At 72.0% G+C, this 55941-nt stretch carries 52 protein-coding genes and 3 pseudogenes (1 of these 55 only partly in view); 34 read left to right on the plus strand and 21 right to left on the minus strand.

What is annotated here, in order from left to right; all coding sequences use genetic code 11:
* The first annotated feature begins 215 nt into the window (after positions 1–215).
* Both ACGF8A_RS30730 and ACGF8A_RS30735 read left to right on the plus strand, forming a co-directional pair.
* Positions 216–350, plus strand: a complete 135-nt coding sequence (locus ACGF8A_RS30730; protein WP_393113514.1) for an SPW_0924 family protein — start codon at positions 216–218, stop codon at positions 348–350.
* A 21-nt stretch (positions 351–371) separates the two neighbouring features.
* Positions 372–1364 (plus strand): annotated as a pseudogene (locus ACGF8A_RS30735) (DUF3068 domain-containing protein).
* Here the strand turns inward: ACGF8A_RS30735 and hrpB are convergent.
* Both hrpB and ACGF8A_RS30745 read right to left on the minus strand, forming a co-directional pair.
* Positions 1354–3918: an ATP-dependent helicase HrpB gene (gene hrpB / locus ACGF8A_RS30740; RefSeq protein WP_393113515.1), complete on the minus strand. Its 2565-nt coding sequence runs from the start codon at positions 3916–3918 to the stop codon at positions 1354–1356. The pseudogene ACGF8A_RS30735 and the gene hrpB overlap by 11 nt on opposite strands.
* 91 nt (positions 3919–4009) lie before the next feature.
* Positions 4010–4819, minus strand: a complete 810-nt coding sequence (locus ACGF8A_RS30745) for a class I SAM-dependent methyltransferase (RefSeq protein ID WP_393113589.1) — start codon at positions 4817–4819, stop codon at positions 4010–4012.
* A 370-nt stretch (positions 4820–5189) separates the two neighbouring features.
* On the opposite strand from ACGF8A_RS30745, the gene rpsA reads away from it, so the two are divergent.
* The 4 genes from rpsA to ACGF8A_RS30765 all read left to right on the plus strand — a co-directional run bounded on the left by rpsA (position 5190) and on the right by ACGF8A_RS30765 (position 9162).
* Positions 5190–6686, plus strand: coding sequence for a 30S ribosomal protein S1 (rpsA, locus tag ACGF8A_RS30750; RefSeq protein WP_015661187.1), 1497 nt, complete (start codon positions 5190–5192; stop codon positions 6684–6686).
* A gap of 204 nt (positions 6687–6890) precedes the next feature.
* Complete coding sequence (locus ACGF8A_RS30755; RefSeq protein ID WP_393113516.1) at positions 6891–7829, plus strand: PAC2 family protein; 939 nt, start codon at positions 6891–6893, stop codon at positions 7827–7829.
* Between the two features lie 120 nt (positions 7830–7949).
* Positions 7950–8582 (plus strand): dephospho-CoA kinase, encoded by a 633-nt coding sequence (gene coaE, locus ACGF8A_RS30760; RefSeq protein WP_393113517.1) that lies wholly within the window; start codon positions 7950–7952, stop codon positions 8580–8582.
* A gap of 199 nt (positions 8583–8781) precedes the next feature.
* A complete protein-coding gene (locus tag ACGF8A_RS30765) occupies positions 8782–9162 on the plus strand; it encodes a tetratricopeptide repeat protein (protein ID WP_393113518.1) in 381 nt (126 codons plus the stop codon).
* Between the two features lie 105 nt (positions 9163–9267).
* Here ACGF8A_RS30765 and ACGF8A_RS30770 read toward each other — a convergent pair whose 3' ends face one another.
* Positions 9268–9570, minus strand: coding sequence for a DUF6343 family protein (locus ACGF8A_RS30770; protein ID WP_393113519.1), 303 nt, complete (start codon positions 9568–9570; stop codon positions 9268–9270).
* A 167-nt stretch (positions 9571–9737) separates the two neighbouring features.
* Here ACGF8A_RS30770 and ACGF8A_RS30775 point away from each other — a divergent pair, with 167 nt between their 5' ends.
* Together ACGF8A_RS30775 and ACGF8A_RS30780 are read left to right on the plus strand one after the other, a co-directional pair.
* Positions 9738–10424 carry a class I SAM-dependent methyltransferase gene (locus tag ACGF8A_RS30775; protein ID WP_393113520.1) on the plus strand — a complete coding sequence of 229 codons (687 nt, stop codon included), beginning with the start codon at positions 9738–9740 and terminating at the stop codon, positions 10422–10424.
* Positions 10425–10696: 272 nt separating this feature from the next.
* On the plus strand, positions 10697–11188 hold the full coding sequence (locus ACGF8A_RS30780; protein WP_393113522.1) for a DoxX family protein: 492 nt from the start codon (positions 10697–10699) through the stop codon (positions 11186–11188).
* A 266-nt stretch (positions 11189–11454) separates the two neighbouring features.
* On the opposite strand, the gene ACGF8A_RS30785 is transcribed toward ACGF8A_RS30780, so the two are convergent.
* Positions 11455–12060, minus strand: coding sequence for an RNA-binding S4 domain-containing protein (locus tag ACGF8A_RS30785; protein WP_393113590.1), 606 nt, complete (start codon positions 12058–12060; stop codon positions 11455–11457).
* Between the two features lie 651 nt (positions 12061–12711).
* Here ACGF8A_RS30785 and ACGF8A_RS30790 point away from each other — a divergent pair.
* A complete protein-coding gene (locus ACGF8A_RS30790) occupies positions 12712–13506 on the plus strand; it encodes a uracil-DNA glycosylase (protein ID WP_393113523.1) in 795 nt (264 codons plus the stop codon).
* Between the two features lie 36 nt (positions 13507–13542).
* Positions 13543–14616, plus strand: a complete 1074-nt coding sequence (pip, locus tag ACGF8A_RS30795) for a prolyl aminopeptidase (RefSeq protein ID WP_393113524.1) — start codon at positions 13543–13545, stop codon at positions 14614–14616.
* Here the strand turns inward: pip and ACGF8A_RS30800 are convergent.
* Both ACGF8A_RS30800 and ACGF8A_RS30805 read right to left on the minus strand, forming a co-directional pair.
* Positions 14523–14945 (minus strand): GNAT family N-acetyltransferase, encoded by a 423-nt coding sequence (locus ACGF8A_RS30800; protein ID WP_393113525.1) that lies wholly within the window; start codon positions 14943–14945, stop codon positions 14523–14525. The genes pip and ACGF8A_RS30800 overlap by 94 nt on opposite strands.
* Before the next feature lie 23 nt (positions 14946–14968).
* Positions 14969–15382 carry a RidA family protein gene (locus ACGF8A_RS30805; protein WP_393113527.1) on the minus strand — a complete coding sequence of 138 codons (414 nt, stop codon included), beginning with the start codon at positions 15380–15382 and terminating at the stop codon, positions 14969–14971.
* Between the two features lie 279 nt (positions 15383–15661).
* Between ACGF8A_RS30805 and ACGF8A_RS30810 the strand changes: the two genes are divergently transcribed.
* From ACGF8A_RS30810 to ACGF8A_RS30835, 6 genes are all read left to right on the plus strand, one after another.
* On the plus strand, positions 15662–16456 hold the full coding sequence (locus tag ACGF8A_RS30810; protein WP_393113529.1) for a nucleotidyltransferase domain-containing protein: 795 nt from the start codon (positions 15662–15664) through the stop codon (positions 16454–16456).
* A 553-nt stretch (positions 16457–17009) separates the two neighbouring features.
* Positions 17010–17276, plus strand: a complete 267-nt coding sequence (locus tag ACGF8A_RS30815; protein WP_393113530.1) for a hypothetical protein — start codon at positions 17010–17012, stop codon at positions 17274–17276.
* Positions 17277–17288: 12 nt separating this feature from the next.
* Positions 17289–18920, plus strand: a complete 1632-nt coding sequence (locus tag ACGF8A_RS30820) for a hypothetical protein (RefSeq protein ID WP_393113531.1) — start codon at positions 17289–17291, stop codon at positions 18918–18920.
* A gap of 57 nt (positions 18921–18977) precedes the next feature.
* A complete protein-coding gene (locus tag ACGF8A_RS30825; protein WP_393113532.1) occupies positions 18978–19739 on the plus strand; it encodes an ATP-binding cassette domain-containing protein in 762 nt (253 codons plus the stop codon).
* Positions 19736–20932 (plus strand): ABC transporter permease, encoded by a 1197-nt coding sequence (locus ACGF8A_RS30830; RefSeq protein ID WP_393113533.1) that lies wholly within the window; start codon positions 19736–19738, stop codon positions 20930–20932. The genes ACGF8A_RS30825 and ACGF8A_RS30830 overlap by 4 nt, the downstream gene beginning before the upstream one ends.
* A gap of 155 nt (positions 20933–21087) precedes the next feature.
* Positions 21088–22944: an FUSC family protein gene (locus ACGF8A_RS30835; protein ID WP_393113534.1), complete on the plus strand. Its 1857-nt coding sequence runs from the start codon at positions 21088–21090 to the stop codon at positions 22942–22944.
* Positions 22945–22971: 27 nt separating this feature from the next.
* Here the strand turns inward: ACGF8A_RS30835 and ACGF8A_RS30840 are convergent, their stop codons facing one another.
* Entirely contained in the window at positions 22972–23913 is a 942-nt protein-coding gene (locus tag ACGF8A_RS30840) for an endonuclease/exonuclease/phosphatase family protein (RefSeq protein WP_393113535.1), read from the minus strand.
* Between the two features lie 175 nt (positions 23914–24088).
* On the opposite strand from ACGF8A_RS30840, the pseudogene ACGF8A_RS30845 reads away from it, so the two are divergent.
* The 3 genes and pseudogenes from ACGF8A_RS30845 to ACGF8A_RS30855 all read left to right on the plus strand — a co-directional run bounded on the left by ACGF8A_RS30845 (position 24089) and on the right by ACGF8A_RS30855 (position 26596).
* A pseudogene (locus ACGF8A_RS30845) lies at positions 24089–25453 on the plus strand (amidohydrolase).
* Positions 25454–25574: 121 nt separating this feature from the next.
* The gene (locus tag ACGF8A_RS30850; protein ID WP_393113536.1) at positions 25575–26264 is read left to right on the plus strand and encodes a DUF899 domain-containing protein; all 690 of its coding nucleotides are present in this window, start codon (positions 25575–25577) and stop codon (positions 26262–26264) included.
* 155 nt (positions 26265–26419) lie between these two features.
* The gene (locus ACGF8A_RS30855) at positions 26420–26596 is read left to right on the plus strand and encodes a hypothetical protein (RefSeq protein ID WP_393113537.1); all 177 of its coding nucleotides are present in this window, start codon (positions 26420–26422) and stop codon (positions 26594–26596) included.
* Positions 26597–26603: 7 nt separating this feature from the next.
* Here ACGF8A_RS30855 and ACGF8A_RS30860 read toward each other — a convergent pair whose 3' ends face one another.
* From ACGF8A_RS30860 to ACGF8A_RS30870, 3 genes are all read right to left on the minus strand, one after another.
* The gene (locus ACGF8A_RS30860) at positions 26604–28466 is read right to left on the minus strand and encodes an ABC transporter ATP-binding protein (RefSeq protein WP_393113591.1); all 1863 of its coding nucleotides are present in this window, start codon (positions 28464–28466) and stop codon (positions 26604–26606) included.
* Between the two features lie 504 nt (positions 28467–28970).
* Positions 28971–29408 (minus strand): hypothetical protein, encoded by a 438-nt coding sequence (locus ACGF8A_RS30865; RefSeq protein WP_393113538.1) that lies wholly within the window; start codon positions 29406–29408, stop codon positions 28971–28973.
* Positions 29399–30055, minus strand: a complete 657-nt coding sequence (locus tag ACGF8A_RS30870; RefSeq protein ID WP_393113539.1) for an ATP-binding protein — start codon at positions 30053–30055, stop codon at positions 29399–29401. The genes ACGF8A_RS30865 and ACGF8A_RS30870 overlap by 10 nt, the downstream gene beginning before the upstream one ends.
* Positions 30056–30329: 274 nt before the next feature.
* On the opposite strand from ACGF8A_RS30870, the gene ACGF8A_RS30875 reads away from it, so the two are divergent.
* From ACGF8A_RS30875 to ACGF8A_RS30885, 3 genes are all read left to right on the plus strand, one after another.
* On the plus strand, positions 30330–31190 hold the full coding sequence (locus tag ACGF8A_RS30875; RefSeq protein WP_393113540.1) for a helix-turn-helix domain-containing protein: 861 nt from the start codon (positions 30330–30332) through the stop codon (positions 31188–31190).
* On the plus strand, positions 31191–31466 hold the full coding sequence (locus ACGF8A_RS30880; protein WP_393113541.1) for a DUF397 domain-containing protein: 276 nt from the start codon (positions 31191–31193) through the stop codon (positions 31464–31466). It begins immediately after the preceding gene.
* Between the two features lie 342 nt (positions 31467–31808).
* A complete protein-coding gene (locus tag ACGF8A_RS30885; RefSeq protein WP_393113542.1) occupies positions 31809–32090 on the plus strand; it encodes an SAM-dependent methyltransferase in 282 nt (93 codons plus the stop codon).
* Positions 32091–32127: 37 nt separating this feature from the next.
* Here the strand turns inward: ACGF8A_RS30885 and ACGF8A_RS30890 are convergent, their stop codons facing one another.
* Positions 32128–33543: a PLP-dependent aminotransferase family protein gene (locus tag ACGF8A_RS30890; protein WP_393113543.1), complete on the minus strand. Its 1416-nt coding sequence runs from the start codon at positions 33541–33543 to the stop codon at positions 32128–32130.
* A gap of 47 nt (positions 33544–33590) precedes the next feature.
* On the opposite strand from ACGF8A_RS30890, the gene ACGF8A_RS30895 reads away from it, so the two are divergent.
* Positions 33591–34106 carry a carboxymuconolactone decarboxylase family protein gene (locus tag ACGF8A_RS30895; protein WP_393113544.1) on the plus strand — a complete coding sequence of 172 codons (516 nt, stop codon included), beginning with the start codon at positions 33591–33593 and terminating at the stop codon, positions 34104–34106.
* A gap of 48 nt (positions 34107–34154) precedes the next feature.
* Here the strand turns inward: ACGF8A_RS30895 and ACGF8A_RS30900 are convergent, their stop codons facing one another.
* The 3 genes from ACGF8A_RS30900 to ACGF8A_RS30910 form a co-directional block, all read right to left on the minus strand.
* Positions 34155–35642, minus strand: a complete 1488-nt coding sequence (locus ACGF8A_RS30900) for a glutamate synthase subunit beta (protein ID WP_393113545.1) — start codon at positions 35640–35642, stop codon at positions 34155–34157.
* 107 nt (positions 35643–35749) lie between these two features.
* The gene (locus ACGF8A_RS30905) at positions 35750–36229 is read right to left on the minus strand and encodes a DUF1772 domain-containing protein (protein WP_393113546.1); all 480 of its coding nucleotides are present in this window, start codon (positions 36227–36229) and stop codon (positions 35750–35752) included.
* 263 nt (positions 36230–36492) lie between these two features.
* A complete protein-coding gene (locus ACGF8A_RS30910) occupies positions 36493–37227 on the minus strand; it encodes a DUF2293 domain-containing protein (protein WP_393113547.1) in 735 nt (244 codons plus the stop codon).
* A 101-nt stretch (positions 37228–37328) separates the two neighbouring features.
* On the opposite strand from ACGF8A_RS30910, the gene ACGF8A_RS30915 reads away from it, so the two are divergent.
* Together ACGF8A_RS30915 and ACGF8A_RS30920 are read left to right on the plus strand one after the other, a co-directional pair.
* A complete protein-coding gene (locus tag ACGF8A_RS30915) occupies positions 37329–37961 on the plus strand; it encodes a uridine kinase (RefSeq protein WP_393113548.1) in 633 nt (210 codons plus the stop codon).
* A 161-nt stretch (positions 37962–38122) separates the two neighbouring features.
* Positions 38123–38551: a CBS domain-containing protein gene (locus tag ACGF8A_RS30920; protein WP_393113550.1), complete on the plus strand. Its 429-nt coding sequence runs from the start codon at positions 38123–38125 to the stop codon at positions 38549–38551.
* 30 nt (positions 38552–38581) lie between these two features.
* Here the strand turns inward: ACGF8A_RS30920 and ACGF8A_RS30925 are convergent, their stop codons facing one another.
* Positions 38582–39709 (minus strand): magnesium and cobalt transport protein CorA, encoded by a 1128-nt coding sequence (locus tag ACGF8A_RS30925; RefSeq protein WP_393113551.1) that lies wholly within the window; start codon positions 39707–39709, stop codon positions 38582–38584.
* Between the two features lie 421 nt (positions 39710–40130).
* Between ACGF8A_RS30925 and ACGF8A_RS30930 the strand changes: the two genes are divergently transcribed.
* Positions 40131–40925, plus strand: a complete 795-nt coding sequence (locus tag ACGF8A_RS30930; RefSeq protein ID WP_393113552.1) for a methyltransferase domain-containing protein — start codon at positions 40131–40133, stop codon at positions 40923–40925.
* A 101-nt stretch (positions 40926–41026) separates the two neighbouring features.
* Here ACGF8A_RS30930 and ACGF8A_RS30935 read toward each other — a convergent pair whose 3' ends face one another.
* Entirely contained in the window at positions 41027–41962 is a 936-nt protein-coding gene (locus tag ACGF8A_RS30935) for a carbohydrate kinase family protein (RefSeq protein ID WP_393113553.1), read from the minus strand.
* The gene (locus tag ACGF8A_RS30940; protein ID WP_393113555.1) at positions 41959–42867 is read right to left on the minus strand and encodes a pseudouridine-5'-phosphate glycosidase; all 909 of its coding nucleotides are present in this window, start codon (positions 42865–42867) and stop codon (positions 41959–41961) included. The genes ACGF8A_RS30935 and ACGF8A_RS30940 overlap by 4 nt, the downstream gene beginning before the upstream one ends.
* A gap of 99 nt (positions 42868–42966) precedes the next feature.
* On the opposite strand from ACGF8A_RS30940, the gene ACGF8A_RS30945 reads away from it, so the two are divergent.
* Positions 42967–43395 carry a VOC family protein gene (locus tag ACGF8A_RS30945; RefSeq protein ID WP_393113556.1) on the plus strand — a complete coding sequence of 143 codons (429 nt, stop codon included), beginning with the start codon at positions 42967–42969 and terminating at the stop codon, positions 43393–43395.
* A gap of 143 nt (positions 43396–43538) precedes the next feature.
* On the opposite strand, the gene ACGF8A_RS30950 is transcribed toward ACGF8A_RS30945, so the two are convergent.
* Positions 43539–44093, minus strand: coding sequence for a methylated-DNA--[protein]-cysteine S-methyltransferase (locus ACGF8A_RS30950; protein WP_393113558.1), 555 nt, complete (start codon positions 44091–44093; stop codon positions 43539–43541).
* A gap of 55 nt (positions 44094–44148) precedes the next feature.
* The gene (locus ACGF8A_RS30955) at positions 44149–45027 is read right to left on the minus strand and encodes a glycerophosphodiester phosphodiesterase (protein WP_393113560.1); all 879 of its coding nucleotides are present in this window, start codon (positions 45025–45027) and stop codon (positions 44149–44151) included.
* Positions 45028–45308: 281 nt separating this feature from the next.
* Between ACGF8A_RS30955 and ACGF8A_RS30960 the strand changes: the two genes are divergently transcribed.
* The 6 genes from ACGF8A_RS30960 (at position 45309) to ACGF8A_RS30985 (ending at position 53686) form a co-directional block, all read left to right on the plus strand.
* Complete coding sequence (locus tag ACGF8A_RS30960) at positions 45309–46169, plus strand: MHYT domain-containing protein (RefSeq protein ID WP_393113561.1); 861 nt, start codon at positions 45309–45311, stop codon at positions 46167–46169.
* A gap of 40 nt (positions 46170–46209) precedes the next feature.
* Positions 46210–48360, plus strand: a complete 2151-nt coding sequence (gene uvrB, locus ACGF8A_RS30965; protein WP_393113562.1) for an excinuclease ABC subunit UvrB — start codon at positions 46210–46212, stop codon at positions 48358–48360.
* Between the two features lie 160 nt (positions 48361–48520).
* Positions 48521–49099 (plus strand): TerD family protein, encoded by a 579-nt coding sequence (locus ACGF8A_RS30970; RefSeq protein WP_393113563.1) that lies wholly within the window; start codon positions 48521–48523, stop codon positions 49097–49099.
* Between the two features lie 60 nt (positions 49100–49159).
* Entirely contained in the window at positions 49160–51172 is a 2013-nt protein-coding gene (locus ACGF8A_RS30975) for a TerD family protein (protein WP_393113564.1), read from the plus strand.
* Positions 51173–51404: 232 nt separating this feature from the next.
* Entirely contained in the window at positions 51405–52403 is a 999-nt protein-coding gene (locus tag ACGF8A_RS30980; RefSeq protein ID WP_393113566.1) for a TerC/Alx family metal homeostasis membrane protein, read from the plus strand.
* A gap of 182 nt (positions 52404–52585) precedes the next feature.
* Positions 52586–53686, plus strand: coding sequence for a calcium:proton antiporter (locus tag ACGF8A_RS30985; RefSeq protein WP_393113568.1), 1101 nt, complete (start codon positions 52586–52588; stop codon positions 53684–53686).
* Between the two features lie 30 nt (positions 53687–53716).
* Here the strand turns inward: ACGF8A_RS30985 and ACGF8A_RS30990 are convergent, their stop codons facing one another.
* The gene (locus ACGF8A_RS30990; protein ID WP_393113569.1) at positions 53717–54994 is read right to left on the minus strand and encodes an MFS transporter; all 1278 of its coding nucleotides are present in this window, start codon (positions 54992–54994) and stop codon (positions 53717–53719) included.
* A gap of 95 nt (positions 54995–55089) precedes the next feature.
* Positions 55090–55329: pseudogene (locus ACGF8A_RS30995) on the minus strand (LD-carboxypeptidase); the annotation flags it as partial.
* Between the two features lie 193 nt (positions 55330–55522).
* Here ACGF8A_RS30995 and aroQ point away from each other — a divergent pair.
* Positions 55523–55941, plus strand: partial view of a type II 3-dehydroquinate dehydratase gene (gene aroQ / locus ACGF8A_RS31000; RefSeq protein ID WP_393113570.1) — the 5' portion only. It continues 55 nt past the right edge of the window; the window shows 419 of its 474 coding nt (coding positions 1–419); its start codon is at positions 55523–55525; its stop codon lies off the right edge, out of view.

A 55941-nucleotide genomic window follows, 5' to 3' on the forward strand; every position in this document is an offset into this window, starting at 1 on the left:
GCCGCCGGGCCCGCCGACACCCCCCCCCTGGGCCCCGCGCGCCCCGGCGCCCACCCCGGCCCCCCCCCCCCGCCCCCCCCCCCCCCCGGGGGGCCCCCCCCCCCCCGGCGGGGGGGGCCCCCGCCACTGTGTGTGCGACGTGTTCTCATCCCGCCCGCTCGTTGCTACGGTGCCGGACCTGACGAGGTATCAGTTCCAGTCCGCCGGAGGCAGGCATGCGTGCCCTGATCGCCGCGGTGACCGGTCTCGCCGTCGCCGTCGCCGTGGTGCTCACGATCACGGCCATGGGCGCACCGACGGGCGGGACGTCACCGAAACCGCTGCTGACGACGGTGCCGGCACACCCGTGACCCCGGCGGAGGGAGACCGAGATGCGCCGCAGGACCAGCCTCATTCTGCTCGCCCTCGCCGTGTTCTTCGCGGCCCTGTCCCCCCTGCTGCGCTGGTACGCCTTCCCTCGCCTGGCGAAGATCCCGCCGAACCAGTACCAGGAGATGGTTCTGGAAGCGAAGGACGCCACGCTCCTCGACTACGGCACCATGCAGGCCCGCAAGGTCCCCGAGGTGACCATCGTGCAGACCCTCAAGGGAGACGTGGAGGCCTCCGAACGGATCGAGCGCACGGCGGGCCGTGACGTGGTCGTCTGGGACAGCCTGTCCTACGTCCAGGGCCCCGACGGCAAGATGGTCTCCAGGATCCCCGAGCGGTACATCTTCGACGCCCACACCCAGGAACCCGTCCACGCCCCCGGCGAGATGGTCGACGGCGACCCTGTGCGGCGGGAGGGCATCGAGTTCAAATAGCCCTTCCTGACCGAAAAACGAAACTACGAGTACTTCGACGCACAAGCGCGCATCACCGCACCCATCCACTACAAGGGCACACAGACCTTCCGCGGCGTCGAGGTCTACTACTTCGAGCAGACGATCCCGTGGACGAAGGTCCCGTTCCCCGAGGTCATGCCCGTCGAGGGCATCACCCCCGAGTCCGTGGCCGAGACGGGTACGACGCGCTGGTACACCACGGTCCGCAAGTTCTGGGTGGAACCGCTCACCGGCGCACCCGTCCACGGCGAGGAGATCCACGAGGAAGAACTCCGCGGCGGCACCCTGCTCGGCGGCCGCGACAAGGTCACGGCCTTCGCCGGCCACGTCAAGATGCGCGAGGACTACATCGACCACACGGTCGGCCTGGTCAAGTCCAACCGCACCCTGGTCCTGCTGATGACCTCCCACCTGCCCTGGGGCTTTCTGACGCTGGGCGTCCTGCTGCTCACCCTCGCCCTGTACCTGGAGGCCCGTGGCCGCCGCCCCGGCGAGGCGCCTCCCGCGGAGAGCACGCAAGCGGAACCGGTCAGCGCCTGAGTCGCGCGTTGGTGTGCCGGGTGGGCTCGGCGGTGGCCGGGTCCTCGGGCCACGGATGCCTGGGGTAGCGGCCGCGCAACTCCGCCCGTACGCCCTTGTAGCCGTCCCGCCAGAAGGAGGCGAGGTCCGCGGTGACCGCGGCGGGACGGCCGGCGGGGGAGAGCAGATGCACGAGCACGGGGACCCCCGCGAGGGCGGGCGACTCCTGGAGCCCGAACATCTCCTGCAACTTCACGGCCAGGACGGGCCGTTCGGGATCGGCGTAGTCGACCCGGATCCTGGACCCACTCGGCACGGAGATCCGCTCGGGCGCGAGCTCGTCCAGCCGCGCCGCTTCCCCCGAGGCCCAGGGCAGCAACCGGGACAGTGCCTGCCCGGCGTCGATCCGCGCCAGATCACCGCGCCGCCGCGCACGGCTCAGCTCGGGCTCCAGCCACTCCTCCACGCGCGCGTGCAGAGCCTCGTCGGACACGTCCGGCCACGGCTCCCCGAGGTGCCACCGCAAAAACGCGAGCCGCTGCCGCAGTACGGTCGCCTCCGGTGGCCACGGCAGCAACCCGAACCCTTCCCGCCGCAGCCCGTCCACCAGCGCCTTCCGTACGAGGCCGGGAGCCGCGTCCGGCAGCGGGCGCACCGCCAGCTCCACGGCCCCGAGCCGCTCGACCCGCCGCGCGACGACGTCACCGCCGGCCCAGTGGACCTCCTGCGCCTCGGTGCGGAAAGTGCCCGCCGCCAGCCGTGCGACCTCCTCGTCCACCTCGGCGGCGAGCCGCACGCGCGCGTGCCCCTTGCCCAGCGGTCGGTCGGCCACGGCGACGGCGAGCCAGGGCGCTCCCCGCAGGGGCGAGGCCTCCCCGATCTCTGCCCGGGTCCCGGAGACCAGGAGATACGACCCGCCGTCGGCCCTGGCGACCCGCTCCGGGAAGGCGAGCGCGGCCACGACGCCGGCGGGGTTCCCCGCCGCGTGGGAAGCGCGCACGCAGTCCCGTCCGCCCGGCCCCCCGAACTCCGCGGCCGGCGGCCGGCGGTCATCGGCGGGCGGGCCGGCCGACTCCGCCAGGACGGCCCGCAGCCGCCGGACCTCCGCGCGCCAGCGCCCTGCGTAGGCGTCGCCCCCACGCCGGACAGCCCTCAGCGCAGCGGCCAGGTCCTCCCCGTACTCCCGAGGCGCCTCCTCACTGAGCAGGGCGACCACCTCGGCCGACCGCTCGGCCCCGACGAACGCGGAGGCATCGAGCAACGCCCGCCCCAGCCGCGGATGCAGCCCGAGCCGGGCCAGCCGCGCGCCCCGCTCCGTCGCCCGTCCGGCGGAGTCGACCGCCCCCACCGCCCGCAGCACTCCCCGCGCCGCCGCCATGGCCCCGCCCGGCGGGGGATCCAGAAGCGCCAGCCCGGACGCCTCCGGATCACCCCAGCACGCCGCCTGCAGCGCGAACGCCGTCAGATCGGCCACCAGGATCTCCGGCGCCGGGAAGCGCGGCAGGCGCCCGTCCTCGGCCTCCGCCCAGCACCGGTACACGGCCCCCGGAGCCTCGCGCCCGGCGCGTCCCGCCCGCTGCCGCCCGGCCGCCTGCGAGGCCCGCACGGTCGTCAGCGCACTCAGCCCGCGCGCGTGGTCCACCCGCGGCTCACGCGCCAGCCCCGAGTCCACGACCACGCGTACCCCGGGAACCGTCAGGGACGACTCGGCCACCGACGTCGCCAGCACCACCCTGCGCCGTGTCCCCGCGGAGAGCACCGCGTCCTGCACGGCCGCCGGCGCCCGCCCGTGGACCTGCAGCACCTCGACGTCCCCGACATCCCCGAGCTGCCCGGCGACCTTCGCCATCTCCCCGACCCCCGGCAGAAAACACAGCACGTCCCCCGCCCGCCCGGCCAGCGCCCGGCGTACCACCGACGCCACATGGCCGAGCAGTGCCGGGTCGACGCGCATGCCGTGCGGCGGCCGCACGGGACGCGCGGGCGGCGCCCACACCACCTCGACCGGGTGCGAGGCACCCTCCGCCGCGACCACGGGAGCCCCGCCGAGCAGCCGGGCCCAGCCCTCGGAGTCCGTCGTCGCCGACGCGGCCACCAGCCGCAGCTCAGGCCGCAGCGCCTGCCGTACGTCCCACAGGAACGCCGCCGCCGTGTCGGCGTCCAGATGCCGCTCGTGGCACTCGTCGAGGATCACCACGTCCACGCCGCTCAGCTCCTGGTCCCGCTGGAGCCGTTGCAGCAGCACACCCGTCGTGACGACCTCCACGCGCGTGTGCCGCCCGCCGGACCTCTCCCCGCGCACGGTGTGACCGACGCTCCCGCCGACCTGCTCGCCCAGCAGCCACGCCATCCGGCGTGCCGCCGCCCGCGCCGCGATCCGCCGCGGCTCGGCCACGACCACCCGCCGGGCCGGCCCCTCGCCGAGCAGCCCCGCCAGCGCGAGCGGCACCAGCGTCGTCTTGCCCGTGCCCGGGGGTGCGACGAGGACGGCCGTGCCGTGCCCGTCCAGGGCCTCGCGCAGGGCGGGCAGGGCGCTACGTACGGGGAGGGCGTCCAGGGCGTCGTCGCGGATCACGCACCTAGTGTCGTACGACCGCGGGACAGGCCCGGCGTGTGTGTGCCCGACATGTGTGTCTGACGCGTGTGTGCCTGATGTGGGAGGGGGCTCAGTCCCGCTCGCACACGAAGATCGCGGTACCGGGGATCAGGTTCCCGCGCAGCGGGGACCAGCCGCCCCATGCGGAGGTGTTCCAGGCCGGCCATTCCGGCTCCACCAGGTCCACGAGCCGGAACCCGGACGCCACGACGTCCCGGACCCGGTCGCCGACCGTCCTGTGGTGCTCGACGTACACCGCGTGGCCGTGCTCGTCCTGCTCGACGTAGGGGGTCCGGTCGAAGTACGAACCCGAAACGCTCAAGCCCTCAGGACCGGGCTCGTCCGGGAACGCCCAGCGGATCGGGTGCGTCACCGAGAACACGAACCGGCCGCCCGGCCGCAGCACCCGCCGGATCTCCCGGAGCACCATCCGGGGATCCGCCACGAAGGGCAGCGCCCCGTACGCCGAGCACGCCACGTCGAAGCAGGCGTCCGCGAAGGGCAGGGCGGCCGCGTCGGCGCACACCAGGGGGAACGCGCCGCCGATGCGCAGCGCGTGCTGGAGCTGGCGGTGGGAGATGTCCAGGGCGACCGGGTGGGCGCCCTGCGCGGCCAGCCAGCGCGCGCACTGGGCGGCGCCGGCGCCGATCTCCAGCACGTCCTTGCCCTTGAGGTCCTCCGGCGGGCCGAGCAGCTCCGCCTCGACCTCGTCCAGGCCCTCGGGTCCCCACACGAAACGGTCGTCGCCGAGGAACGTGCCGTGCTCGGTCTGGTACTCGTCCGCGTTGCGGTCCCACCAGCCCCGGTTGGCCCGGGCGCTCTCCGTGACATCGGCGGTGCGCCGGGTGGCTTCCGGCTCGAACGCTTCCGGCTCTTGGATGATCGGCTCCCTCGTCGTAATCTGCCGTCCAGCCCGTTCCGGGGGTGTCGCTGGAGGGGCGCCCCAGGGCCTGCGTGGCCTCAGAAGACAGGTTTTGTGCCGGGTATGGGGTGATCCGCCCCGGGTGTGCGCCTTCGCGCATTGACCCTGTCCGGCTGCCCCCGTATGCTACAAGTTGCGCTGCGGGCCTGCGCACCTCAGACGTAGCAGGCTGCGCTCGCATCTGTTGTATGTCCCCTCGGTTGTCGAGGCGCCGTCACCAGGTTCTGGTGGGGCGCTTCCTTGGCTGTCCGGCTTCTGCAGAGCGAAACGGGCTCCCGGCGTAAGCAGTACCTACGACTTCAATGTCCGTACCGGAGCCCTTTCCCACATGACGAGCAGCACCGAGACCACCGCCACCACCCCGCAGGTAGCGGTCAACGACATCGGTAACGAGGAAGCCTTCCTCGCCGCGATCGACGAGACGATCAAGTACTTCAACGACGGCGACATCGTCGACGGCGTCATCGTGAAGGTCGACCGGGACGAGGTCCTGCTCGACATCGGTTACAAGACCGAAGGCGTTATCCCGAGCCGCGAGCTCTCGATCAAGCACGACGTCGACCCCAACGAGGTCGTCGCCGTCGGTGACGAGATCGAGGCCCTTGTTCTCCAGAAGGAGGACAAGGAAGGCCGCCTGATCCTCTCGAAGAAGCGCGCCCAGTACGAGCGTGCCTGGGGCACCATCGAGAAGATCAAGGAAGAGGACGGGATCGTCACCGGTACCGTCATCGAGGTCGTCAAGGGTGGTCTCATCCTCGACATCGGCCTCCGTGGCTTCCTCCCGGCCTCCCTGGTCGAGATGCGCCGCGTCCGCGACCTCCAGCCCTACGTGGGCAAGGAGCTCGAAGCCAAGATCATCGAGCTGGACAAGAACCGCAACAACGTGGTGCTGTCCCGCCGTGCCTGGCTGGAGCAGACCCAGTCCGAGGTCCGCCAGACGTTCCTCACCACCCTGCAGAAGGGTCAGGTCCGTTCCGGCGTCGTCTCCTCGATCGTCAACTTCGGTGCCTTCGTGGACCTGGGTGGCGTCGACGGTCTGGTCCACGTCTCCGAGCTGTCCTGGAAGCACATCGACCACCCGTCCGAGGTTGTCGAGGTCGGCCAGGAGGTCACCGTCGAGGTCCTCGACGTCGACATGGACCGCGAGCGCGTCTCCCTGTCGCTGAAGGCGACCCAGGAAGACCCGTGGCAGCAGTTCGCCCGGACCCACCAGATCGGTCAGGTCGTCCCGGGTAAGGTCACCAAGCTGGTTCCGTTCGGTGCGTTCGTCCGCGTGGACGAGGGCATCGAGGGTCTGGTCCACATCTCCGAGCTGGCCGAGCGCCACGTGGAGATCCCGGAGCAGGTCGTCCAGGTCAACGACGAGATCTTCGTCAAGGTCATCGACATCGACCTCGAGCGCCGCCGCATCAGCCTCTCGCTGAAGCAGGCCAACGAGTCCTTCGGTGCCGACCCGGCCTCGGTCGAGTTCGACCCGACCCTGTACGGCATGGCCGCGTCCTACGACGACCAGGGCAACTACATCTACCCCGAGGGCTTCGACCCCGAGACCAACGACTGGCTCGAGGGCTACGAGAAGCAGCGCGAGGAGTGGGAGCGCCAGTACGCCGAGGCGCAGACCCGCTTCGAGCAGCACCAGCAGCAGGTCATCAAGTCCCGCGAGGCCGACGCCGCCGCCGCGGCCGAAGGCGGCGACGCGGCGGGTGCGGCTCCGGCCGCGTCCGGCGGTTCGTACTCCTCCGAGGGCCCGGACAACTCCGGCGCGCTGGCCTCGGACGAGGCGCTCGCCGCGCTGCGCGAGAAGCTGGCCGGCGGCCAGAGCTGAACGCTCACCGCTGAGGCATAGCCGATAGCCAAGGGCCCGTACCTCCGTGGTACGGGCCCTTGGCGTGTCCGCGGTCGCCGCGAACTCTGCCCCGGCTCCGACACGTTCGGCTGCTGACGCATCAGCCGATCTTGGCGTGCCGGACGGGAATGCGCCTCCGGTGGGCGGCGTTGTCGAGTACGGACACGAGGAGGAGCGGTCACTGTGCTTGATCCGCAGGGTTTGTACACGTGGGAGCCGAAGGGCCTGGCCGTCGTCGACATGGCGCTCGCCCAGGAGTCGGCCGGACTTGTCATGCTCTATCACTTCGACGGATACATCGACGCGGGCGAGACCGGCGACCAGATCGTCGACCGGCTCCTCGACACGCTGCCCCACCAGGTCGTCGCCCGCTTCGACCACGACCGGCTCGTCGACTACCGCGCCCGCCGCCCGCTGCTGACCTTCAAGCGCGACCGGTGGACCGACTACGAGGAGCCCACGATCGCCGTACGGCTCGTCCAGGACACCACCGGCGCGCCGTTCCTGCTGCTGTCCGGCCCTGAGCCGGACGTGGAGTGGGAGCGCTTCGCCGCGGCCGTGGACCAGATCGCGGAGCGCCTCGGCGTACGCCTCGCCGTGAACTTCCACGGCATCCCCATGGGCGTGCCGCACACCCGTCCGGTGGGCATCACCCCGCACGGCAACCGCACCGACCTCGTACCGGGCTACCGCAGCCCCTTCGACGAGGCCCAGGTGCCCGGCAGCGCCGAGTCTCTCGTCGAGTACCGCCTCATGCAGGCCGGCCACGACGTTCTGGGCGTCACCGCGCACGTTCCGCACTACATCGCGCGCTCCGCGTATCCGGACGCGGCGCTGACCGTGCTGGAGACCATCACGGCCGCGACCGGGCTGGTGCTGCCGGGTATCGCGCACTCCCTGCGTACGCACGCGTATCGCACGCAGTCGGAGATCGACCGGCAGATCCAGGAAGGCGACGAGGAACTCACCGCCCTCGTCCAGGGCCTGGAGCACCAGTACGACGCCGTCGCGGGCGCCGAGACCCGCGGCAACATGCTCGCCGAGCCGGTGGAGATTCCGTCGGCCGACGAGATCGGGCAGGAGTTCGAGCGCTTCCTGGCGGAGCGTGAAGGGGAGAACTGAGGACGTCGCCGCGGTGGGGGCGGGCGGCTTCGGGATGGGGAGAGGGCTGTGCGGTCGGTGTTCCCCGAGGGGGCGTCCCCACGGGGTGCGTCGTCACCGGCAGGGCCTAAGCTTCCGCTCATGCTGAAGGTGGGCCTGACCGGCGGGATCGGCGCCGGCAAGAGTGAGGTGTCGCGGCTGCTCGTGGAGTGCGGAGCCGTCCTGGTCGACGCGGACCGCATCGCGCGGGAGGTCGTCGCGCCCGGCACTCCCGGGCTCGCCGCGGTGGTCGACGCCTTCGGTGACGAGGTGCTTGCCCCGGACGGTGGCCTGGACAGGCCGAGGCTCGGGTCGATCGTCTTCGCCGACCCGGAGAAGCTGGCCGTCCTGAACTCGATCGTCCACCCCCTGGTGGGTGCCCGCTCCCGCGAGCTGGAGTCCGCGGCCGCGGAGGACGCCGTCGTCGTCCACGACGTGCCGCTCCTTGCCGAGAACAGCCTGGCGCCGCTCTACGATCTGGTGATCGTCGTCGACACCGCCCCCGAGACCCAGCTGGACCGGCTGGTACGGCTGCGGGGCATGACCGAGGAGGACGCACGCGCGCGTATGGCCGCCCAGGCGACGCGTGAGAGGCGCCTCCAGATCGCGGACATCGTGATCGACAACGACGTCCCGCTGTCGGAGCTGCAGAGGCGGGTGCGGGAGGTGTGGGCGGAGCTGGTGCGGCGAGCGCATGCGTCCCCGGGATCGCCTGCCGGGGAGCCGCGGGCGTAGCGCCTGCGGTGTCCGAGCCTGCGGTGCGGCGGTTCGTGGTGCGGCGGTGCAGGGTTGGGGCGGTGCGGGGCTGTGGCTTGAGTGCTGCTACGTGTGGGGCGTGGCCGGAACGGCCATGGGCGCGGTCCGAGGAGTGCCTGCGGGAATAGTGGCAACGGCAGCGGGCGTTGAATCCGGCCAGTAAGGGAAGGACTCTGCCGTGCCCGACACCAGCGGTTCGACCGGACGTTCACCGGAGACGCATGTCATCGACTACCGCGCCGCCGAGCAACTGCTCGCCGCGCGCGATCCGCGGGGCGCGGTGAAGCTGCTCGACCCCGTGGTCGCCGCGCACCCCGAGAACACGGCGGCCCGGCTGCTACGCGCGCGTGCGTTCTTCGCCGCCGCGCAACTGCGGCCCGCGGAACTGGAGTTCACGATCGTTCTGGAGCGCGAGCCGGACAACGCGTTCGCGCACTTCGCGCTCGCCCGCACCTATGAGCGGCAGGGCCGGCCGGACCAGGCGAAGCGGCATTTCCGGCTGGCGGCCGCGCTGGATCCGAACCCGGAGTATCTGAAGGCGGCACGGTTCGACGGGTGAGCCTTTCAGGGCGGCGCGATCGATGCGCCGGTGTTCTGCAGGTGGCGGGGCTCGATGGGCCGGGCGTCCGTAGGCAGCGCCGCTCGACGGGGAGCCGGAGGGCGGCTACGGAGTGTGGTCGTCCGGGGGGCGGTGAGGTGCGCGGTCATCGATGGGGCGGTACGGCGGGACGTCCCGGCCGGGCTGGAAGTGCGGGCCCTGGCGGATGTGCCGGACGATGACGGCCAGATCGATGGTGATCACCAGCCACAGCACGCCGCAGGCGATTGCCCAGCCCGGGCGGCCGGCCAGCATGAAGGCCACCGTTCCGAAGATCGCCCAGGCCGCTCCCCACACACACAGCCAGAAGCGAGCGCGCAGTGCACTGCGCGCGGTCATGGGCTCACTGCCTGTCCGCATCGGGATCATCACTCCTCACTTGAAACGTACTCTTCGGCCCGGTTGTTCTCCAAGGAGCCGAGCGTGACGGGGAGGGGCGGCTCGGGACCGCATCCGTGATCACTCGAACGGGTGAGCCGTGGGCGGGTGGGAACGGCCGTGCGGATGTGGACCGTTGTGCGGGCATGGAGCTGAAAATGCGAGCGGGGCACCAGGGGACGGGGCCGGGAGCGATCACGCCGGACGGCTGCGCGGTCGAGCTGTACTCACGGCTGTCGGTGGGGGAGGAGCCGGACATCATCGCGGGAGCGGTGCCCACCGGGGCGCACATTCTGGAGCTCGGCAGCGGGGTCGGCCGTATGACCCACCCCCTGCTGGAGCGGGGCTACACGGTCACGGCGGTGGACGAGTCGCCCGACATGCTGGAGCGCGTCAGTGGGGCGCGCACGATATGCAGCCCGATCGAGATGCTCGACCTGGGGGAGAGGTTCGACGCGGTGCTGCTGGCCTCGTTCCTGGTGCACGCCGGGGACGAGGAGGTGCGGCGGGCTCTGCTGCGCACGTGCGTGCGGCACCTGGCGGACGGCGGCTGTGTGGTGATCCAGCGGGAGGGCGAGGACTACCACACGAACGTGCCGCGCGAACGGATCGATCCCAGCGGCTTCACCCTGCGCATCGCGTCGTCGGAACCGGGCGGCGACGGCACGAACTCGGTGCGCGCGGAGTACGAGTTCCCGGACGCGACGTGGACACAGACCTTCCGTGCCCGGCCGCTGACGCAGGAGGAGTTCGAAGAAGCGCTGGGGGAGGTGGGCCTGAGAGTGGACGACTACCTGACGGAGGGCCGGACATGGGTGAGGGCAGTGGCGGCGGAGCGGGCCTGAACACGGAGAGCGCTGAGGCTGGTTGGGGGACCCACGAAGGCAGGGGATACGGCGCAGGGGTGGTGTGAGCGGGCCGGACGCGGGAGTCCGGACAGGCGGTGAGGCTCAACGGCGACAGGGCATTACGGCGACAGGGCATTACGGCGACAAGGCTTGACGGCGGTGAGGACAGGGCGCCATGAGGTTGGGGCGAGAGGTTGCGATGAGTTCCGGACCTGTGGCGGGTCTACCTCTGTGACAGCAACCCGGACCGCTTCACACAGGAGACCCTCATGTCGGAGACCACTGCTTCCGCCGCGTCCAGCGCTTCCGGCGCTTCCGTCGCTCCCGTCGCGTCGGCTTCGCCGTCCGCGGTCGTGGCCGAGTCGGCGACCGCACGGGGCCGCCGTGCACGTATCGCCCTGCGTGCCCTTCAGGTGGCTCTCGCGCTCTTCTTCGGGGCCGCGAGCGCGCTGCCCAAGCTGATCGCACATTCCTCGGCCACGGAGATCTTTGCCGACATCGGCTGGGGCAACGCGGGGATGTACATCGTCGGAGTGCTCGAACTGGCCGGTGCCGTCGCCCTTTTGATGCCGAGGCTCCAGTCCGTTGCGGCGATGTCGCTGGGGGTGCTGATGGTGGGGGCGTTCCTCACGCAGCTCATGGTTTTCGACGGGCAGAACGCGGCAACACCGGTGATCCTGCTGGTGCCCCTCGCGCTGATCGCCTGGGCGCGGCGGGGGCAGAACGCTGAGCTGACGTTGATGCTGAGGCGAGAGGGGTGATGAACGGGGGTCTGAAGCAGATGAGATGACGAACGGCGGCGCGGGCAAGCGGATCGGGAAGCGGAGCGGGGCGGGGCGTCGGCGGTTCGGCGGCCGGCGGCCGGCGGCCGGCGGCCGGCGATCATTGGCCACCGGCTGGCGGCCGATGCATGGGCCGGAGGGTCGGGGCCGTTGCATTGGGCCCGAGGGTCGGCGGCCGGTGGACCGGGACGGCCCGCCACCGCAGTACAGCGGACAGCGCACGGCACTGCCCGCTGTCCCGCGGGTCAGCGCCCTCCGGACCCGCCGCCCCGGCCACCCGGTCGACCAGAGCCGCCGTCCGGGCCGCCGAGTCCACCCGCGCCGCCACGTCCGCCCGTCCCACCACGCCCGCCCGAACCGCCCTGCCCTCCGAGGCCCGCCGGACCTCCCTTTCCGCCCGGGCTCCCCTTTCCACCCGGCACTCCCCGGCCACCGGCCCCCGCGAACCCCGGGCCGCCGAGGCCGCGCAGGCGTTCCATTTCACGGCGGTCTCGCTTCGTCGGGCGGCCTGCGCCGCGGTCGCGGATACCGGCGGGCGCGACGGCCTCGCGGGGCGGTCGCGGCGGGCTGTTGTCGATGTAACACTGGACGGCCACCGGAGCACCGACCCGCTTGCGGATCAGCCGCTTGACGACGACCACCCGCTCCCAGCCCTCCTGCCGCAGCCGTACCTCGTCGCCGACGCGTACCGCGTGGGCGGGCTTGACCCGCTCGCCGTTCAGCCGGACATGGCCGCCCCGGCAGGCCGTGGCGCCCTGAGAGCGGGTCTTGACCAGCCGCACGGACCAGATCCAGCTGTCGATGCGCACGGTCTCGCCCCCCGCCGGACCGGCGGCCTCGGCGGCTGCGATCGCGGCGGCGACCTTCGGGTCGTCGGCGGCCGGAGCCTCGGTCGTTAGCTGACCTTCGGTGGTTCCCTGGCCCTCGGTGGTTCCCTGAGCCTCGGTGGTTCCCTGGCCCTCGGGTGAGCTCTGGCCCTCGGGGTCGGCCGGGCTGTCGGGGGCGGCCGGGCCGTCGGGGAAACTCTGAGCCTCCCGGGCGGCCATGGCCTCGGGGATGCTTCGGCCCTCGGGGCCACTGCGAGCCTTGAGAACAGACAGGCCCTCGGGAACAAACGGGCTTTCGGGGACACGCGCGCTCTCGGGGAAGCTCTGAGCCTCCGGGCCGACCGGGTCCTCGGGGGCGCTTCGGTCCTCGGGCTGTCGGGCGTCGGTGGGCACCTCGGAGGCGGACGGGGCGGGGGAGCCGGGTGTCGCTCGGGTCACCTCGGCGTTTCGGGCGCGGGGTGACTCGAGGGCACGTGCGTCGGCCGGGGCGGCGGTCGGGTCCAGGGCGATCCGGCCGGTCCCGCCGCCTGCCTCGTCCATGCGATCGGAAGCCATGCCATCGACCCTAGCTCCACTGGCCGGGTGTGCCGGAGGGCTTTTCCACCCGCCTCGGGCGTCGGCAGGGCCGCCGGGGCGGTCACCGCGTGGATGACGGCACGGATCTACGGTGGACGCATGGACAGCAGTACCGCCGGCCTCCCCGGCCTCGACCAGCGGATCGCGGGCTGCAGGGCATGCCCTCGGCTGGTCGACTGGCGTGAGGAGGTGGCCCGTACCAAGCGTGCCGCCTTCGCCGACTGGACGTACTGGGGGCGGCCTGTGCCGGGTTTCGGGCCGCCCGACGCGCGGCTGCTGATCGTCGGCCTCGCTCCGGCGGCGCACGGCGGGAACCGTACGGGCCGGATGTTCACCGGTGACCGGTCCGGGGACGTGCTGTACGAGGCGCTGTACGACGTAGGGCTCGCGTCCCGGCCCACCTCGGTGGCGGCCGACGACGGCCTGGAGCTGTACGGCGTCCGGATCACTTCGCCCGTGCACTGCGCGCCGCCCGCCAACAAGCCCACACCCGGGGAACGCGACACCTGCCGACCCTGGCTCGTCCAGGAACTGGGCCTGCTGCGACCGACGTTGCGGACAGTGGTCGTGCTCGGTGCCTTCGGCTGGCAGGCGGCGTTGCCGGCGTTCGCGGAGGCGGGCTGGCCGGTGCCGCGGCCGAGGCCCGCCTTCGCGCACGGCGCACAGGTGAGGCTCGCCGCGCCGGCCGATGCCGCCGTACCCGCCTCCGCCGTACCCGCCGGCGCAGGTGCCCCCGCTCGCCCCGAGCCTCCCGGGGGGCCCTCCGCTCTCGACCTCTTCGGCTGCTTCCACGTCAGCCAGCGCAACACCTTCACCGGCCGCCTCACTCCGGAGATGCTGCGGCAGGTGCTGCGCAGGGCGGCGCGTACGGCGGGACTGACGGTGCGAAAATGACGGACGGGGCCGTCGTCGCGCAGCTACGGTGCCCCGATGGGCCTCTACGCGGAGATCGAACCGTACGACCACGGCATGCTCGACGTCGGCGACGGCAACCGTATCTACTGGGAGACCTGCGGCAACCCGGACGGCAAGCCCGCGGTGATGCTGCACGGAGGGCCCGGCACCGGGTGCTCGCCGAACTTCCGGCGCTACTTCGACCCGGCGGCGTACCGGGTCGTGCTGCTGGATCAGCGGGGCTGCGGGCGGTCGGTGCCGAAGGCGAGCGCCTACGGCACCGACATGAGCGTGAACACGACGGATCGTCTCATCGCCGATCTGGAACTGCTGCGGCGGCATCTCGGGATCGCGCGATGGCTGGTGTGGGGCGTGTCGTGGGGGTCGGTGCTGGGGCTGCGGTATGCGCAGACGCACCCCGGTGCGGTGTCGGAGATGGTGCTGACCGGGGTCGCGACGGGGTCGAACGCCGAGGTGGCGCTGATGACCCGGGGCCTGGGCGAGATCTTCCCGGAGGCCTACGAACGGTTCGTCGGCGAGCTGCCGGAAGATGACCGCGACGGCAACCTCGCCGCCGCCTACAACCGGCTGCTGGAGTCCGCGGACGCGGGGGTGCGGGAGCGGGCGGCACGCGCCTGGACGGACTGGGAGACGGCGGTCGTTCCCGCGCCGCCGCGTTCCGTACCGCGTTACGAGGACCCCGTGTTCCGCATGGGCTTCGCCCGCACGGTCACGCATTACTGGGGCAACGACCACTTCCTGGACGAGGGCGACGACGAGAGCGTCGACGAGGGTGTGGTGCTCCGCGACGCGCATCTTCTGAAGGGCATCCCCGGCACCCTTGTCCAGGGCGGCCTGGACTTCGGCAACCTCCTCGGCATCGTCCGGCGGCTGCACCATGCCTGGCAGGGCAGCGAGTTGGTGATGGTCGACGAGGCCGGGCACAACGCGGGAGCGCCGGGCATGACGGAGGTACTGGTCGCGGCGACGGACCGGTGCGCTCTCGGCCTTGCTGCTCAGGGCCGCCACACGTACCGGACGTCCGGTTCGCGTTCCTCGTTGGCGCTGCCGTCGGTGCGCTCCACGGCCTCGAAGCCGTGGCGTTCGTAGAAGCGGTGGGCGGACGTGTTGACCTGGAAGGTCCACAAGCTCAGACCGCCCGGTCGGCGCTTTTGGGCCAGATCCATGAAGAGGTCCCCGACGCCCCGGCCGCGCCAGTCCGGATCGAGGTAGAGCTGGGAGAGCTCGTCACCGTCGAGCACCATGACGCCGACCACGCCGTCCGTGGTCTCCGCCAGCCAGGTCTCCCGCAGCGGCACCACCACTTCCCGGAAGTACATCCGCACCTCGTCGTCGGAGTGGGGCCGGACGACCGTGGGCAGTGCGGCGGCGAACGACCGCAGCCAGACGTCCGCCGCCGCACCGGCGTCAGCGGCCACGGCCCGGCGGAGCGCGACCCGGCTCACGCCTGAGGGCCGTCGGGAACCACGGCCGTAGCCGTGATCTCCACCAGTTGCCCCGTGTAGCCGAGGCAGGCCACCCCCAGAAGCGTCGACGAATGAGGGCCGGCGCTCAGCCCGGAGGCCTCGACGACCTTCCACACCGCGGACAGCACCGCGGGCTCACCGCTCACGACGTACACCTCGGTCGACACCACGTGGGACGTATCGCTGCCGACGGCGCGCAGTTGCTCCTCCAGGTTGGCGACCACCTGCTGAGTCTGCCGCACGGGATCTCCGTCCCCGACCAGCTTCCCGTCGGCGTCGAGCGGCACGGAACCGGCCAGGAAGGCGAGTCTCGCACCGGCCTCGACGACGGAGGCGTGGGAGTAGGCGGGGGGAGGGAAGAGGGAGGGGACGGTGACGCGCTGAATCACGGGCTCGCTCCTGAGGTCGGGGGCGGCGCACAGGCGTATCGCCGCGCACAGAGCGCACAGAGCGCACAGAGCGCACGGAGCGCACGGAGCACGCACTGGGCGTTCGGCACACGGGCCGCACGGTGGCCAACCCACCGATCATCCGTGCCGGCGCCGGCGGTCCGCATCCGAATTTCCGCCAGGCCCTGCCTGGCCCACCGGTCCCGCAGCCCGCTCCCTGCGGCCACGCGGCGGCGTACCCGCGTACAGCCGCGGCTCACGACTTCATACGCTGGGCCCATGACCGCCCCGACCCCCGCTGCCGACGACACCTTCCTCGGCACCATCGCGGACCGCCTGGCCGGCCTCCCCACCGTCCAGGCCGTGGCGCTCGGCGGCTCCCGTGCGCAGGGAACCGACGGCCCCGACAGCGACTGGGACCTGGCCGTCTACTACCGCGGCCACTTCGCCCCCGACGACCTCCGCGCCCTCGGCTGGGAGGGCGAGGTGTCGGAGGTCGGGGACTGGGGCGGGGGCGTGTTCAACGGCGGTGCGTGGCTGACCGTCGACGGGCGGCGCGTCGACGTTCACTACCGTGATCTCGACGTCGTGGAAAGGGAGTTGGCTGAGGCGGAGCAGGGACGGTTCCGGGTGGAGCCGCTGCTGTTCCATCTCGCGGGAATTCCCACCTACCTCGTCGTCGCGGAACTGGCGATCAACCAGGTCCTGCGCGGGCGCCTGCCGCCTCCGCCCTCCTATCCGGAGCGGCTGCGCTTCACCGCGAGCCGTCGCTGGTACGGCACCGCCCGCGCCACCCTCACCTACGCCAAGGCCAACCACGCCCGGTCGGGCCACCTCACCGAGACCACCGGCGCCATCGCCACGGCAGCCGCACAGACCGGCCACGCCGTGCTGGCGGCGCGGGGGGAGTGGGTGGCCAATGAGAAGCGGCTGCTGGAGCGGGCGGGGTTGCGAGGCATCGACGGCGTGATCGGTGGGTTGAGCGCCTTGCCTGATCAGCTGAGCCGGGCCGTCGCCGAAGCCGAGCGGCTGTTCGCTGATGCGATGGAAGGGACGTCGGCGACGAGTAGGTGATGCCGTGGCGTCAGCACCGGGGGGTCAGTGCCACGTCGTTCTCCAGGTGCGTCACGCCCACGTGTGAACTCGACCCGCTTCGCGTGGCCGGAACCTGTTCTTCCCGGGCGCCGGGTGAGCCGCGGACCCGTGGCCGCGGGGAACGGTTCATCGAGATCGCGGTGCGGCGGAGCGGAGAGCCATGACGGAGCGTCACATCTATCACGCCGATACTGCCTGGATCTCTCAGGCCTTGGGCATTCATACGCCGCTTTTCAGTCGTTCTTGACGCGTTGCGCCGCCTGTACAGTCCGGCTTCCGCCCGAAGGCGGCGTACGACGCGCACAGGCGCGCCATGAACACGGGGAGACACAGATGAAGCAAGCCCTGCTGACCAGTGGGATCGCCGGGATGCTGGTCATGGGGACGGCCGTGCCCGGCCTGGCCATTTCCGACGCCGGGTCGACCACCCTGCCGGGCACGGGTGCGAAGGTCGTGGCCAGCGCCTGGCACTGCAATGTCTACGCCGACAAGTGTTCCTTCAAGACGTCCACCAAGACCACGAAGGGGAGGCGTGAGGTACAAGGTCAGCAAGATCACCAACGTGGCGACGGTGAAGGCCAACGGATGGCAGGCCACTCTCTCCCTGAGCCCGAGCGGTACGCAGGTCAGTGAGAACACCCGTCAGGTCAGCTGGACCAACAACAACACCTGGATCGCCGACATCAGCGGCATCGCCGATCCAGGCGGCTCGATGAACACGAGCATTACCACCTGCTCCGACGGAGGCGCCTTCAAAGCTGGTGTCAAGGCGTTCGCTTCCGCCTGCGCAAACGACTGACCTGCGAACGCCGTGAAGAACAGCCTTCTCCGCCAGGGCAGGCACACGGACCGTCGCAACCGACTGCTCGCCGCCGTCGCCGTGGCGATCGCCGCGGCGCTGGGCGCCTCGATGTACGGCGGAGGGACGGTCGAGCGGCCCGGCCCGCCCGGCGGCGGCCTTGCCGGGCAGCTCGACGCCCTGCGCGGTGCCAACGATCTGGTGCGTGCCTCACGCGCTGACGCCGGACGGGATCCGGCGCTGTATCCGACCGCCTATGGGCGCCTGGAGGCCGCACTGCCCGGTCGGCGAAGCGGTGAGCCGGTGCCCAGGGTCCGACCGGCCGCGCTGGCACACCTCGCCCGGACCGACATGCTGGACACCCCCGCTTGGCGCGCCCACTACGTGTGCCTGTCGCTGGCCGGTTCCTCCGGGGCCGACGGCCCGGAACCTGCTGAAGCGGCGACGCTCCTGAATCATGCCGGGGTCCGGGAGCGGGCCGAGAGCGAAGCGCTCGCCTATCTGCGGGCTCCGGATCGCGCGGACGACGCCCTGACCTCGCTCGCCACCCGAGCCGCCTTTCTGAGCACCTTGACGTGCCTGGGCCGGGACGGGGAGGTGCCGCGCGCCGCTCTGGAGCGTCTCGCGGTGGACACCGCTCGTGCCGACCAGCCCGTACCGGTGCTCTACGCGGTCGAGGCCTTGCGGGCGGCAGGTCTGCGCGCCCAGGCCACCCGGGCCCTCCGCGGCGCCGAGGTACGGCTGGCGGGGGACTGCGTGGGCCTCGACCCCATCCAGCGCGCCGCTCTGGCCCTGCTGCGGCACCGGCTGCCCCGGCCGACACGCGACTGCCTCCGTTCCGCACTGCACGACCCGGACCCACAGACGCGATGGCTGGTACGCCGGGCGCTCATCCTCGACGGGTCCGTGGCGGCGTCGTCCCTTCCCGCTCCGGTCGGCAACGTCCGGTCCGACGGCCTCGTCGCCAAGTCCCCGGCCCAGCTCGGCACGCTCACCGCCACCTACAACGCCGCGCGGGCGCTGACCGCACGTGCCCAGCAGGACCAGGCACCCGGCTGGTTGAAGAGGCGGCTGAGGCAGATGGGGTCGGACCGTCGCCTTGATCCGTCCGACCGGGTCCTGCTCGCCATGACGTGCCATCGACTGGCCCTCGACTGTGGGCCGCAGGCCGGGAAGGGGGCCGAGGAAGCAGCCGCGTCAGAGGTGCCCGCACGACTGACGGCCGAGAACCAGCGGCGCTGGTACGCCGCCATGGCCGCGCGCGCCGAGTTCGGGGTCGACTGCGGGCGCACCTCCGTCGGTCTGCCCGCGGACGAGCGCCCCACGCTGTCCCCGCGCTCGCTGCGCATCGTCGTGCTGCTCGCCGAGGCGGGCTGTACGGCTCAAGCGGCGCGGCTCACGGAGGGGACCGGCCTGGAGGCACAGGCCCGGAAAGCTCTGGCCGACGGAGATCTCGTGACCGCGTCCGACGCCGTCCAGGCAGCCCTGGTCTCCGACCAGAGCATCCCGCAGGCGTTCTGGGGTGATCTTCCCGGCCTGCTGAAGCCGTACCGCGACGCCCGCTTTCCCGACCTGTACGCACCCTCCCCGGGCGGTGCCGCTTCGGCGGACGCGACCAGAGCCGCGTACTACCTCCTCGCCTGACGACCCTCGCGCCACGCCTCGATCCGCCCGGCTTCCCTCCAGAAGGGCACCCGTCTGATGAACCCCTCCCCACCGCCGCACGCGGCATCCCCGCCCGCCGTCGTGGCGGAAGGCCTCGCCTTCGCCTACACCACCGGCGCCGGGCTGACCCGCGCCGACCTCACCCTCCACGCAGGAACCATCGCTTCCGTCGAAGGGCCCTCAGGGGCGGGCAAGAGCACGTTGCTCGCCCTCCTCGGTCTGATCCTCTCGCCGAAGGCGGGATCACTGAGCATCGCAGGCACGGACACCGCTTCCCTGTCCCCGGGGGGCCGGGACCTCCTGCGACGGCGTTCGATCGGCATCGTGCTGCAGGACCTCGGGCTGCTGACGTTCCTCAACGCCTGGGAGAACGTCGCAGCCGCCTTCGGTCCGAGGCTCGTACGGCACCGCACGGCGGCGCGCGATCTGCTGGGCGACCTGGGTATGGAACAGCTCGCCGACCCTCCGGTGAGCGAGCTCTCCGGCGGCCAGCGGCGACGTGTCGCCGTCGCCCGTGCGGCCGTGAAGGACCCGGTGCTCGTCCTGGCCGACGAACCGACCTCGGGACTCGACCCCGACACCGCCCGCTCCGTGATGGGTTCCCTGCGTGCCTGCGCCGACCGCGGCGCGGGAGTGCTGCTGGTGACGCACGACTCCGCGGTCGCCGCGCAGTGCGATCAGCGCCATGTGCTCGACGCGGGAGTGTTGTCGGCGGTCAGCGAGGAGAGCGCCGGCAGCGAGCAGGCAGGCGGCCACCCGCGTCGTACGGAGAACGCCCCCGAGGAAAAGCTGGGATGAGTCGCTGGAGTCTGTGCACCTGGAAACGTGACGGGCGTTCGCTGCGCAGTGCGGTGCCGGCGCTGGCCGTGCTTGCCGCGCTGCTCACCACGTCCGCCGGGGTGGCGAGCGGTGCTGCGGGGGCCGTGGAGCGGGATGTGCTGGGGTCGGGTGGGCTCACTCAGATCGAGCTCTCCTCGTTCGAGGGTGATACGTCCGTTCGGTCGCTCACCGCATCGGCGCTGCGGGACGCGGGTACCGTCCCGGGCGTCCGGCAGGTCGTCGGCGACTACACCTCCGTGCTGTACGCCGAGGAGAACGGGATCTACGACCTGACCAGCCACACCCTCACCCCGGGCGACGATCTGCCCGTCCGTGAAGGCGTCGTTCCGGCGGAGCTCGGCCCGCAGGAAGTGGTGCTGCCCGCGCAGGCGCAGGGGACCGACTTCACGCCGCTCGTCGGGCGGACGGTCGCCTTCGGTCACACGTATGCCTCGGGGGCCGGATCCGGCACCACCGAGATCATCAAGCTGAAGATCGTCGCCGTGTACGACCCGAGCTGGCAGACCGACGGACCGGGCGTCGCCTATCTCTCCGAGGACACCGCCGCGTTCCTGGCCGCGGCGCGCGCGGGGCAGGAGACGGCAGCGTTCCGGGAGAAGGAAGGTGCGCAGTCCGCCGTCGTGGTCGTGGAGCATCAGCGGCAGGTTGCCGCCGTCACCGACGCGTTGCAGGACGACGGGTTCTCGGCGTCCGCGGTGTCCGACCGGGTGCGCGATCTGCCGGGGCTGTTCGGCGTGGCGGACCTCGCGACGCGGGGCGGGGTCCTGATGCTGGCAGTGGGTGCACTGGGCCTCGGCGCCGTGCGGGCCGGGGACAGCGCGCGGGCGCGGCTCGGCCAGTTCGCCATCCTGCGGATCCTCGGCACCGGACGGCCGGAGTTGCGCCGCATCCTGTTCGGCGAAGCCGTCCTGTCAGGTGCAGTCGCAGGGCTGGCCGGGGCCGTAATCGGCACCGGGTCCTCCGTCGCGCTGGCCGGGCCGCTCAGTGATGTGCTCGGCCTGCCCATCACCGTCACGGACGCCCTGCCGGGACCCGCCTGGACGGCCGCGGCCCTCCTGCTGCCCGCTGCCGGCCTGGCCGCCGGTACCTTGCTCGGCAGCCGTGAGGCCCTCCGCAGTGATCCGTACCTCACTGCGCGAGCCCACGGCTGAGGCTGAGGAGCCGGCCCCTCCAAGCATCGTCACACCCCGGCAACACGCCCGTTCCACGTTCTCCAGGAATGCGATCTACGGTGGACGGCACCGTTCGTCGCCCGGCCACCGTCGCCCGAGTGCGTCAGTCCCCGCCTCGTCCCGACAGGAGCCCCGTGTACCGCCGCGTCGTCCGTGCTCTTCCGCCCTGGCTCGCGCACGCGCTGCGGGCCCAGCGCGGACCCGTGCCGTGGAGTGCCGTCGTTCGAGGGGCGCTGGCCGGGGGGCCGGTGCTGTTCGTCGCCGTGGTCGTGGGTCGGCCCTCCCTCGGTGTCGTCGCCACCCTCGCCGCCATGCTCGCCGGGATCAACGACCGGCCCGGCAGCCGGCGGGCGTCCGTGCGGCGGCTCGGGGTGCCGGCACTGGCGGGTGCGGCGGGGCTGCTCGCCGGGACGTACGCCGGTCAGGGCACGGGTGCCGTCGTGCAGACGCTGCTGCTCACCGGGCTCGGGCTCCTCGCCGGCGCCGTCAGTGCCGCCGGGCCGGTGGCCTCGGCGGCCGGGACGCAGTTGCTGGTGGGGCGCGCGGTGGGCGCCGGGATGCCGTTGCCCGAGCCGGGGTGGCAGCGGGCGCTCGCCTTCCTCGTGGGCGCCGGGTGGTTGCTCGCGCTGCGGCTGGCGCTGCCCACGCCCGGCGCCCTCGCCGGGGACTACCGGTTCGACGGGGAGCGGAAGGCCGTCGCCGACGTGTACGACGCCGTCGGTGGGCTGCTCGACGCCGTCGGTACGCAGCAGGCCTCCGCCCGGCGTGCCGCTCTCACCGCCGCCCTCGACCATGCCCAGGACGCGCTTGCGGGGCCCCGGCTGCGGCGGTACGCCTCCTCGGCCGCCGAGCGGCGGCTGCACGCGCGCTACGCCGCCGCACTGCCCCTCGCCGAAGCCGCCACCGCGCTGGCCTGGGCGGGGGACGGCCTTGGCGAGCGGGCATGCGCGGGGCCACGGCTGCTGGCCGCGGCCGTCCGCGGGGACACGGGCGCCGGGCCGCTGCCCGCGCCCGACCGGGCGATGCCGGCCCTGCGCGCCCTCGACGACGCCCTGCTGCACGCCGCCGAGGTCTTCGACCAGGGCAACGGCGCCGACCTGCACACCCGCCGGCGTACGGCCAAGGACCTGCTCCGTGCGACGGCCGGTGTCGGCGGCCGCGAGTACGGGCTGCGCGTCGCCCTGTGCTTCGGCGCCGGTGTGGCCCTCGCCCAGGCGCTGCGGCACTCCCAGTGGTACGGACCGCACGAGCACTGGTACTGGCTCCCCGCCACCGTCGTCTTCCTCGTCAAGCCCGACCTCGGACCCCTCCTGTCCCGCGTGCTGTGCCGGGCGGCCGGAACGGTGCTCGGGGCGCTCGTGTTCGCCGCGTGCGCCGCCGTGCTGCCGCGGCCCGAGGGACTTGTCGCGCTCGTCGCCCTCAGCGGCGCCCTCATTCCGGTCGCCACGCGGCACTTCGCCGCCCAGACGGCCGTCGTGACCGTCCTCGTCCTCGCCCTGGTGATGGTGGGCGGCGAACCGCAGGCCTCCGTGAGCCGGATCGCGGAGACGCTGCTGGCCTGCGCGCTCGTGCTCGTCGCCGGGCACCTGCCGATGCCGGGGCAGCGGGGCGGCGGCGTGCGGGCACGGCTCGCGACGGCCGGCGGCGCGGCGCAGGCCTATCTCGCCCACGTCATGAGCGGGTCCGACGACCGCGCCGCCCGCTGGACCCTGCGCCGCGAGGCGTACCGCACGCTCGCCGAGACCCGCGGCGCCATCGCCCGCGCCGCCGCCGAACTGCCCGCGCTCGCACGGCACACGGAAGGCACCGACGAGGTCGCCGGCACCCTGGAACGGCTCGTCGACACGACAACCGCCTGCGCCGTCCATCTCGACGACAGCGGCCGGCTCACGCCGCGTCACACGCGACGGCTCGCCGAACTCCTCGAGGAACTGGAGAGGGGACGCCGCCGGGCCGGCCTGCGTGAACCAGGGCTGCCGGTCGCCGGCTGACGCCGTCCCCGTCACCCGGTCCCGTGCTCACGTCCCGACCCGCACCCACACCGGCGCGTGGTCCGAACCCGCCACACCCCGCCGTTCGGCCGGATCGGTTCCCACTGACGGCAGCTGCGGCACCCCGGCGCCCGGCAGCCCGGTCCCCGCCGCGGTCACCCGGCGGACCAGCCGGTGGCTGCACAGGACGTGGTCGATCAGCTCGCGCCGGCCGGAGTGCACCCGGGAGAACCTCTGTTCGGCGGGGATCAGGGGTGCCACGTTCCACAGCCGGGCCGCGTCGCCCTTGTCGGCGGCCTCGAAGCCGGGCGTGCCGATCTCCGACCCGGGCGGGCCGAGCAGAATCTGCGTGGTCGCCGCCTGCGCCTCGTCGTTCAGGTCGCCCAGCACCAGCACGTCCCGCCCCCGCCCGTCGCCCGCCAGCAGCTTGTCGGCCAGCGCGCGCAGCGCCGTCGCCTCGGCGGTCCGCCGGAAGAGGGCGTAGGCGCCGTAGCGGGCGCGTTCACCTTCGTCGCGGGGGTGGAAACGCTCTCCCGGGTACGACAGCAGCTTCGACTTCAGATGCGCGACCGCCACCGACAGCTCACCGGCGCGCACCGCGAGCAGCCCCCGGCCGGCCTCGGCCACCGCGGGCCCGGAGTCGTCCGCCTGCACCGGCCGCAGAGGCGCCGGGAACGCCGTCGTGTCGGACAGCACCACCAGCGGCGTACGGCTGAGGAAGCCGACCCGGATGCCCCGGCTGTCGGCGTGTTCGGAAAGGGCGATGTGCCAGTTGCCGGCGAGCATCCCGGCCAGGTCCGCCAGGGCGTCCGGATCCCCTACCTCCTGTACGCCCAGCAGGGCCGGGTCGAGTCGTGCGATCACGTCGGCGAGGGCGGCGAGCTTGGTCTCGTAGGCGGCCTTGTCCTTGGGGCCGTACGGCCCGCCGGGCCGGTACAGGTTCTCCAGGTTCCAGGTGCCGAGCAGCATGCCGGGCTCCTTTCAGAAGCCGGACGGCGGTCTGTGGTGAGGCCAGCGTGCCCGTGCGCGCGGTTCCTGGACAGACCCCGGACGTGATGCGCCGTTCACTTCGCGCGACCGGCAGGCCGCGTCGTACGTTGGCCGGACGAAGCCTTCTCCCGCGGGGGCTCCCGCGGACCCCGTCATCAGCGGGTGCGCCGTCCTGGTGCACGACGACCAGGAGCGGATCGGTTCGAGGAGAACGCCGCGATCGTCGTACGCGGCGGAGCCGTCGAGTCCGTCACGAGCGCCGCCGCCGTACGGCACGGGCCGGCCCGCGAGCGGATCGACGCCCGTGGGCCAGGTCGCCCTTCCCGGCCTCGTCAACTGCCACACCCACGCCCCGATGGTCGCGTTGCGCGGCCTCGCGGAGGATCTGCCGACCGAGGCGTGTTTCAACGACGTCGTCTGGCCCGTCGAGTCCAACCTCACCGGCGGGAGGTGGAGTTGGGCGCACGGCTGGCCTGCGCCGAGATGATCCGGGGCGGCGTGACCTGCTTCGCCGACCACTACTTCACGATGGACGCGGTCGCCGCCGTGGTCGAGGAGTGCGGGATGCGGGCCCATCTGGGGGAGGGCATTCTTCTCCTCGCAGGGCACCTTCTTCTCCTCGCAGGGCCCAGAAGGCCGCGAGCGCAGTCTCGACTTCGCGCTACGGCAGCGGGGGCGCGCCGGAGGCCGTATCACCACCGCCCTCGCCCCGCACGCCCCTTACACCGTCGACGAGGCCGACCTCGCCGCGACCGCCGACCTCGCCGCGACCGCCGGCCTGGCCCGCGCCCACGGCCTGCCCGTGCACCTGCACGCCGCCGGGAACCGCGACCAGCCCGAGGCCGGCCTGGCCCGCCACGCCGTCACCCCGATCGAGGTACTGGACCGCACCGGACTGCTCGACACCGACCTGCTCATCGCGCACGGCACCGGCATCGCCGACCGGGACCTGCCCGTCCTGGAGCGCGCGGGCGGCCGGGTCGCGGTCGCCTCCGCCCCGCGCGGCTACCTCAAGTTCGGCCGGCCCACCACGGCACCCGTACGTGCCCTGCGTGCTCTCGGTGTTCCCGTCGGGCTCGCCACCGACGGCGCCGCCTCGGACAACTCGCTCGACGTGTGGGAGTCCATGGCGCTCACCGCCCTCGTCCAGAAGTCCGTCGAGGGCGACGCGCGCTGGCTGACCGCACGTCAAGCCCTGCGCCACGCCACACTGCAGAGCGCCCGCGCGGTCGGTCTTGCCGACTCCATCGGCTCCCTCGCACCGGGCCGGCGCGCCGACATCGTCCTCGTCGACCTCAGCGGCCCGCACACCCAGCCCGTGCACGACCTCGCCGCGACGCCGGTGCACAGCGCCCGCTCCAGCGACGTCCGTACCACCATCGTCGAGGGGCGGGTCCTGATGCGTGACCGTGAGCTGCTGACGCTAAACGTGGCGGCGGTCGTGACCGAACTGGGCGCGCGCATGTCCGCGCTGCTGGACCGCAGCCACGGGCGCCGTATCCCGGAGTACGGCACCTGAGGCGGCGCCGTCCGCCGCCGGGCCCGGGAAAGTCCTGCCGGAGGTATTTCGGGGAACGGCGATGAGTTCCGCCCCGTCGACCGGTCACCACCCGCAACGGGACCGTTGCACAGGAGGGGCCATGTCGCTTCCGGAGATCGCCTCGCGCGAGGAGTGGCGCAGGGCGCGTCAGGAACTGCTGGTCAGGGAGAAGGCGGCCACACGCGCGCGGGACGCGCTCAACGCCGAACGCCGCAGGCTGCCGATGGTGGAGGTCGACACGGAGTACGTGTTCGAGGGCGGCGACGGAAAGGCCACCCTGCCGGATCTCTTCGAGGGGCGGCGGCAGCTCGTCGTCCACCACTTCATGTTTCCGCCCGAGTGGGAGTCCGGCTGCCGCAGCTGCTCGGCCTTCCTCGACCAGGTCGGCCATCTGGCCCATCTCCACGCGCGCGGGACGACGTTCGCGGTCGTGTCGAGGACGCCCTACACGAGGATCCTTCCGTTCAAGGCCCGAATGGGCTGGACGCTGCCCTGGTACTCGTCGTACGGCAACGACTTCAACCACGACTTCGAGGCCACCCTGGTGCAGGCGGGTGAACTTGTCGAACGGCCCGGGGTGAGTTGTTTCCTTCGGGACCGGGAGCGGGTGTTCCACACCTATTCGACGTACGGGCGGGGACTCGACGGACTCGGCTCCACCAGCAGCTTTCTCGACCTGACCGCGCTCGGCCGGCAGGAGGAATGGGAGGAACCCGAAGGGCGGGCGTCGGCCTTCGGGGCGCCCGCCGGAAGTGAGCGGATCCGTTATCACGACGAGTACGAGGAGTGAAGCGGAGGGTAACGCTAGACGGGGAGATGGGGCGAAACTCCTCACGATTTACGATGACCGAGTGTCAACTGCGTCTCAGTCGTGTCACTTGGCGAGGCGATTTCCCTTCCGAAGGCGTTAACTCCTACAAGTACGACGCTTTCCGGAGGTGCAGGATGGTGAACGGGCGAATGGTGGTCGAACGCTTTCCCGCAGGCGGGCCGCGAGGGTCGTGGCCGGCGGAGGAGTTCGCGCAGGCACGCCGGTCCGAGGGACTGCCCGCGGAGGTCGTGATGGACCTCGCCACGGACACGTTCCTGGTGATCGTCCGGGGCGTCGACGGCACGGAGTGAGCAGGGCTCAGCCCGCCTTCGGCGCGGGCGCCCGCATTCCGAACTGCTCCGCCTGCAACCCGTACAGCTCCGCGTAGACGCCGCCCTTGACGAGCAGTTCCTGCGGGGTTCCCGATTCCACGAGCCGGCCCCCGTCCAGCACGTGGACCAGGTCCGCATGGCGTACGGACGCCAGCCGATGCGTGATGAGCACGACCGTCTGCCCGGTCCCGGCCAGCGCGCGGATCTTGTCGAACACCTCCAGCTCGGCCCTGGCGTCCAGGGCGGCCGTCGGTTCGTCCACGATCAGGATGCTGCCCCGCCGGTACGCCGCCCGGGCGATGCCCAGCCGCTGCCACTGACCGCCGGACAGCTCGTGGCCGCCGCTGAAGTTGCGGGCCAGCAGGGTGTCCAGACCGCGCGGCAGATCCGCGACCACGTCCTCGGCGCCCGCTTCCACGACCGCCGCCGCGAGCCGCTCCTCGGTGACCGGCGCCGAGGAGCGGCCCACGGCCACGTTCACCCGGGCCGTGAACGGCCAGCGCTTGAAGTCCTGCGCGACCATCGCGACCCGCTCGGCCAGCCGGTGCCGGTCGGCGGTGGCCGCGTCGACGCCGTCCCACATGATCCGGCCCCGGTCCGGCTTGTAGAGCCCGGCGAGCAGCTTGACCAGGGTGGTCTTGCCTGAGCCGTTCTCGCCGACCAGCGCGATGATCCGGCCGAGCGGCAGCGTCAGGGTCACGTCGTCGAGCGCCGGACGGGCGGCCTCACCCGGGTAGCTGAACGTGACGTTCTCGAAGCGGATCTCCCGCGGGTCCTCCGGCAGGGCCGCCCCGCCGACCGGGATCGCCCGTTCGGCGGCCTCGACGTAAAGACGCTCCAGATCCCCCACGAAGAGGGCCTCCTCGTGCAGCTGGTTGATCTCCAGGACGAGCGTCTCCAGGCTTGCCGAGCCGGTCCGGATGGCGATCACGGCCGTGCCCGCCACCGCCAGTGACATGGCCCCCGCCAGCAGCAGACCGCCCAGGGTGGCGTACGTCGACACCGTCGCGAGGCCCGTCCAGGCGGCCGCGATCAGGCCGGTACGGGCCGCGAGGCGCGCCAGCCGGGCCTGCTCCGCCTCCGCCGCCTCCGACATCGCGCGGAAGTGCCGCAGCAGGAACGGGCCCACGCCGTGCACCCGGATCTCCGGGGCCGCCGCGGGTTCCGTCAGCAGACTGCTGATCAGGTGTCCCGCGCGCGCGTGCTGCACCCAGGTGTGGAACGACTCGTAGCGACGGCGGGCGTTCGTCAGCGCGCTCCAGGCGCTGGGCAGCGTCATCGTCACCAGCAGCGGGAGCAGCAGCGGATGCAGCACGGTGAGCACGCCGGCCGCCGCGATCAGCGAGATCACCGCGTTCACCACGCGGGTGCCGTACGCGATCATCCGGCTGGCCGAGGCGGCGCCGTACTGCGCGGTGTCCAGCAGCTTGTGGAAGGCGTGGTCCTCGATCGCCGCGAGCTCGACGGAAGCGGCCCGCTCCAGGTACCGCTCGGTGGCCACGCGCTCCACCTTCGGCTCCAGCCGGCCGGTGGCGTACGTCGACGCGGCCCGCAGCAGCGCGCCGAGCAGCAGGACGACGGCGATGGCGGCGAATGCGGGGACGGCGCCGCGCAGCCGGTCCTCGATCGGGCCGGCCCCCATCAGCCGGCCGAGCACGCTGTTGACCGCGAACAGGCTCACCGCCTGTGTCAGGCCCCGGCCCACCTCGGCGGCCAGCACGATCCGCGCGGCCGCCGGGTCGGCCTGCCGGGCCAGCCGGAGGCTCGCGGCGAGCAGGGCCGGCATGCGCGTGATCATGGCGCGGAAGGAGAGCTCCAGGAACGCGTCCGCGTGCTGGTTCCAGCCCATGTCGTAGCGCAGGGGGCCGCCGAAGAGCAGCCGCTCCGACTCGGACACCTCCGGCTCGCCCACGCCGCCCCTCGCCCCCACGGTCGACCTCCCCCGAACCCGCACGAAGGGCCACTATCGCGGCACCCCCGTCGGCTGGGCAGGGCGCAGGGTGGGGGTGGGGGCGTGCGCCGGAGCGCACAGGAGTGCAGGCCGTGGAGACGGGGGCGTGAGGAGGATGGCTCGCGCGGGGCGGATGCGCTGGGAGTGGGGCGTGCGGGGGCGAAGTATGCGCTGGGGAGACCGGGGGCGGCGGAGGGAGGGCTGCGGAGGGAGCGGGCCGCGGGAGGGAGGAGGCCGCGAGGGGGGAAGTGACATGGAGTGCCGCGTCCAGGCGTCACGGGGCTCTCCAGATGTCATGTGCCGTCGTGACGCGTGTGACATACGCGGCACCTGCGACCTGCGCGGCAGGTGTGCGCCGCCGCGTGCGCACAGGCGCGCCCCGACGCGGAAGGTCGCCGCGCCCTACGCGGTGACCACCCGTGACCAGCTCGGCGCCGTGCCGATGATGCGGCAGAGGGCCAGGTAGAGCGGGATCGGTGGGGTGTAGGGGAGGGTGCCGTCGGGGCGGTGGATGAGGCGGGGGGACTCGGGCACGAGGGCACCGGTGGCGTAGCGGGCGGGGGCGGGCCACTCCAGGGCGTAGTCGGAGTCGGACGGCACCAGCCACCACCAGTGCGCGTCGTCGGCGTAGACGCAGCCCACGCGCGGGAGGCGGGGCAGCACGAGCGGGCCGAGGCGGGCGGGTACCTGCACCGCGTCGCATCCCAGCGGGGCGGTCATGTCGTCGGGCACGGACAGCCGCAGCGACGGTGTGTCCGGCCTGCGCAGCCCGCGGCCGAGGCGGACGAGGGTGTCCAGGGTGAGTGCCGGTCCGCTGCCGGAGGGAGCCGTCAAGGCCATTCGGTCCCCGTTTCGCCGTGTGCCGGGCGGCACACGCGTGCGTGCGCCTCGTCGTCTTCGTCCGAGCCGCCGGACGGGCCCGGCTTGGGACGGGCGCCCCAGCCCAGGTCGCCGCGCGCGGCGTCGGCCTGGCGAGGCACCTCGGCCCAGACCAGCAGCCCGGGGCCGTGCTCATGGGCACCCCAGGCGTGCGCGAGCGCGTCGACGAGGAGCAGTCCCCTCCCGTGCTCCTCCTCGGCCCTGGCCGCGGACGGGTGGGGGTCGCCGGTGGCGCATCCCTGGTCACGCACGGCTATGCGTATCAGGTCGGCGCCATCGTGCAGCTCGCACACGACGACATCGCTCGCGGTGTGCAGGATCGCGTTGGTGACCAGCTCCGACACCACCAGGGCGGCCGTGTCGCAGGTGTCCTCGCACACCGCCCAGCCGGTCAACCGGGTCCGTGTCAGGCGTCTGGCCTGCGCGGGAGAACCCGGGTGTGCGGCCAGTTCGAAGCGGAACCGGCGCTCGGCGGCAAGCCCCGAGGGATCGGCTGCCTCCCCGTCTCTCGAACAAGTTCGAGTGGGGGGACCTCCATCGGCGCCGAGACCGAAGCGGCCTGCGGCGGCGTCTGTTCCTAAGGGCACGGACGGAATCACGCTTGCCACTATCGCCCTGCCGCGAACAACTTGGCAAGTGTCACTCTGAAAATTGCAGAGTGCTGTGTGACGCGGTGAATGGTCGTGGCACACTGCTCGCAACGACATGTGATGCGGCGCCAGTTGAGATCTGTGAGGTCGGCCCCGACCTTCGAATGGGTCTTCGAATGGCGCCGCTGGGCTGTCAGGATTCGTACGGGATTCGTACGGGATCGATGCACGACGTGCACGGGATCCCTGCGGAACGCGTGGCTGCCGGGATTTCGATGAGCGGAGGTGGGGCGTGAGCGAGCCGCGGTCGGCGCCGACGGTCGGCCAGGTGGTCCTCGGCCGGCGCCTGCTCGACCTGCGCGAACGCGCCGGTCTCAAACGCGAGGAGGCCGCCCGTGTCCTGCGCGTCGCCCCCGCCACCATCCGCCGAATGGAGACGGCCGAGGTCTCCCTGAAGATCCCCTACCTCCAACTGCTCCTGAAGGCCTACGGGGTCCCCGACGACGAGGCCGAGGCCTTCGTGCAGCTGGCCGAGGAGGCCAACAAACCGGGCTGGTGGCAGCGGTTCCACGACATCCTGCCCGGCTGGTTCTCGATGTACGTCAGCCTGGAGGGCGCCGCCTCCCTCATCCGCAGCTACGAGCCCCACTTCGTGCCCGGCCTCCTGCAGACCGAGGACTACGCGCGCGGCGTCCTGCGGTCGGGCGCCGTCGGCCAGACCCGGCCCGAGGACATCGAGCGGCACGTCGCGCTGCGCATGCAGCGCCAGGAACTGCTCACCCGTCGCGACGCGCCGAGGATGTGGGCCGTCATGGACGAGACCGCGCTGCGCCGCCCGGTCGGCGGCCCGGAGGTGATGCGTGGCCAGATCGAGAGGCTGCTCGACGCCGCGCGGCTGCCCAACGTGACGTTGCAGGTCGCCCCGTTCGCCACGGGGCCGCACCCCGGCACGTACGGGCCGTTCGTGCTGTTCCGGTTCGCCGTGCCCGAACTCCCGGACATGGTCTACAGCGAGTACCTGACCGGCGCCGTCTACCTGGACGCGCGCGCCGAGGTGGCCACCCACCTGGAGGTCATGGACCGCATGGCGGCGCAGGCCGCTACGGCACATCGCACGAAGGAGATCCTCGAGGATCTCCGCAAGGAGCTGTGAATGGATCGCATCACGTCCAAGCCCAGGCCGCGGGTCCGCGCCGAGCGGATCTACAACGGCATGCCCGCCCGTGACCTGGGCAGCGAGGGCTGGCACAAGCCGTGGAGCGGCGGCAACGGGGGCAACTGCCTGGAGGCGATGAAGCTCGCCGACGGCCGTATCGCCGTCAGGCAGTCCACCGATCCGGACGGGCCGGCGCTGATCTACACCTCCGACGAGATGACGGCGTTCATCGAGGGCGCGAAGGCGGGGGTGGCGGACTTCCTGTTGTCCTGACGACTTCCTGTCGTCCTGACGCCCTCCTGGTGCCCCGGCGACCTTCTGGTGTCCCGGCGACCTTCTGGTGTCCCGACCGATTCCCTTCGGTCCTGACGAGCTTCGGTCCTGACGGGCTTCGGCCTGTTGAGGTGCTGCTTCCGGTCCCTGTGTGCGGCTCAACTGCCGCATTTTGGTGCCGAATTCATCACCAGCCCCACCCGACGCCCACGGAGGGCCTCATGACCGGGATCGACACCAGCAAGCCCGAGCCCAACCTGCACCAGGTCGCACAGGCCGTCGCGCCGGACGCGCGCGTGGCCTACTCCCGACGAGGACGGCGCGCACGAACTCGTCGCGGAGTTGCTGTCCGCACTCCCGTCCGGCAGCTACCTGATGATGACCCACGCCATCGCGGCCTTCACCCCGGAGGAGTCCGCCGCGGCCACCGAGAGGCTCAGGGCGGCAGGCATCACGCCGGCGCTGCGCTCGCGGCAGGAGTTCACCGGGTTCTTCGGCGGGCTCGAACTGGTCGAGCCGGGCGTCGTGGTGGTGCCCGAGTGGCATCCGGAGCTGGGGGAGCCGGTGCCGGGGCAGGACGACGCGGTGATCCCGGGGTACGGGGCGGTGGGGCGCAAGGCGTAGGCGTTCCGGGCGCCGTGCGGGGCGCGGTGCCGGGGCGTCAAGGGGGCGGCGGCAGCACGCCGCACAGCGCCTCCAGTGCCGCCCCGTACGCGTGTTCCGAAGGGGTCGCGTAGCCGACGACCAGGCCGTCTCCCGCGCTCATGCCGGTCTGTGGGTGCCGGAACGCGGCGAGCCCGTCGAGCGCGATGCCCTGCCAGGCGGCGGCCTTGACCGTGGAGGACTCGGTGCCCGGCGGCAGCCGCAGCACCGCGTGCAGGCCGGCCGCGACGCCGGTGACCTCCACGTGCGGGGCGTGCTCGGCCAGCGTCGCGACGAGGCGGTCCCGGCGTCCCCGGTACCGCTGCCGCATCCGGCGCACATGGCGGTCGTACGACCCGGCGGCGATGAAGTCGGCGAGGCCCAGCTGGTCCAGGACGCTCGCCCAGCTCTCCCGCTCGCCCTTGGCCGCGAGGACGCCGTCGACGTACCGCTCCGGCAGCACCATCCAGCCCAGCCGCAGCGCCGGTGACAGGCTCTTGCTGACCGAGCCGACGAGGATCACCCGCTCGGGGTCGAGGCCCTGGACGGCACCGACGGGTTTGCGGTCGTAGCGGAACTCCCCGTCGTAGTCGTCCTCCAAGATCACTGCCCCACGCGCGCGTGCCCAGTCGACGACGGCGGCGCGGCGCGTGGCGTGCAGGGGGCCGCCGGTCGGGAACTGGTGGGCGGCCGTGAGCAGAACGGCCCGCTCGCGGGCGAGCAGGTCGACACGGGCGCCGTCCTCGTCCAGGGGCAGCGGGACGGTGCGCACGCCGGCCGACGTCAGCAACTCGCGGTGGAAGCGGAGTCCGTACGCCTCGATCGCCAGCGGACCACGCAGGACGCCGCCGCCGAACAGCAGTCGCAGCGCGTGCGCGAAGCCTGAGCAGATCACGATGCGGCCCGGCCCGGTACGCACACCACGCGCGCGTGCCAGGTACTCGGTGAGTGCCTCGCGCAGTTCCAGGCGGCCCGCGGGGTCCCCCGGACCGAACGCCTCGCTGGGTGCCTGCTGGAGCGCCCGCCGGTAGGAGGCGAGCCAGGCCGCGCGGGGGAACGCGGAGGCGTCCGGGGTGCCCTGCCGGAGGTCGTGCCGGGGGCCACGCGCGCGTGCGGGCGCCTTCTTCGCGGCCCTGATGCCGCCCTTGAGGGGCTCCGCGCGCTCGGCGACGCGTGTGCCGGAGCCCTGACGGGCGGTCAGCCAGCCCTCCGCGACGAGTTCGGCGTAGGCGTCGGCGACCGTGTTGCGGGCGACACCGAGGTCTGCGGCGAGCGAGCGGTACGGGGGCAGGCGGGTGCCGGGGGCGAGCCGGCCGCTGCGTACGGCGTCGCGCAGCGCCCGGAGAAGGGCGGCGCGGCGGCCGCCCGGACCGTCCAGTTCCAAGTGCAGGTCGGCGCCGATGCGCCGGGCGGAATTGACCCACGTTTCTGCCATGGAAATGCACCCTACAGCCGGTCTTTGCGGGCCGTAGGTTGAAGGACATGACGACGAACACGAACACGATCCACACGACGGACGCGACGGACGCGGCGAGCACGATCCACGCGAAGCGGCTCGACTTCGCCAAGGCGGCCCCGAAGGCATTCCGCGCTCTCATCGGCTTCGACGCGGCGGCTCGCGGGGGCCTCGACCCGGCCCTCGTCGAGCTCATCCAGATCCGCTCCTCGCACCTCAACCACTGCGCGTACTGCCTCCACATGCACACCAACGACGCCCGCAAGGCCGGTGAGAGCGAGGACCGGCTGCACATGGTCGCCGTCTGGCGAGAGGCTCGCCACTTCTTCACGCCGAAGGAGCAGGCCGCCCTGGCGCTCACCGAGGCCCTCACCCTGGTCGCCGGCGCCGGTGTCCCCGACGACGTCTACGCCGAGGCCGCGGCCCGGTTCGAGGACGAGGAGCTGGGTCAGGTCATCGCCCTGATCTGCGCGATCAACACATGGAACCGGGTCGCGTTGTCCACGGCCAAGGTGGCGGGGACGGACGAACGCCGTCGCTGACCGTGCCGACGGCGGGGCCACGGTCCTCGCGGGGCCGCCGAGGCCCCCTCACACCGCCATCGGCCGGTCGTACGGCCCGATGGGGGCGGGCAGTTCCGTACTGCCCGTCAGATGGCGGTCGACCGCAGCCGCGACCGCCCGCCCCTCCGCGATCGCCCACACGATGAGCGACTGACCCCGCGCCGCGTCCCCGGCCGCGAACACACCGGGAACGTTGGTCGCGAACCCGGCGTCCCGCGCGATCGTGCCGCGCGGCTCCAACCGCAGCCCCAGCTGGTCGATGAGCCCGTCCTCCCGGCCGGGCCCGGAGAAGCCGAGCGCGAGCAGCACCATGTCGACGGGCAGCACGCGCTCGGTGCCGGACACCGGCTGCCGCCGGGCATCCACCTCCACGAGGTGCAGGGAGCGTACGTGCCCCCGCGCGTCGCCGAAGAAGCGGAGCGTCGACGCCGCGAACAACCGCGCGTCCGCGTCCGCCGCCGGGGCGGTCCGCAGATCACGCGCCTCCTCGTGCGCCGCCGACAACCGGTAGATCTTGGGGTACGTCGGCCAGGGCTCCGCGTCGTCGTCCCGGTCAGCACCCGGCTGGGCGTAGATGTCCAGCTGGGTCACCGATGCCGCACCCTGCCGGACCGCCGTGCCCAGACAGTCCGCCCCCGTGTCACCGCCTCCGACGATCACCACGTGCTTGCCCGCCGCGGACAGCGGCGAGGTTTCCAGGTCGCCCTCGCACACCCGGTTGGCCAGCGGCAGATACTCCATCGCCTGATGCACTCCGGCCAGCTCCCGTCCCGGCACGGCGAGTTCCCGCCAGGCCGTCGCACCGGTCGCGATCACCATGGCGTCGTACCGCGACCGCAGCTCCGCCGCCCCGATGTCCCGCCCGACCGCCGTCGACGTACGGAACCTGGTCCCCTCGGCCCGCATCTGCTCCAGCCGCCGCTCCAGATGGTGCTTCTCCATCTTGAAAGCGGGGATGCCGTAGCGCATCAGCCCGCCGATCCGGTCGTCCCGCTCGTAGACGGCGACGGTGTGGCCCGCCCGCGTCAGCTGCTGTGCCGCCGCCAGTCCCGTGGGGCCGGAGCCGATCACCGCGACCGTCCGCCCGCTCAGCCGGTCCGGCGGACTCGGCCGCGCGAAGCCCTCCTCCCAGGCCCGGTCGGCGATCGCGCACTCGACGTTCTTGATGGTGACCGCCGGCTGGTTGATGGCGAGCACACACCCCGCCTCGCACGGCGCCGGGCACAACCGTCCCGTGAACTCGGGGAAGTTGTTGGTGGCGTGCAGCCGGTCGCTCGCCGCCCGCCAGTCGTCCCGGGAGACCAGGTCGTTCCACTCCGGGATGAGATTGCCCAGGGGACACGCGTCGTGGCAGAACGGAATGCCGCAGTCCATGCACCGGTCCGCCTGCTGGTTGATGATCGGAAGCAGCGCCCCCGGGACATAGACCTCGTCCCAGTCCCGCGCCCGCTCCTCGACCGGCCGCCGGGGCCATTCCTGGCGGGGAGTGGTCATGAAACCCTTGGGATCGGCCATGGCCGGATGTCCTTGCATCGGGGTACTACGGGCCGTACGTCATCGGCGGCACCCTTTTGGACACGATACGTCCCGTAGGCCGGCTACGCAGAGCCCCCGCCGCAGGCTCATACGAGGGCCAGCACGTACGCGACCACCGCGCCGGTCGCGGCGAGCGTCCGGACGTGGTTCCACGCCGTCCACTCGCGGACGTACGTGGGCCAGTACGCGGCAGCCTCCGCGGTGCCCGCCGCCACCTTCACCAGCGCGTCGTTGCGCGGCACGTTCGCCAGCACGGTCACCCCGAAGCACCCGAACAGGTACAGCGCGCTGCCCACCAGCAGCGCCACCGCCCCCTCGTACGGCCACAGCACGAAGGTCACCACGGCGATCACCGCGCTGACCAGCGTCGACCCCAGGAACACGAACATGAAGGGCGGTCGCAGCGCCGTCACATTGATCGCCTGCATCGCGGCGACGCCCTGCGCGGGCGGCAGGGCGGCGAGCCCCTGCATCACGAACGTCGAGAAGCCGCAGAACACCCCCGCCACGAGCCCGGCCCCGACCAGTCCCACGACCGTCAGCACGAAGTACGGCCCCTCGATCACGTCACCCACTCCTCTGCACGTCCCACCGGGCCCCGGCCGCCGCAGCGGTCGGCCCCGCTCCCCACCAGTGAATCCCGGCAGATAGACCGGGACCATTCCCCATCGCCGCAGGGGCATACGCGAGCGTCCAGCCGGGAGCCCCCGCCCCGGACGCCTCCTCACCGGCTGGTCCGGGAGCCGATTCCCGTCACCTGCGAGGCCGGTCCGTCAGCCGGCGATGCGGAAGCCGAGCACCGCTGTCGGTGATGTGAGGCCGAGCCCCGTCATCCGACCGAGCCGAGCCCCGTGCCCCGCCACTGGCTGAGCACCGTCTCCACGGTCGCCGCGATCCTGCGCCGCGCCTCGTATCTGTGCACTCCGCTCATCAGCAGCTGGTCGTACGGAGTGTCCACATGCCGTACGGCCGCCACCACCGCCGACGTCACGGCCCGGTCCGTCAGCGCCCGCCCGGCCGCCGACCGCCCGACGCGGCCGCTGCCCCGCAGGGACGCGTACGCCGCGATCGCCCGCGCCCGCTCCGGCGGGCACCCCGGAAACAACCGCAGGATCTCCGCCCCGAACGCCTCCGCGAACCGGGCGTCCTCCACCGCCCTGCGCCGCGCGTCCCGCGCCCGGCGTCGACGGCGGGCCTCCGCGTCGGCCAGGCACCGCTCCTCGGCCCGGACGAGCCCCGCTTCCTCGACGAGGACGCCCTGCCGCTCGTAACGGCTTCTGCGCCGGTTGAACCGCACGACCACCACCGACAGCGAACTCTCCTCCCGCGCCCTGCGTGTCAGCGCCGTGTCGCCGCGGGGCAGGAACACCAGATGCCCGAGATCGGCACAGCGCAGGCACCGTGCCACCCCGTCCTCCATGACGAGCAGCGACAGCGGCCCGCGCCGGCACCTGGCGCAGCGCTTCTTCTTCGGCGACTGGATGACAACGGGAGCGGTACCGGAGCCGGTGAGGGGTCTGATCCGGCCTGCGCCGTCGGACGATGAAGTCACACGCACTGCCATGTCCGCTTCATTCCCACGGCGCCCCGGCCTCCACGCCTCGGTCCCCGGCTCCTCACCGCGGCCCCTCCCACCACCACCCCCGCATCCGTAATCATGGACAGGTGCGACTCGAAGCGATCACCTGGGACCGGCTCGTCGACCGCATCGCCGAACGTCTGCTCGACCTGAAGCCGGCCGACGGCAGCCCTTGGCCACGCGTCGCCTTCGACGGCGCACCCGCGGCCGACCCGGGGGAACTCGCCGCGCGCGTCCACGAGGCCCTGCGCACGCGGGGCCGCCCCTCGCTCGCCGTCGGCACGGAGGGCTTCCTGCGCCCGGCCTCGGTCCGCCTGGAGCACGGGCACCAGGATGTGGACGCCTACTACGACGGCTGGTCCGACACCGGCGCCCTGTGGCGTGAGGTGTTCGGTCCTCTCGAAGCGGGCGGCGACGGGCGCGTCCTGCCCGACCTCCTGGACCCGGTGACCGACCGCGCCACCCGCAGCCCCTACGTCCAACTCCCGCCCGGCGGCGTCCTGCTGCTGCACGGCCCGCTCCTGCTGCGGCACTGGTTCCCCTTCGACCTCACCGTTCATCTCCTCCTCTCCCCGGGCGCCCTGCGCCGCCGCACCCCGGAGGCCGACCACTGGATCCTCCCCGCCTTCGAGCGCTACGAGCACGAGACCGACCCCGCAGGCGCCGCCGACATCCTCGTGCGCGCCGACGACCCGCGCCGCCCGGCCTGGAGCGGATGACGGGACTCCCGGCACCGCAGTCCGCGACCGCTCGCGAAGACCGCGCGTTCTCGGCCAGGCCGCCCCGGGTGCGTGCGCCGGGTGGCCCGACGAGAATGAAGGCGCCGGGACTTGCGGTGTGTCCCGCGCCGCGCCGGCCGTCCGGCACCGGGAGGTACTCCATGACCACTGCCGGAGAGATCATGCACCGGGGTGCCCAGTGGATCCCGGCTCACGAGACCCTGGACCGCGCCGCCCAGCTGATGCGTGAGCTCAACGTCGGGGCCCTGCCCATCAGCGACGAGAACGAGCGGCTCTGCGGCATCCTCACCGACCGCGACATCGTCGTCGGCTGTGTCGCCATGGGACACGACCCCTCCAAGACCACCGCGGGCGACCTGGCCCAGGGCACACCACGCTGGATCGACGCGAGCGCCGATGTCGGCGAGGTGCTCCAGGAGATGGAGGACCACCAGATCCGCCGGCTTCCCGTCATCGAGAACAAGCGCCTGGTCGGCATGATCAGCGAGGCCGACCTGGCCCAGCACCTGACGGAGGACCAGATCGCCTACTGGGCCGAACGGGTCTACGCCAGGAGCGCGAGCCGCTGACCGTAGGCCTGTCTCACCCGCATCCCGCGGTCACAGCCAGCCATTGCGCCGGAAGCCGCGGTACAGGGCAAGGCAGGCCACCGATATGACGCCGATGACCATGCCGTAGCCGTACTTCCAGTGCAGCTCCGGCATGTGGTCGAAGTTCATGCCGTACACCCCGCAGACCATCGTGGGTACGGCGACGATCGCGGCCCACGCCGTGATCTTCCGCATGTCCTCGTTCTGCGCGACCGCGACCTGGGCGAGATGGGCCTGCAGGATGGAGTTGAGCAGCTCGTCGAACCCGGCGATCTGTTCCGTCGCGCGTATCAGGTGGTCGGAAACGTCACGGAAGTAGGCCTGTATCTCCGGCTCGACCACCCGCATCGGCCGGCCGGCGAGGTCCAGCAGCGGCCGGCCGAGCGGGACCACTGCCCGCTTCAGCTCCAGCAGTTCGCGCTTGAGCTGGTAGATGCGGCCGGGATCCGCACGTGCGCCGTTCTCCGCGAAGACGTCCGTCTCGACCTGCTCGATGTGCGCCTGGACCGCGTCCATGACGTTCAGATAGTCGTCCACGACGTGGTCCGCGACGGCATGCAGCACCGCGGAGGGGCCCTTGGCGAGCTGATGGGAATCTGCCTCCAGCTCCTCGCGCAGCGGGCCCAGCGAGCCGTGCCGGCCGTGTCGCACGGTGATGACGAAGTCCTGGCCGAGGAACACCATGATCTCGCCGGTGTTCACCACCTCGCTGGTCGCCGTGAGTTCCTCGTGCTCGACGTAGCAGACCGTTCTGAACACCGCGAACAGCGTCTCGTCGTACCGCTCCACCTTCGGGCGCTGGTGTGCCTCGATGGCGTCCTCGACCGCCAGCGGGTGCAGGTCGAAGAGCTCCGCGATGCCCGCGAACTCCCGGCCGGTCGGCTCGTGCAGGCCGAGCCACACGAAACCCGTCCCGCTCTTGCGCACCCGGTCCACCGTGTCGACCACGTCACCGCCGTGGGGAAGCCGGATGCCCTCCTCGTAGGCCACGCAGTTGACCACCGAGGAGCCGAGCGGGGAACGCGCGGGATGGCTCAGGTCGACCTTCCGGCGCCTCCTCGCCAGCCGCGCGACCTTGCGGAGGCCGCCGGCCCTGCCGAGGCCCGTGACCTTCCGCAGATTCCCTGCCATGGACATCTGGATCTCCTTGCGTGGACCCTCTCGCGCCGTATTCCTGCGCCTGTCGCGTCAGTGTGCCAGGACCGCGTGAGCAGCGGCCAAGCCTGGGGAAATCACCGATTCCGGTTGGTTCCCGGCTGTGGATGACGGGAGTTGACCTCCCTGCGGTGCATCTTTGCGCTGGACCCCCGGCGCAGGCCACGCGCTGCTGGTGGTGGGTTCCGGACGGGGGATTCCGGACGGGGATTCCGGACGGGGGATTCCGGACGGGGATTCCGGACGGTGGGCACCAGGCGGTGCGTTCCAGGCAGTGTGTTCCAGGCAGTGTGTTCGATGCGGAGGCTTCCAGGCGGTGCGTTGTAGACCACACGTCGTAGCAACTCGTCGTATCGGAGCGTCACGCACTCCGGACAAGTAGGACAAGTGGGATGATCGGGCTATGACGCTAACCGAGAACAGCTATCGGCCCGACAGCCGTCAGTCCCGGGTGGTCTCGTTCTCCGACGCCCTCGCCACTCTCTTCGACCCCACGACGTTCCGTCACTTCGAGGCGCTCGGCGTCGGGCCCGGCTGGCGCTGCTGGGAGGTCGCGGGCGGCTCCTCCGTGGAGTCCTGGCTGGCCAAGAAGGTCGGCCCGACCGGCAAGGTCGTCGTGACCGACACCGACAGCTCGTGGGCCTCGGGACCGTCGCGCTCACCGGTCGAGCGACGCGTGCACGACGTGGGCGCGCAGGATCCGCCGGGCGAGGGGTTCGACCTGGTGCACGCCCGGCTCGCCCTCGTCCATGTGCCGGACCGTGAGCGGGCGTTGAGGTCGATGGTGAAGGCGCTGCGACCCGGTGGCCGGCTCCTGGTCGAGGACACCGACCTCACCTTGCAGCCTCTGACCTGCCCCGACGAGTTCGGTCCCGAGGAGCAGCTGGCGAACCGGATGCGGCACGGCCTGCGCCGGCTCCTCGCCGGGCAGGGCGCCGACCTCGCCCACGGGCGCAGGCTGCCGCGTCTGCTCCGCGAGTCCGGCCTGGTCCGCGTCGAGGCCGACGCCTACTTCCCGGTCTCGTCGCCGGCCTCCACCGCGCTGGAGGCCGCGACGATCCGTCAGGTACGCGGCGACCTCGTCGCCGGCAGCTTCGCCACCGACCAGGACGTCGAGCAGCATCTGACGAACATCGCGTCCGGGACGATGGATCTGGCGGCCGCTCCGATGATTTCGGCTTGGGGCCGTAAGCCGTAAGCCGTTGCAGGCCGATCTTCGTGCCCGGCACGTCGTTCCCGGCTGATGGTCAGGCAGGTCCCAGCTCAGCTGCCGCCGGCGCCGGCGCGTGCAGCGCTCGCTCACCGGGCAGCCCGGCCCGCGGGAGGCCTCCCGCCCACCCGTTCCACCGCTCGCGCTCCCGCCGCGCACCCCTCGGCCGCCGCGGCCTCCGGCCCGGCGCCCGCCACCAGGGCGGCCAGGAACGCCCCGGTGAAGGCGTCACCGGCGCCCGTGGTGTCCCGGGGCGTGGCCGGTACGGCGGGAACCTGTGCGACCACGGTGCCCGACCGGGCCACCAGCGCACCGTCCGCGCCCTGTTTGGCCACCACCAGCGGGATGTGGCGGCTCAGCTTCGCCGCCGCGTCGGCCGGGTCCGGCAGCCCGGTGAGCAGGCAGGCCTCGTCCCTGCTGGGCAGCAGCACCTCCACGCCGTCTGCGAGCGTGAGGAAACGGTCCACCCCGAGCTCCGCGAGGAACCCGGCCGAGGCCGGATCCATGCTCACCGGTACCCCACGCGCGCGTGCGGCCGCCTGGGCCACCGCCACCAGCGCGCGGCCCGATGCGGAGAAGAGCAGGTAGCCGGACAGGTGCAGCCACGCCACGCCGTCCAGCAGGGCGTCCGACCAGTCCCCGGTATCGAGCCTCAACGAGGCTCCGCTGTCGGTGAGGAACGTCCGCTCGGCCGCGTCGCCCGTGTCCACCAGGCAGATCACCGTCCCGGTCCGCGCCTGCTGGTCGACGACCAGCTGGGCACGGACGCCCGCCGCGGTCAGCGCCCGCTCGTGCCACGCCGCGGAGTCCGCGCCGACCCGGCCCAGCAGCCGTACGTCCGCGCACCCACGATGGGCCGCCCAGCATGCCACGTTGGCGCCCGCACCACCGGGCAGGGTCCGGATCACGGCGGCTGTGTCCGTGCCGCCGGCCAGCGGTCCCCGGTGCCGGGCGACGACGTCCGTCACCACGTCTCCGGCGACCAGCAGAGCGCCCCTGCGCGAGCCGGGCCCGGGCCCGCTCACGCCCCGGCCCAGGCCGCCGCGATCCGTGCCGCCAGCCGCACGTTGCCGCGCACCGCTGCCAGGTTGGCGCTCAGCGAGGCGCCGTCGGTGTGCCGCACCAGATGGTCGAGCAGGAACGGAGTGACGGCCTGCCCGGTGATGCCCTCCGCCTCGCACGTCTGCAGCGCGTCGGCCAGCACGCGCGCATGCAGGCCGGGATCCAGCTGCTCCGCCTCCGGCACCGGGTTGGCCACGATCAGCGCCGACTCCGGCCCGCCGAGCGCGTCCTGCGCCCGCATCACGTCGGCCACCTGCTGCGGGCTGTCCAGCGTCCAGTCCACGGGGTGCCCGGAGTCCGAAAGATAGAAGCCCGGGAAGCGTCCCGTGCCGTACCCGGCCACCGTCACACCCAGCGTCTCCAGCCGTTGCAGCGTCGCTGGGACGTCCAGGATCGACTTCACGCCCGCGCACACCACGGTGATCCGCGTACGCGCCAGCAGGCCCAGGTCGGCGGACTCGTCCTGCGTCACCGTCCACTGCCGGTGCACCCCGCCGAGCCCGCCTGTCGCGAACACCCGCACGCCCGCCAGCGCCGCAAGCAGCGCGGTCGCGGACACCGTGGTCGCTCCGCTCGTCCGGGCGGCCACTGCCGGCGGCAGATCCCGGTGGCCCAGCTTGCGGATGCCGTCCTCGTTCGCGATCCGCTCCAGCTGCTCCTTGTCCAGGCCGACCCGGGGCCGTCCGTCCAGCACGGCGATCGTGGCCGGTACGGCGCCCTCCTGCCGTACCGCCTCCTCCAGCTCCAGCGCCACCTGCAGGTTGCGGGGCCGCGGCAGCCCGTGAGCGATGATCGTGGACTCCAGCGCCACCACGGGCCGACCCGCGTGGACCGCCTCCCGTACCTCCTCGGACACCACCAGCGTCACGCGACTGCCTCCTGTCTGCCGGTCTTCCCTCCATCCCTGGCGGGCGGCGCGTCCCGTCAAACCCTTGCGGCCGGGGCGGGACGACACCAGTCTGGGGGCATGACGGACAACACGGCACGTCTCGACCACGTCGTCCTGTGGGTACGCGATCCGGTCGCCGCCGCCGACTTCTACGAGAAGGCGGTCGGCCTGGAGCCGGTCAGGCTCACCGAGTTCGCCGCGGGACAGGTGCCCTTCCCCTCGGTCCGGGTCAACGAGGAGACGATCATCGACCTGATGCCCGTGTCCTCGGCGGAGCGCATGACGATGCTCCCCGGCGCGCCGGAAAGCTCCGGGCATCCCGTCAACCACGTCTGTCTCGCTCTGCCCGAGGGCGACTTCGACGATCTGCGCGACCGCCTACAGGAACGCTCGGTCCCCATGACGGACATCGGGCACGACTCCTTCGGCGCCCGGGGCAACGCCCGGCGCAACTTCTACTTCCGTGACCCGGACGGCAACCTCTTCGAGGCGCGTCACTACGCCTGAGAGGCGCGTCACTACGCCTGAGAGGCGCGTCACTACGCCTGAGAGGCGCGCCTCCAGGCCCGGCATGTACGCCTCCAGGTCTGGTCTGCACGCGCGAGGGTCCCGGGCGCACGCGCGAAGCCCGGGCGTGGGCCCTCGCCGTCTCAGAACAAGGGCTCGGGCAGCACGCCTTCCAGCGCCAGCAGCTTCCGCTTGGTCTCCAGGCCACCGCCGAACCCGCCGATGCCGCCGTCGCTCTCCACGACGCGGTGGCACGGCACCACAAGGGGCAGCGGATTGGCACCCATCGCCGTCCCCACCGCCTGGGCCGCGCCCGGCTGACCGACCCGGTCGGCCAGATCGCCGTACCCGACCACGGTGCCGAACGGCACGCCCGACGCCAGCTCGCGCAGCACCTGTCTGCTGAAGCCCGAGATCAGCGACCAGTCCAGCGGCAGCTCGAAGGCCTGACGCCCGCCCGCGAAGTAGTCCCGCAGCTGCCCCGTCGCCTCGGTCAGCAGGGGGGAGCCGGGTGCCTCGACCGGCTCGGCGCCCAGCCGGGACGCCAGGCGGGCGAGTGCCTTGTCGCGCACCGGTCCGGTGGCGTGGAACACGACGTTGACCAGGCCCTCGCCGGTGGCGGCCAGCAGCAGCGGACCGAGGTCACTGGCGACGACCGTCCACACGACCTGCTGCTCGTACTGCCCATGGCTGTCCATGCGCCCACGGTACGGCCCGCCACTGACAACGCCCGCCCCCTCCGGTGCCGGAACGTCACCGCCCACCGAGCGCGTCCCGGACCACGTCGGGCTTGTTGGTGATGACGCCGTCGACGCCGTACGCGGCGACCTTGCGGGCGGTGACCGCGTCGTCGACGGTCCAGGTGAAGACCTCCAGCGGCCTGCCGTGCGCACCGGTGATCCGCTGGACGGCGGAGACGTAGGAGGCCGTCAGGGAGGCGTGGGAGGGGTTGATCTGGTCGACGAAGCCCGCGTAGTCGGCCACCTGGGCCGGCGACGGCGTACCGAGGAGGCCCGTCTTCACCGCGGGCTTCAGCTCGTGCACGGTGCGCAGGCTGTCCGCGCCGAAGCTCTGCACGATCAGCCGGTCCGCCAGGTGCCGCTCGTCGAGCCACCCCTCGTTGCCGAGCACCTTCAGTGTCTGCCCCTCGATGCCGGGGTACAGCTCCGGCTTCTTGATCTCCAGGAGGAGTTTCTGGTGATGGTGCTCGATCCGGCGCAGATACTCGGCGAGCGTCGGCACGCGCGCGCCCGCGTAGGCGGGCCCGAACCAGCCCCCCGCGTCCAGGCGCGCGATCTCGGCGGCGGTGAAGTCCGCGACCCTCCAGGGCGCCCGGCCGGGGAACACCTGCTTCACGTCGGTGGTGCGCCGCAGGGTGTCGTCGTGGATGACCACGAGCTCGCCGTCCCGGGTGCGCTGCACGTCGTTCTCGACCCACTCGATGCCCAGCTCGGCCGCCTTGTCGACGGCGGCGAGGGTGTTCTCCGGCGCGTAGGCGCAGGCGCCCCGGTGGGCCAGCACCACGGGGGTCCCTTCGTCCCCGCTGCCGGGCCCGGCGCCGTAGGCGGGGAACAGCACGGCGATGCTTCCCAGGAGCGCGGTGGTCGTGACGGCAACTGCGCGCGCGTGCATGCGTACTCCTCGCGTCGAACCGGTCACGGGCAGGTCTCACCGTGACACCGAATTGTCAACGGCAGAGGGGTACAGGATGGACACAGATTGAATGGAGTTGCCCGGCACCACACACCGGTGCGGCACAACTGGGGCAGAGCCGTGTTTCTTTGCCGGAAAGTCGTTCGACCATTCCGGTGCGAGTCATACTCTCTGCCTCAACCCTGACCGCTCGGGCGGTCCTGGGAGGGGGAGCATTTCACTGTATTCCGGGTCGGAACGGGGCGGAAGGGCAGCCGCGCATGCAGGGGACGGTCGACGGATTCAGCTACGGCCTCGTCACACCGCTGGTGGCCTACGTCATGGCCTGCCTCGGCGGTGCCCTCGGCCTGCGCTGCACCGCCAGGGCCCAGCTCGTGGCAGGCTCCTGGCGCCCCGGGTGGCTCGCCCTCGGCTCCCTGGCGATCGGCTCCGGCGTATGGACCATGCACTTCATCGGGATGATGGGGTTCACGGTCCAGGAGGCCCCGCTCCACTACGACAAGCCGCTCACGTACGCCAGCCTGGGCGTCGCCATCCTGATGGTCGGCGTCGGGATCTTCATCGTCGGCTATCGCGGCGCGTCCGGCACGGCCCTGTTCACCGGCGGCACCGTGACCGGCCTCGGTATCGCGTCCATGCACTACCTGGGCATGGCGGGCCTGGAGCTGAACGGGAAGCTGGAGTACAACACGCTCACCGTCGCCGCGTCCGTCCTCATCGCCATGGTCGCGGCCACCGCCGCGCTCTGGGCGGCAGGGCAGGTCAGAGGGCTGCTCTGGAGCGTGGGCGCCAGCCTCGTGATGGGACTCGCGGTCAGCGGCATGCACTACACGGGCATGGCGGCCCTCAAGGTCCATGTGCACGGCTCCGCAGCTCCCGTCACGGGCGACTCGCCCGCCGCGCTGCTCGCCCCCATGCTGATCGGCCCCCTGGTCCTGCTGTGCCTGGCGGGTGTGGTCGTCCTGTTCGACCCGCTGATGATCATGGGCAGGCCCGCCCAGCCTCGCCCCGAGCACAAGCCCGGCGTCCCGGCCCACGTGCCGCACCAGACCCGCCGGCTCGCACTGCGCACCCGCAGGCAGCCGGCTCGCAGCGGCTCCCGCACCCCGCAGAACCGCTGATCGGAGCCCGTTGTCGGTGCGGGGTCGTACGGTTGATGACATGCGGCCCGTTTCCAGCATCGAACGCACGGTGGCGCCCTTCGAGGTCGTCAGCCCCTACCAGCCGAACGGCGACCAGCCGACGGCCATCGCCGACCTCGCCCGGCGCATCGAAGCCGGCGAGAAGGACGTCGTGCTGCTCGGCGCGACCGGTACCGGCAAGTCCGCCACCACCGCGTGGATGATCGAGAAGCTCCAGCGCCCCACCCTGGTGATGGCCCCGAACAAGACGCTGGCCGCGCAGCTGGCGAACGAGTTCCGCGAGCTCCTGCCGAACAACGCCGTCGAGTACTTCGTCTCGTACTACGACTACTACCAGCCCGAGGCGTACGTCCCGCAGTCGGACACCTACATCGAGAAGGACTCCTCGATCAACGAGGAGGTGGAGCGCCTGCGCCACTCGGCGACCAACTCGCTGCTCACCCGCCGCGACGTCGTCGTGGTCGCCTCCGTGTCCTGCATCTACGGCCTCGGTACGCCGCAGGAGTACGTGGACCGCATGGTGCCGCTGCGCGTCGGCGACGAGATCGACCGCGACCAGCTGCTGCGCCGGTTCGTCGACATCCAGTACACGCGCAACGACATGGCCTTCGCCCGGGGCACCTTCCGGGTCCGCGGCGACACCATCGAGATCTTCCCGGTCTACGAGGAGCTCGCCGTCCGTATCGAGATGTTCGGCGACGAGATCGAGGCGCTGTCCACCCTGCACCCGCTCACGGGCGAGATCATCAGCGACGACCAGCAGCTGTACGTCTTCCCCGCCTCCCACTACATCGCCGGCCCCGAGCGCATGGAGCGGGCCGTCAACGACATCGAGAAGGAGCTGGGGGAGCGGCTGGGCGAGCTGGAGAAGCAGGGCAAGCTCCTGGAGGCCCAGCGGCTGCGGATGCGCACGACGTACGACATCGAGATGCTCCGCCAGATCGGCACGTGCTCGGGCGTGGAGAACTACTCGATGCACTTCGACGGCCGCCTGCCCGGCTCCGCGCCCAACACGCTGCTGGACTACTTCCCCGAGGACTTCCTGCTCGTCATCGACGAGTCGCACGTCACGGTGCCGCAGATCGGCGCCATGTACGAGGGCGACGCCTCCCGCAAGCGCACCCTCGTCGACCACGGGTTCCGGCTGCCCTCCGCCCTCGACAACCGTCCGCTGAAGTGGGAGGAGTTCCAGCAGCGCATCGGCCAGGCCGTCTACCTCTCGGCCACCCCGGGACAGTACGAGCTGTCCCGCTCCGACGGCGTCGTCGAGCAGATCATCCGGCCCACCGGCCTGGTCGACCCGGAAGTCGTGATCAAGCCCACCGAGGGCCAGATCGACGATCTGGTGCACGAGATCCGCACGCGCGTGGAGAAGGACGAGCGCGTCCTGGTCACCACGCTGACCAAGAAGATGGCCGAGGACCTCACGGACTACTTCCTGGAACTCGGCATCCATGTCCGGTACCTGCACAGCGACGTCGACACGCTGCGCCGCGTCGAGCTGCTGCGCGAACTGCGCTCCGGCGAGTTCGACGTCCTGATCGGTATCAACCTCCTCAGGGAGGGTCTCGACCTCCCCGAGGTCTCCCTGGTGGCGATCCTCGACGCCGACAAGGAGGGCTTCCTGCGCTCCGGCACCTCGCTGATCCAGACGATCGGCCGCGCGGCGCGCAACGTCTCCGGTCAGGTCCACATGTACGCCGACAAGATCACCCCGGCGATGGCGAAGGCCATCGACGAGACCAACCGCCGCCGGGAGAAGCAGATCGCGTACAACACGGCGAACGGCATCGACCCGCAGCCGCTGCGCAAGAAGATCAATGACATCGTCGCGCAGATCGCGCGCGAGGACGTTGACACCGAGCAGCTGCTCGGCACGGGCTACCGGCAGTCCCGCAAGGACGGCCGCGGCACCAGGGCCCCCGTGCCCTCCCTCAAGGAACACGCGGTCAAGGACACCAAGACGGCCAAGCGCGCCAAGGGCAAGGCCAAGGAGACCGTCCCGACCGACCGCCCGGCCGCGGAACTCTCCGGGCAGATCGAGGAACTGACGGAGCGCATGCGCGCCGCCGCCGCCGACCTGCAGTTCGAGATCGCGGCGCGGCTGCGCGACGAGGTGTCCGAGATGAAGAAGGAACTGCGTCAGATGAAGGAGGCCGGCCTGGCCTGACGGGCCGACGGGAGCGCTGTGACCTCCCCGGGACTGCGCTGTGTTGCAAGACCGACACAAAGTGCGGACCGGAGTACGTCGCTGTCAGTGCCCCTGCGTAAGGTGCTCGTCATCCGCGGCTTCGCGGCAACAGGGGAATGCTCGAGAGGGGAATCAGCGCGTGACCGTCAACATGACCAAGGGTCAGGCCATCAGTCTGCAGAAGAACGACGGCGGCAGCCTGACGGCGGTGCGCATGGGTCTCGGCTGGCAGGCGGCCCCGCGGCGTGGCCTGTTCGGCTCGCGCACGCGGGAGATCGACCTTGACGCCTCCGCCGTCCTGTTCGCGGACAAGCAGCCGGTCGACGTCGTCTTCTTCCGCCACCTGGTGAGCGACGACGGCTCGGTGCGCCACACCGGCGACAACCTCGTCGGCGGCGTCGGCCAGGGCGGCGACGACGAGGCGATCCTCGTCGACCTGCAGCGTCTCCCGGTCCACATCGACCAGCTCGTCTTCACTGTGAACTCCTTCACGGGCCAGAGCTTCCAGGAGGTGCAGAACGCCTTCTGCCGCCTCGTGGACGAGACCAACGGCCAGGAACTCGCCCGCTACACGCTCGCCGGGGGCGGCGCCTACACGGCACAGATCATGGCGAAGGTGCACCGCGCGGGCACGGGCTGGTCCATGACGGCCCTCGGCACCCCGGCCAACGGCCGCACGTTCCAGGACCTGATGCCCTCCATCCTGCCGCTCCTCTGAGACGGCGGGCCCGGGCGAGCGGCACACGACGCATAAGAGGCACACAGGGGGATTGAGGCGATGACGGCCGAGCTGGTGCGGGGGCAGAACCATCCGCTCTCCCAGGCCCGCCTGGAGATCAGGGTCTCGGCCGGCAAGCCGATCGTGGCCGTGGCCACGATCGGCGACGAGCAGGGCAAGGTCCGGGACACGGAGCGGGTCGCCCACCCGGGCGCACCCACCTTGTCCGGCCTGGAGGTCCCCCGCCAGGCCGCCGCGGCCCATCGTCTCGCGGTGGACCTGGACGCCATGCCGGACACGGCGCATCGCGTCCATGTGCTGCTCGCGCTGCCCACCGGCGCCGGGGGACCGTCCCGCTTCGGCGCCGTGGCCGCTCCCTTCGTCGCGGTCACCGGGCTGGACGGCACCGAGCTCGCCAGCTTCACCCTCACCGGTCTGGAAGCGGAGACGGCCGTCGTCGCCCTGGAGCTCTACCGTCGCCAGGGCGCCTGGAAGGTGCGCGCCGTCGGCCAGGGCTACGCCGGAGGGCTCGCCGAACTCTTCGCCGACCAGGGCCTGCCCCAGGCCCAGCAGCTCGCCGGCGCCATCGACGACGCGGTCGCCCAGGGCCTTGCCCGCTCGGTGGCGCCGCCGCCCCGTACGGCCGGCGGCGAACGCGCCCGCCAGGCCGCCGCGCCCACGCCTGGCCCGGACCACGCCGGGACGCCCTACGGCGCGCAGGCGCCCCAGGGCACCACGGCGGCACACCCCGGCTACCCCGCAGGCACCGGGCCCACCGACCCGTCCACCCCGACCGATCCGACCGACCCGGCCGGCCCCTCCGCCCTCATCCAGCCGTCCGTGCCCGCGGGCGGCCCGATCGACTACAACCACCCACGCCGCCGGAACTCGGCGCCCCCGCCGCCCCCGCCGGCCGCTCCTGTGGCGACGCCCGGCGGGCCCGCCCGGCCCGTCGCGGGCGACGCGACCGGCTGGTCCATGGACGAGCGGCTCTACAACCAGGTGTGGGGCATGTTCGAGGACCTGGCCCGCACCGCCGCCGCGTACCGCAGCGCCGTCGACTTCGCCGAGTCGCGGATGGACAAGGAGCTGGAAGCGGTCCTGTCCGACCCGCGCAGCCGCATCGGCGGGCAGGCCGACGCCGCGCGCGAGGCGGCCCGCGCCCGGCACGACCGGCTGGTCGACGAGGCCAGGCAGGCCTTCGACCGGGACGTCGCCCAGCTCGCCGCCGAGACCGACGTGGTCGAACCGGCACTGCCACCGGCATACGCCCGCTGGGACAACCCCGTCTGGCACGGCTACCGCGTACCGATGGAGATGCCCATGGCGCTGCGCCTGGGCGAGCTGCATCTGCCGGAGTCCGCCGAGCTGCGGATCCCGATGCTGGTCCGGCTTCCGCTGGAACGAGGCCTGTGGATAGACAGCGGACGTGCCGGTTCCTCCGACGGCGTGCTCCGCGACGCGCACGACCTGCGGCGCCTGGCGATGGAGGCGGCGGTGGCGCATGTGGCGCGGCTGCTCGCGGTGCACCCGGCTGGCGAGTTCACCGTGTACGTCATCGACCCGGCCGGCTCGGGCGCGCAGACGCTGGTCCCGCTGGTGCAGAGCGGGGTGCTCGCGGCCCCGCCCGCGATCGGTGCGGCAGGGGTGACGGACGTCCTGGGCACGCTCACCCGGCGGGTCGACCTGGTGCAGATGGCGGTCCGCGGCGGTGCGGCCGACGCCCTCCCACCGGGCTTCGACACCTCCCAGAACCTGGTGGTGGTCAACGACTTCCCGCACGGTTTCGACGACCGGGCCGTCACCCAGCTGCGCTACCTCGCCGACGAGGGCCCGGACGTCGGCGTCCATCTCATGATGGTCGCGGACCGGGAGGACGCCGCGGCCTACGGGCCGTTGCTCGACCCCCTGTGGCGCTCGCTGCTGCGCCTGACGCCGGGGCCCGACGACCACCTCGCCGACCCGTGGGTGGGGCACGCCTGGACCTACGAGCCGTCGCTGGTCCCGCCGGGGAGCCAAGTCCTCCAGCAGGTGCTCGACCAGGTCGCCGCCGCCCGCACGAAGCATCGGTAAAGCCCATCCGACCAGGGGATTTGGCCTCTACTTTGCCAAGTGCTTTACCTTTCCTTGGTGATGCGGGTACCCTCGTCCGTGCGGAGGGGAGTACTCCCTGACTACTGCGGCGTCCCCGTCAATACGGATCAGGCCAGATCCCGGGGCGTCGGCCCACTTCCTGGGTGGAAGAGACCTCCGGCAGCGACGACGCTGACCTATCTGTTCGCCGTTACGTACTGCCGGAGGCGCAGTGGCTGTTTCCCCGACCCTATGGGTCCTGACCATCGTGGGACTTGCCGCGCTCATCGCGGTCGACTTCTTCATCGGGCGCAAGCCCCACGACGTATCGATCAAGGAAGCCGGGATCTGGACCGTCGTCTGGATCGTCCTGGCCGGACTCTTCGGCCTCGGCCTGTTCCTCTTCGGCGGGGGACAGCCCGCCGGTGAGTTCTTCGCCGGCTTCATCACCGAGAAGTCGCTGAGCGTCGACAACCTCTTCGTCTTCGTCCTGATCATGGCGAAGTTCGCCGTGCCCTCGCAGTACCAGCAGCGGGTGCTCCTCGTCGGTGTGCTCATAGCCCTGGTGCTGCGTGCGATCTTCATCGCCGCGGGTGCCGCGATCATCGCCAGCTTCTCCTGGGTGTTCTACATCTTCGGTGCGTTCCTCATCTGGACCGCCTGGAAGCTGATCAAGGAGGCCCGGGCCGAGGAGGAGGACGAGGAGTACGAGGAGAACAAGCTCCTCAAGGCCGCCGAGCGCCGCTTCGGCGTGGCCGACCGCTACCACGGCACCAAGCTGTGGATCCAGGAGAACGGCAAGCGGGTCATGACCCCGATGCTGGTCGTGATGCTCGCCATCGGCTCCACGGACGTCCTGTTCGCGCTCGACTCCATTCCGGCGATCTTCGGCCTCACGCAGGACCCGTACATCGTCTTCACCGCCAACGCCTTCGCGCTGATGGGCCTGAGGCAGCTGTACTTCCTCATCGGCGGCCTGCTGAAGAAGCTGGTCCACCTGTCGTACGGCCTGTCGATCATCCTCGGTTTCATCGGCGTCAAGCTGGTGCTGCACGCCCTGCACGAGTCCGGGATCCATGTCCCGGAGATCAGCATCCCGGTCTCCCTCGGTGTGATCTGCACCGTCCTGATCGTCACCACGATCACCAGCCTGGCGGCCTCCCGGAAGCAGGCGGCGGCCGAGGCCGAGGAGCGTGGCGAAGACGCTCCCAAGGACAGCGTCGACGTCTGACCGCGGCAGACGGAGCGACACCACCGGGAGCGGTGCTCGGCGAACGGCCGGGCACCGCTCCCGCGGTTCGGTCCCCGGCCCCCACAAGGAAGCCATGACGCCGGCGTACCGGCGTCCCTCGCCCCCGCCGGCTTCCGCCCGGCCGGAATGCGAGGCCCGACCCCGTCTGGGACGATCCCCGCATGATCGCCAGGCTCTGGTCACTCGCCCATGGGTGGACATCCGTGGTGCCGGTGCTGGCGGCGGTCCTGCTGGTCCTCACCTGGGGCCGGGATGTGCCGGCCGGCGTCGTCGTGCTGATGACGGTCGTCCTGGCGGGCGCGGTCCTCGCCGCCGTGCACCACGCCGAGGTCGTCGCCCACCGCGTCGGCGAACCCTTCGGCTCCCTCATCCTCGCCGTCGCCGTCACAGTCATCGAAGTGGGCCTGATCGTCGCCCTCATGGTGGACGGCGGCGACAAGAGCGCGTCCCTGGCCCGGGACACGGTCTTCGCCGCGGTGATGATCACCTGCAACGGCATCGTCGGCATCAGCCTGCTGGTGGCCTCCCTGCGCCACCGCACGGCCGTCTTCAACCCCGAGGGCACCGGCGCCGCCCTCGCGACGGTGGCCACGCTGGCCACGCTCAGCCTCGTGCTGCCGGCGTTCACCACCAGCAGGCCCGGCCCGCAGTTCTCGGGCGTGCAGCTCACCTTCGCCGCGGTGTCCTCGCTGATCCTCTACGGCCTGTTCGTGACGACCCAGACCGTCAGGCACCGCGACTACTTCCTCCCCATCACCCACAAGGGAGAGGTGATCACGGTGGACCGCCACGCCGCCGCCCCGTCCACCCGCACCGCCTCGATCAGCCTCGGGCTGCTGTTGCTCGCGCTGGTCGGCGTGGTCGGCCTGGCGAAGGGCGTGTCACCGGCGATCGAGTCGGGAGTGTCGGCCGCCGGCATGGACCATGCCGTCGTCGGCGTGATCATCGCACTGCTGGTGCTGCTCCCGGAAACCATCGCCGCGCTGCGCGCAGCGCGCCGCGACCGCGTGCAGACCAGCCTCAACCTCGCGCTCGGCTCCGCCATGGCCAGCATCGGCCTGACCATCCCCGCCGTGGCCCTGGCATCCATCTGGCTCTCCGGACCACTCATCCTGGGCCTCGGCGCCACCCACATGGTGCTGCTCGCGCTGACCGTCGTCGTCGCCTCCCTGACGGTGGTACCGGGCCGGGCGACACCGCTCCAGGGAGGCGTCCACCTGGTGATCCTGGCGGCGTATCTGGAACTGGCGGTCACTCCGTGAGGGTCTGACCGCCCGGCGCCGTCCCCGGGGTCAGCCGGCCGCAGCCCCCACCTCCGCGGCACGCACCCCCGTCGGCCGAGTCTCCGGAAGCAGTGCGAAGCAGCCAAGACTCAGCAGTGCGAGGCCGGTCAGATAGGCGCCCACGCCCCACGGCACCCGGCCGCCCTGTTCAGCCAGGGCCGTCGCCGCGATGGGGGTGAGCGCGCCTCCGAGTACGCCCCCGAGGTTGTAGCCGACCGCTGCACCCGTGCAGCGCACGCGGGCCTCGTACAGCTCCGGCAGATAAGCCGCGATCACCCCGAACATCGTGACGAACGCGACCAGCGCGACCAGGAAGCCGAGGAAGATCAGCAACGGGGCGCCCGTCGCGAGCAGGGCGACCATCGGGAACATCCACAGTGCGGCCGCCGCGCACCCGGCAAGGCACAGCGGCCGCCGCCCGTACCGGTCGCCGAGCGTCGCCGCCACCGGTGTCAGCGCCCCCTTCACCACGACAGCGGCCATGATGCAGGTCAGCATGACGGTACGGCTCACTCCGAGCCGCTCTGTCGCGTACGCGAGGGACCAGGTGGTCACGGCGTAGAAGATCGCATAGCCCACGGCCAGTGCTCCGGCGGTCAGCAGCACCAGTCGCCAGTGGTCGCGCACGACCTCGGCGAGCGGCACGCGCGCGTAGTCGTCGATGCCGAGGAAGCTGGGGCTCTCGGTGAGCGACGAGCGCAGCCACAGCCCCACCAGGGCCAGCACCCCGGCGGCCCAGAACGGCACCCGCCACCCCCACGCGGCGAACTGGGCGTCGCTCAGCGTCGCCGAAAGCGTCAGCACCGCACCGTTCGCCAGTACGAAGCCCACCGGCGGGCCCATCTGCGGAAAGCTCGACCACAGCCCCCGCCGGTCGGCCGGGGCATGCTCCGCGGTCAGCAGGACGGCCCCGCCCCACTCACCGCCGAGCCCGAGACCTTGCAGAAACCGCAGAGCGACCAGCAGCACGGGAGCGGCCACACCGATAGAGCCGTACGTGGGTACACAGCCGACGGCGACCGTCGACGCGCCGGTGAGCAGCAGCGAGCCGACGAGGACCGGCCGGCGTCCGTGCCGGTCCCCGATGTGCCCGAACAGCACGGAGCCCAGCGGCCGCGCCACGAAGCCGACGCCGAAGGCCGCGAAGGCGGCCAGCGTCCCCGCCAGCGGCGAGAACGTCGGAAAGAACAGCGGCCCGAGGACCAGGGCCGCCGCGGTCCCGTAGACGAAGAAGTCGTAGAACTCGATGGCCGTCCCGGCGAGTGAGGCGGCCGCGAGCCGCAGCATGGAAGGTGCCCTTACGGAGCGTACGTCTTGCATGCCGCGTCAACTACCCACGGTGACGGCCGGTTACGGGGGCGCGCGGGGGTGCGGGGCGTGCCTCAGTGGGTGACCGTGATGCGCCGGGCGGGACCGTCGACGCTGATCAGGCCCCCGTAGGGGATGACGAGTCGGGGATCGGTGTGCCCGAGGTCCAGGTCGAAGACGACCAGGGTGTCTGGGGCGTACGCCCGCAGCGCGCGCAGTACGGCTTCGCGCTGATCGGCGGCGTAACGCGCCCCCTCCTCCGGGGTGCTGGGACGGTCGAAGGACCACGTCTTGGGGCGGCCCGTCAGCAGGGAGCGGGAAGAGCCCGGGCAGCCCGGCGGAGGGCGGTATCACGGCGATCCGGTCGCCGGGTGACGGCTTGGGAGGGTACTCGGGTGTGGTCATGCGGGGAGGTTGCGAGGGGCATCGCTGCCGGCGCATCGTGATAAACCGGGTCTGAGCAGCGGCCCCCGCGGGCCGCCCGACCCCGACCGGACCGGAGGAACCGTGCCCCGCACCCTGGCCAGCGCCCCGATCATGATCCTCAACGGGCCCAACCTGAACCTTCTCGGGCAACGCCAGCCGGAGATCTACGGCTCCGACACCCTCTCCGATGTCGAGGGCCTGTGCGCCAAGGCGGCCGCGGCGCACGGTGGCACCGTGGACTTCCGGCAGTCCAACCACGAGGGCGAGCTGGTCGACTGGATCCACGAGGCACGGCTCAGCCACTGCGGGATCGTCATCAACCCCGGCGCCTACTCGCACACCTCCGTCGCGATCCTGGATGCGCTCAACACCTGCGACGGGATGCCTGTGTTGGAGGTACACATCTCCAACATCCACCAGCGGGAGTCGTTCCGGCACCACTCGTACGTCTCGCTGCGCGCCGACGGGGTCATCGCGGGATGCGGTGTCCAGGGGTACGT

It is taken from the genome of Streptomyces sp. NPDC047706 (assembly GCF_043204795.1).
GTDB lineage: Bacteria > Actinomycetota > Actinomycetes > Streptomycetales > Streptomycetaceae > Streptomyces.

What these genes read in the sequence shown, in the direction of transcription:
- ACGF8A_RS30730 (WP_393113514.1), top strand. Translation starts at nt 216, where the DNA reads ATGCGTGCCCTGATCGCCGCGGTGACCGGTCTCGCCGTCGCCGTCGCC.
- rpsA (WP_015661187.1), top strand. Translation starts at nt 5,190, where the DNA reads ATGACGAGCAGCACCGAGACCACCGCCACCACCCCGCAGGTAGCGGTC.
- coaE (WP_393113517.1), top strand. Translation starts at nt 7,950, where the DNA reads ATGCTGAAGGTGGGCCTGACCGGCGGGATCGGCGCCGGCAAGAGTGAG.
- ACGF8A_RS30770 (WP_393113519.1), bottom strand. Translation starts at nt 9,570, where the DNA reads ATGATCCCGATGCGGACAGGCAGTGAGCCCATGACCGCGCGCAGTGCA.
- ACGF8A_RS30775 (WP_393113520.1), top strand. Translation starts at nt 9,738, where the DNA reads ATGCGAGCGGGGCACCAGGGGACGGGGCCGGGAGCGATCACGCCGGAC.
- ACGF8A_RS30780 (WP_393113522.1), top strand. Translation starts at nt 10,697, where the DNA reads ATGTCGGAGACCACTGCTTCCGCCGCGTCCAGCGCTTCCGGCGCTTCC.
- ACGF8A_RS30790 (WP_393113523.1), top strand. Translation starts at nt 12,712, where the DNA reads ATGGACAGCAGTACCGCCGGCCTCCCCGGCCTCGACCAGCGGATCGCG.
- pip (WP_393113524.1), top strand. Translation starts at nt 13,543, where the DNA reads ATGGGCCTCTACGCGGAGATCGAACCGTACGACCACGGCATGCTCGAC.
- ACGF8A_RS30810 (WP_393113529.1), top strand. Translation starts at nt 15,662, where the DNA reads ATGACCGCCCCGACCCCCGCTGCCGACGACACCTTCCTCGGCACCATC.
- ACGF8A_RS30825 (WP_393113532.1), top strand. Translation starts at nt 18,978, where the DNA reads ATGAACCCCTCCCCACCGCCGCACGCGGCATCCCCGCCCGCCGTCGTG.
- ACGF8A_RS30830 (WP_393113533.1), top strand. Translation starts at nt 19,736, where the DNA reads ATGAGTCGCTGGAGTCTGTGCACCTGGAAACGTGACGGGCGTTCGCTG.
- ACGF8A_RS30840 (WP_393113535.1), bottom strand. Translation starts at nt 23,913, where the DNA reads ATGCTGCTCGGCACCTGGAACCTGGAGAACCTGTACCGGCCCGGCGGG.
- ACGF8A_RS30850 (WP_393113536.1), top strand. Translation starts at nt 25,575, where the DNA reads ATGTCGCTTCCGGAGATCGCCTCGCGCGAGGAGTGGCGCAGGGCGCGT.
- ACGF8A_RS30855 (WP_393113537.1), top strand. Translation starts at nt 26,420, where the DNA reads ATGGTGAACGGGCGAATGGTGGTCGAACGCTTTCCCGCAGGCGGGCCG.
- ACGF8A_RS30860 (WP_393113591.1), bottom strand. Translation starts at nt 28,466, where the DNA reads ATGGGCTGGAACCAGCACGCGGACGCGTTCCTGGAGCTCTCCTTCCGC.
- ACGF8A_RS30865 (WP_393113538.1), bottom strand. Translation starts at nt 29,408, where the DNA reads ATGGCCTTGACGGCTCCCTCCGGCAGCGGACCGGCACTCACCCTGGAC.
- ACGF8A_RS30880 (WP_393113541.1), top strand. Translation starts at nt 31,191, where the DNA reads ATGGATCGCATCACGTCCAAGCCCAGGCCGCGGGTCCGCGCCGAGCGG.
- ACGF8A_RS30890 (WP_393113543.1), bottom strand. Translation starts at nt 33,543, where the DNA reads ATGGCAGAAACGTGGGTCAATTCCGCCCGGCGCATCGGCGCCGACCTG.
- ACGF8A_RS30895 (WP_393113544.1), top strand. Translation starts at nt 33,591, where the DNA reads ATGACGACGAACACGAACACGATCCACACGACGGACGCGACGGACGCG.
- ACGF8A_RS30900 (WP_393113545.1), bottom strand. Translation starts at nt 35,642, where the DNA reads ATGGCCGATCCCAAGGGTTTCATGACCACTCCCCGCCAGGAATGGCCC.
- ACGF8A_RS30910 (WP_393113547.1), bottom strand. Translation starts at nt 37,227, where the DNA reads ATGGCAGTGCGTGTGACTTCATCGTCCGACGGCGCAGGCCGGATCAGA.
- ACGF8A_RS30920 (WP_393113550.1), top strand. Translation starts at nt 38,123, where the DNA reads ATGACCACTGCCGGAGAGATCATGCACCGGGGTGCCCAGTGGATCCCG.
- ACGF8A_RS30925 (WP_393113551.1), bottom strand. Translation starts at nt 39,709, where the DNA reads ATGTCCATGGCAGGGAATCTGCGGAAGGTCACGGGCCTCGGCAGGGCC.
- ACGF8A_RS30930 (WP_393113552.1), top strand. Translation starts at nt 40,131, where the DNA reads ATGACGCTAACCGAGAACAGCTATCGGCCCGACAGCCGTCAGTCCCGG.
- ACGF8A_RS30945 (WP_393113556.1), top strand. Translation starts at nt 42,967, where the DNA reads ATGACGGACAACACGGCACGTCTCGACCACGTCGTCCTGTGGGTACGC.
- ACGF8A_RS30950 (WP_393113558.1), bottom strand. Translation starts at nt 44,093, where the DNA reads ATGGACAGCCATGGGCAGTACGAGCAGCAGGTCGTGTGGACGGTCGTC.
- ACGF8A_RS30955 (WP_393113560.1), bottom strand. Translation starts at nt 45,027, where the DNA reads ATGCACGCGCGCGCAGTTGCCGTCACGACCACCGCGCTCCTGGGAAGC.
- ACGF8A_RS30960 (WP_393113561.1), top strand. Translation starts at nt 45,309, where the DNA reads ATGCAGGGGACGGTCGACGGATTCAGCTACGGCCTCGTCACACCGCTG.
- uvrB (WP_393113562.1), top strand. Translation starts at nt 46,210, where the DNA reads ATGCGGCCCGTTTCCAGCATCGAACGCACGGTGGCGCCCTTCGAGGTC.
- ACGF8A_RS30975 (WP_393113564.1), top strand. Translation starts at nt 49,160, where the DNA reads ATGACGGCCGAGCTGGTGCGGGGGCAGAACCATCCGCTCTCCCAGGCC.
- ACGF8A_RS30985 (WP_393113568.1), top strand. Translation starts at nt 52,586, where the DNA reads ATGATCGCCAGGCTCTGGTCACTCGCCCATGGGTGGACATCCGTGGTG.
- ACGF8A_RS30990 (WP_393113569.1), bottom strand. Translation starts at nt 54,994, where the DNA reads ATGCTGCGGCTCGCGGCCGCCTCACTCGCCGGGACGGCCATCGAGTTC.